The following is a 50,611-nucleotide window of genomic DNA, read 5'->3' as shown; positions in this document are numbered from 1 at the left end:
AGTGGTTTAAGGAGCTGGTCTTGAAAACCAGTGACTTCGAAAGGGGCCGTGGGTTCGAATCCCACCCTCTCCGCCAAATGCCCAGATAGCTCAGTCGGTAGAGCAGGGGACTGAAAATCCCCGTGTCGGTGGTTCGATTCCGCCTCTGGGCACCAAAATATGGCGGTATAGCTTAGTTGGCTAGAGCGTTCGGTTCATACCCGAAAGGTCATAGGTTCGACTCCTATTACCGCTACCAAAATTTAATGTGGGCCATTAGCTCAGTTGGTTAGAGCGCCCGGCTCATAACCGGTAGGTCTGGGGTTCGAGTCCCTGATGGCCCACCACATTAAATTATGAATACATGGTGGGTATAGCTCAGTTGGTTAGAGCGCCAGATTGTGGCTCTGGAGGTCGTGAGTTCGACTCTCATTATCCACCCCAACTAATACGGTCTATTAGCTCAGTCGGTAGAGCACCTGACTTTTAATCAGGGTGTCCCGCGTTCGAGTCGCGGATAGATCACCAAAAAGGCGGCGACATAGCCAAGTGGTAAGGCAGTGGACTGCAACTCCTTGATCCCCAGTTCGAATCTGGGTGTCGCCTCCAATAAAAATGCGCTCATAGCTCAACTGGATAGAGTGTCTGACTACGAATCAGAAGGTTAGGGGTTCGAGTCCCTTTGGGCGCACCATATAAACATCGAGGGATTATAGCTCAGCTGGGAGAGCACCTGCCTTACAAGCAGGGGGTCACAGGTTCGAGACCTGTTAATCCCACCAGTGCAAACCTCTAGTAATTTTACTAGAGGTTTTATTTTTGATTAAAAAAGTTTTTATATTTTGGAGGTAAGGAACTTGTATATAATAATAGGAAATGAAATAGTTGATAGCGAAGAACTAAAAGTAACTATAGATAAAAATAGCAAATTTAAAGTTGAAAAAGATTTAAGTAAAAGTACAAAGAGAGAAGATGTAATTGCGTATCAGTTAAGTATAGATTTGAGTTACTTAGATACTATAATAAGTGAACAATATGATTCTGTTAACTTATCTGATGAAGAAAAATTTGATGAATATATGACTTTATCTGATGAACTTGCACTAGATTTAGAAGAATTTATGCCAAAATACACAATAATAAATGCTAGAGCATATAAATTAGATGAGGTAGATGGAGTCGTAAAAATAATATTGGCTATAGCTTATGCAGATTTAGGTCATTTAAAACTTTCAGATGTAGTGAAGAGGGTATCTAGACAAATAGATTAGGGTATGAACGATATTAAAAAAATATATAAAATCTTACGTAAAGATGAAAATAATTATGTAAACGTAAGAAAAAACAGTATAAAATCAAGTCAATTGTAGAAATTTTCACATAAATTTGCCTGAAATTCCATAAAAAATGCCTTAATTTTAGTGAGGTAAATTGAGTTTACACAGTCTAAAAATTACTTATATTTATAAATTTATCTTATTAATTAAGGAACTTGCTTAAACATCTTCAAAAATAAAGTATTTTAGTCTATAATCTTTAATATTACACAAACAATAAAGGAGAAGAATAGAGTATGCTTAAAAAGTTTAATAAAATACTAGTAGCTAATAGAGGCGAAATAGCTATAAGAATATTTAGAGCCTGTTCAGAATTGGGGATAAAAAGTGTTGGTATATATAGTAAAGAAGATAAATATGGATTATTTAGAACAAAAGCAGATGAATCATATCTGATAGGGGAAGGCAAAGGTCCAATAGATGCATATCTAGACATGGATGGAATAATTGACTTGGCGAAGAGAAAAAAAGTTGATGCGATACATCCAGGATATGGTTTTCTAGCAGAGAATGCAGAGTTTGCTCGTAAATGTGAAGAGAATGGAATTACTTTTATAGGACCATCATCTAAAGTAATGAATATGATGGGAGATAAGATAAATTCTAAGAAAATCGCAAAAGAAGTTAATGTTCAAACTATACCAGGTGTAGAAAAAGCAATAAAAAGTACTGAAGAAGCAAAAGAAGTTGCAAATAAAATAGGTTATCCTGTTATGATAAAAGCATCTAACGGTGGTGGCGGTAGAGGTATGAGAATTGTACACCGCGAAGAAGACTTAGAGATTGAATATGAGACTGCTTGTAGTGAATCAAGAAAAGCTTTTGGAGAAGATATCATATTTATAGAAAAATATATAGCTGATCCAAAACATATAGAAGTTCAAATATTAGGAGATAACTATGGAAATATAGTTCATTTATACGAAAGAGACTGTTCTGTTCAAAGAAGACACCAAAAAATAATAGAATATGCCCCAGCTTTTTCACTAGATGATAAAGTAAGACAAGAAATATGTGAAGATGCAGTTAAATTATCAAAACATGTTGGCTATTCTAATGCTGGTACATTAGAGTTCTTAGTAGATGCTAATGGTGGACATTATTTTATAGAAATGAACACAAGAGTACAAGTTGAACATACTGTAACAGAGATGGTTACAGGAATAGATATAGTTCAAAGTCAAATACTAATAGCTCAAGGTTATAGTTTAGATAGTGAAGAAATAAATATAAAATCACAAGATGATGTAGAAATAAGAGGGTATTCTATCCAATGTAGAATAACTACAGAAGACCCTAAGAATAAATTTATGCCTGATACAGGAAAAATTCAAGTTTATAGAACTGGTTCAGGATTTGGTATAAGACTAGATGGTGGAAATGGATTTACAGGTGCAAATATAAGTCCTCACTATGATAGTTTGTTAGTTAAAACAATTTCTTGGGATAGAACATTCCAAGGAGCTATAAATAAAACTATAAGATCAGTAAAAGAGCTTAGAGTTAGAGGAGTTAAAACTAATGTAGGATTCTTAGTTAATGTTTTAAATAATCCTATATTCTCAAATGGTAAATGTAGTACTAAGTTTATAGATGAAAATCCAGATTTATTTGAAATAACAGAAAGTAAAGATAGAGGTACAAAATTACTTCAATTTATAGGGGATGTAATTGTAAATGATAATGCTTGTAAAGAAAAACCATTATTTGATGCGTTACATGACCCAAGAATGGATAAAGATGGTTCAAAGGCAGAAGGAAGCAAAATACTTTTTGATAAGTTAGGTAAATCTGCATATATAGAAAAGATAAAAAATGATAAGAAATTGTTGCTAACAGATACAACAATGAGAGATGCACATCAATCATTATTAGCAACAAGAATAAGAACATATGATTTATTAAAAGCTGCTCAGCCAACAGAAAAATATCAAAAAGATTTATTCTCACTTGAAATGTGGGGTGGAGCTACTTATGATGTTGCATATAGATTTTTAAAAGAATCACCTTGGCGTAGATTACAAAAGCTAAGAGAGGAAATACCAAGTATAATGTTCCAAATGTTGCTTAGAGCATCAAATGGAGTTGGATATAAAAACTACCCAGATAATGTAATAGAAGAATTTACAAAAGAATCTGCTAGACAAGGTATAGATGTATTTAGAATATTTGACTCATTAAACTGGGTTGAAAATATGAAACCATCTATAAATACAGCTTTAGAAACTGGAAAAATTGTTGAAGCAACTATGTGTTATACAGGTGATATACTAGATAAGACTAAAACTAAGTATAATCTAGAATATTATATTAAGATGGCACAAGAATTAGAAAGTTTAGGAGCAGATATAATAGCAATAAAAGATATGTCAGGACTTCTTAAACCATATTCAGCTTACACTCTAGTTAAAGAGCTAAAGAAAAATATAAAAGCACCAATACATTTACACACTCATGATACAAGTGGAAATGGTGTAGCAACTTGTTTGATGGCATCAGAAGCTGGTGTAGATATAATTGATGCTGCATTAGAATCTATGGCAGGGCTTACAAGTCAACCGTCACTTAATGCGATAGTAGAAGCTCTTAAAAATACAGAAAGAGATACAGGTATAGATTTATTTGGATATGATGAGTTAGGTAAATATTATAAGGATTTAAGAAAAGTCTATAGCAAATTTGAAAGTGATTTAACTAACTCTTGCGCAGAAATATATAATTTTGAAATACCAGGTGGTCAATATACAAACTTAAAACCTCAAGCTGATAGTTTAGGATTAGTTAATAGATTTGACGAAGTTAAAGAAAAATATAAAGAAGCTAATGAAGTAGTAGGAGATATAATAAAAGTTACTCCATCTTCAAAGGTTGTAGGAGACTTAGCTATCTTTATGACTAAAAATAAATTAGATAAAGACAATATAATTGAAGAAGGTAAAAACTTATCATTCCCAGATTCTGTTGTGGACTACTGTAAAGGTATGATTGGTCAACCAGAAGGTGGAATACCAAAAGATTTACAAGAAGTAGTTTTAAAAGGCGAAGAAGCTATTACAGTAAGACCTGGTTCATTATTACCAGCAGAAGATTTTGATGAAATAGCTAAATATCTGGATGAGAAATATGATATAAATGCTAATATAAGAAATGTTATAAGTTACGCTTTATATCCAAAAGTTTATGAGGATTATATCAAGCATTTACAACACTATAATGATATATCTAAACTTGAAAGTGATGTATTCTTCTATGGTTTAAATAAAAATGAAGAATGTGAAGTAGAGATAGAAGAAGGTAAAGTATTAACAATAAGATTAGTTGAAATCGGTGAAGTTAAGGAAAATGGATTTAGAACTATAGGATTTGAATTGAATGGAATGGTTAGAGAAGTAGAAATAAAAGATAGAAACTTCTCTGGTAAAATTCATAATGTTGAGAAAGCGGATATGAATGACCCTCTTCAAATTGGAGCAAGTATACCAGGAAAAGTTATAAAAATAATGGTTAAAGAAGAAGATGAAGTAAAAGCTAATCAACCACTAATAGTTATAGAAGCTATGAAAATGGAGACTATAATAGTTGCTAAGACTGATGGAGTAATTAAGTCAATCAAAGTAAAAGAAGATGATATGGTTGAAGATAAACAATTATTAATGATAATGAAATAATTGAATTAAGATAATTAAAAAAACACTCTAGAACATTTAATAAAAAATGTTTTAGAGTGTTTTTATTTATTTAAATTAAATTTTTGTTAAAAAAAAGAGGAAAATTACATCCATATGTAGAAATAAAGCTAGTAAGGAAAATGTTATCTAAAAATTCTAAAAATAATAAACATTTTCTGGACTATTTCTTAGGAAATAACAGCTAAGAGAAAATACATAAATTTAAAAGGTGGGTGCTTATATGAAGGTTTATGATAGTAAAATGTTGAGAAATGTAGCGGTATTAGGACATAGCGGATGTGGAAAAACAAATCTAATCGAAACTATAGCTTACACAGCAAACACTAATAAGATACCTAAATTAACAGACAAGGTAAATATGACTTATAGTATGGGATTAATACCTATAGAGTATAATGATTATAAGTTTAACTTATTGGATACCCCAGGATATTTTGACTTTAGCGGAGACGTTGTATCATCTCTTAGAGCAAGTGATGCAGCAATAATAGTAATAGATGCAACAGCACCTATTCAAGTTGGTACAGAGAAATCATTGGAACTAACTGAGAGTATTCCTAAGATAATGTTTATAAATAAAATAGATAATGAAAAAGCAAGATATAAAGACGCAATAGCAATGTTAAGAGAAAAATACAACAATAAGATAGTTCCTATGATAAGTCCTATATATAAAGATAAAAACTTTGTAAAGTTACATAATGTATTTGAAAACATAGATGATTTAGAAGGTGAATTCAAGGAACAAGCTATGAGTGTTAAAGAAGCATTAATGGAGCTTATAGCAGAGACAGATGACCAAATATTAGATAAATATTTTAATGGTGAAGAATTAACTACAGAAGAAATACAAAAAGGTATTGTTATAGGGATACAAAGAGGTGATATTATACCTGTAATATGTGGTTCAACTATAAATAATATAGGAACAAAAGAAATATTAGATACTATATCAAATTATCTAGAACCTATTTTTACAGAAGAAAGTAAACCATTTAGAGGATTGGTATTTAAGACTATGGTTGATCCATTTGTTGGTAAAATGTCATATATAAAAATTACTGAAGGTGTACTTTCTAAAGATAAAGATATCTTTAATATAAATAAAAATGTAAAGGAAAAGATAGCTAATATATATACATTGAAAAATAGTGAATTAGTGGAAGTAGAAAAAGCTAAAGCTGGAGATGTAGTAGTCGTAACTAAAATTAACTCTCTAAAAACAGGAGATACCATATCTATAGATAAAGATGCAGAAGCTTTGGAGAATATAGATTTCCCTAAGCCACAAATATACTATGCAGTAACTCCTAAGAATAAAGGTGATGAGGAAAAAGTAGCATCTGTATTAAATAAACTAGTAGAAGAAGACCCTACATTACATTCTTATAGAAATACAGAGACAAAACAAGCCCTTTTAGGAGGACAAGGAGAACTTCATATAAAAACAATTAAAAATAAAATGAAAGATAAATTTGGTGTTGATGTTGAATTAAATGACCTTAAAGTTCCTTATAGAGAAACTATAAAAGGGACAGCAGATGTACAAGGAAAACATAAAAAACAATCAGGTGGTCATGGTCAATATGGAGATGTAAAAATAAGATTTGAAAGATGTGAATCTGATTTTGAATTTACAGAAGAGATATTTGGAGGTTCTGTACCAAAACAATATATACCTGCAGTTGAAAAAGGTCTAAAAGACTCTATGCAAAAAGGTGTATTAGCTGGTTATCCTGTTACAAATATAAAAGCTACACTTTATGATGGTTCATATCATGATGTAGACTCTTCTGAAATGGCCTTTAAAATGGCAGCAAGTGCAGCTTTTAAAAAGGGTATGGAAGAGGCTCATCCAATACTACTAGAACCTATAATGAAATTAAAGATAACTGTGCCAGAAGAATATATGGGAGATGTTATGGGTGATATAAATAAGAGAAGAGGAAAAATATTTGGAATGGAGCCAGATAATAAAGGTAAACAAATAATATTTGCAGAAGCTCCACAGGCAGAAACATTTAAATATGCAATAGATTTAAGAGCAATGACACAAGGTAGAGGATACTTTGAAATGGAATTAGCAAAATATGGAGAAGTACCATCACAATTTGCAGAAAAAATAATTGGATTAGCTACTGCAAAATAATAAGCAAAATATAATAGTAAATAATTAATAGGATACTATTAAAAATATTTTTTGTATTTAAACTAGGTATAGGTTTTTTAGACAAACATATACCTAGTTTTTTATGTATTTTTAATGGATAAAAAATAAAAAGTACTTTCTTAAAAGGTTTAATAAAAAGAAAGTATTTTTTTATTATTATTTTTTAGAAATGTTTAATAATAAAAGTGAGAAGGTATATTTAAAATATAGAAGATATATAAAAGTATTGAGACCTAATAAAGCAAAAGTTTTAAATTTATTTATTATAAGTATAATAAATAAAACCTTACAATCAGTGAAGTCATAAACTCATATCTAGATTGTTATAAAAAATATAAAAATATATAATTTAGGGCTTTAAAAATTTAAATAATAGGTGTAAAATAATAGTCAAAGAAAGTCAAAATTAAAAAGGTGTGTGGTGATATTAATGGCAACTATGACAGATATAATTGAAAAATTTATTAAAGATTTGATGGAAGAAGATAATAGCATACAAATTCAAAGAAATGAACTAGCAAACTTGTTTAGTTGTGCACCATCACAAATAAATTATGTGTTAACAACAAGATTTACAATAGATAAAGGATATTATATTGAAAGCAAAAAAGGTGGCGGAGGATATGTTCAGATAGAAAAAATACGAAAAAGTAAAGATGGGCATATTAGAGAACTTTTAAATGAAAAGATAGGAAATCAAATATCATATAAAAAAGCAAAAGAATTATTGGAAAGTTTAAAAGAGTCAGGTCTAATTAGTGAAAGAGAATTAAAATTAATATTATATGCAATAGATGATAAATCATTATGTATGCCAATATATGAATTAAAAGAGAAGGTAAGGTCTAACATTCTAAAGAATATAATAATAGGGTTATTTAGTATAGAGGAGTGATAGTTTATGCTATGTCAAAAATGTAATAAGAATAAAGCATCCGTATATTATAATAAAATAGTCAATGGAGAAAAGACAGAAATGTACCTATGCAGTGAATGTGCAAAAGAGAATACAGAAATGAATTTTAATTTAGATATGCCTTTTTCAATGATGGATATATTCTCTAACTTAGGATTTCAACCAAAAAAAGAACTTGAAGAAAAGTTGGTTTGCCCAAACTGTAATATGACATACAGTGAATTTAAGAATAATGGAAGGTTTGGATGCAGTGAATGCTATAATGCATTTAGTAGTCAAGTAAATCCTATGCTTCAAAATATACATGGACATATAGAACATACAGGTAAGGCACCTAAAAAATCTTTTTATAAGATAAGTGTAGAAAATGAGATTAAGGAATTAAAAGAAGACTTAGATAGAGCTATAAAAAATGAGGAGTATGAATTGGCTGCTCAGTTTAGAGATAAAATTAAATATTTAAAAGGTTCTATTGACTAAGATTGGAGTGATATTATGAGAGAAAACATAGTCATGAAATCAAGAGTTAGGCTAGCTAGAAACTTAAATAATTATCCTTTTCCAAATAGATTAGATAAAGAAAGTGCTATGGAAATAATAGAAAAAGTAAAAAATGTATTTATGAATTCTAGTTTAGAACAAAAAGAAGAGTTTGATTTCTATAAAATTGAAGATTTAGATGAATCTAAAAAAATGCTTATGGTTGAAGAACATATAATAAGCCCTGATTTAGCGGAAAATGATAAAAGTGCAGTTATAGTAAAGAAAGATAAAACTGTAAGTATAATGATAAATGAAGAGGACCACATAAGAATACAAACTATGTGTGATGATTTAAATTTAGAATATGCATATAACATAGCAAATGAGATAGATGATTTGTTAGAATCAAGTTTAGAATACGCATTTAGTACAAAGTTAGGTTATCTTACATCTTGCCCAACTAATACAGGTACAGGAATGAGAGCTTCTGTAATGATGCATTTACCAGCATTAAGTCAACTAGGTTATATGGATGAACTTTATAAAATATCCTCACAAATAGGGATAGCTATAAGAGGTATATATGGAGAACGAACAGAAGCATTAGGAAACATATATCAAATATCCAATCAACTTACACTTGGAAGAACAGAATCTAACATCATAGAGAATGTAAGTGGTCTTACAAAAGATGCAATTTCAAAAGAAATAAAATCAAGAGAAATATTGCAAAAAAAATTAGGTATAAAATTAGAAGATAAAATATTTAGATCAATAGGTATTCTTGAAAATTCAAGAGTAATGAGTAGCTCAGAGGCTATGAGTCATCTATCAAATATAAAAATGGGCATAGAAATGAACTATATAGATAAATTAGATTTAAAAGCTATAGAACAACTTATGATAGGTATACAACCTGCACATCAGTCAATAATGTATAAGAGTGATGATGTTGAGAATAGAGATATAAATAGAGCAACATACATTAGAGAGACTTTGGAAAAATTAAGAGGAGGGATAAATTATGAACTTCAATAGATTTACACAAAGAGCTAAGAAGGCAATAGATTTAGCATTTGAATCAGCTAAAACCTTAGGACATAATATTGTTGGAAGTGAACATATACTTCTAGGTCTTTTAAGAGAAGAAGAAGGTATAGCTGCTAAGGTTCTAAGTAAAGTTGGATTTACAGAGGCTTATTTAGAGGGTAAAATAATTGATATGGAAGGCAAAGGAGACGGGATTCCAGAGGATATAGTATTAAGTCCAAGAAGTAAACAAATACTAGAACTATCAGGAATGTTTGCAAATAAATTAAAAACAAATTATATTGGAACTGAACATATACTATTATCTATCATTCAAGAAGGTGAAGGAATAGCTAATAAGATTTTAAATTATGCAGGAGTAAATGATAGAACTCTTGCCCAATTAACAATTGATATGATGGGAATTAGTGATAAAAATCAATATAAAGCAGAAAATAGTTACACGAGCAACCAAAATCAAGTGGAGTCTAAGGTACTTGATAAGTATGGAAGAAACCTTACTCTATATGCAAAACAGAATAAAATAGACCCAGTAATAGGTAGAGAAAAAGAAATACAAAGGGTAATACAAATATTAAGTAGAAGAACAAAAAATAATCCAGTGTTAATAGGAGACCCAGGAGTGGGTAAAACAGCTATAGCGGAAGGTTTAGCAACAAATATAGCTCTAGGAAATGTACCAGAAACATTAAAAAATAAAACATTATACTCTTTAGAAATGGGTTCTTTATTAGCAGGTGCTAAATATAGAGGAGAATTTGAAGAGAGAATCAAAGAAGTTGTAGATGAAGTTGTTAAAAATGGAAATATAATTTTATTTATAGATGAAATGCATACTATAATAGGAGCTGGGTCTACAGGAGAAGGCTCTATAGATGCATCGAATATATTAAAGCCAGCTTTAGCAAGAGGGGAAATACAAGTTATAGGTGCAACTACAATTGATGAATATAGAAAGCATGTTGAAAAAGATTCCGCACTAGAAAGAAGATTCCAACCAGTTATGGTAGATGAACCAAGTAAAGAAGATTCAATAAAAATATTAGAAGGATTAAGGGATAAATATGAAGCTCATCATAAAGTTAAGATAACTGACGACGCTATAAAGTCAGCTGTAGAATTATCAACTAGATATATATCAGATAGATATCTACCAGATAAAGCTATAGACTTGATTGATGAAGCCGCATCAAAAGTAAGATTAAAGGAAAATACACCTCCTTCAGAAATAAAAAAATTAGAACTAGAAATAGAAAATATAGATAAAGAAAAAGAAGAAGCTGTAAGATGCCAAGATTTTGAAAAAGCAGCAAAAATAAGAGATGAACAAGGTCTACTAAAAAAACAATTAGAAGATGTAAGAGAAAGATGGAATAAATCATCTAAACACTCTGATTTAGTTGATGGAGAAGTTATTGCTGAAGTAGTTGGCTTATGGACAGGAATACCTGTTAATAAAATTCTTGAAGAAGAAGCTGATAGACTTCTAAGACTTGAAGAAATCTTACACAATAGAGTCATAGGTCAAGAGCAAGCAGTAAAAGCTATCTCAAAGGCAATTAGAAGGTCAAGGGCAGGTCTTAAAGACCCTAATAGACCAATTGGTTCATTTTTATTTTTAGGTCCTACAGGAGTAGGTAAAACGGAGTTATCTAAGGCATTAGCAGAGGTACAGTTTGGAGATGAAAATCAAACAATAAGAATAGATATGTCTGAATATATGGAAAAACATGCTGTATCAAGAATGATAGGTTCACCTCCAGGTTATGTTGGTCATGATGAAGGTGGGCAATTAACTGAAAAGGTAAGAAGAAATCCATATTCAGTTATTTTATTTGATGAGATAGAAAAAGCTCATCCAGATGTATTTAATATTCTATTACAAATCTTAGATGATGGTAGATTGACTGATTCAAAAGGGAGAACTGTAGATTTCAAAAATACTATCATAATAATGACATCAAATGTTGGGGCATCTACGATTGGAAGACAAAAAACTTTAGGTTTTAGTATAGCTAAAGGAGATGAAGAAGAAAAGTCTCAATATGAAAAAATGAAAGAAAATATAATGGGTGAATTAAAACAGAGATTCAGACCTGAGTTTTTGAACAGAATAGATGATATAATTGTTTTCCATTCATTAAATGAAAACCACATATCAAAAATAATACTTTTAATGGTGGCTAAGTTACAAGAAAGACTAAAAGAAATGGATATAAAATTAGAAATGAGTGACGAAGCCGTTAAATTAATTTCTAAATCTGGATTTGATTTAGAATATGGAGCAAGACCTCTTAAAAGAGCTTTACAAAAAGAGTTAGAAGATGAATTATCTGAAGCAATATTAAAAGGTGATGTGAAAAAGGGAAGTAAAGTAGTAGCAAAAGTAAAAGATGAAAAAATAGTTTTTGAAACTAAATAATTTAATAGAGTTGCATTTTAAAATCTTGTAGATACAAGTTTTATAACTTAAACAAAATTTTAAGGGCAATGAATCTATAATAATTCATTGCCCTTAATTATTTTATTTAATCTTTACATATTGTCTTTCACATATGCTAAAATTATAGTATATAATAATAAATTAAGGATGATAAAAGTATGGCAAAAATAAAAACAAAATATGTATGTCAATCTTGTGGATATGAAACAGCTAAATGGCTTGGAAAATGTCCTGAATGTACAAAGTGGAATACATTTGTAGAAGAAGTAGACCAAAAAAGCACAAAAAAAGAGGTCTTTATAATAGATAAATCTTCATCTAAACCAGTTAGTATAAATTCAATAGAAAGCAAAGAAGAAGAAAGATTTACAACCGATATAAATGAACTGGATAGAGTACTTGGAGGAGGTATAGTTAAAGGTTCCTTAGTACTTGTTGGTGGAGACCCTGGTATAGGTAAGTCGACACTCTTAATTCAAGTTTCTAGTAACGTTGCTAATTTGGGAAAAACTGTTTTATATATAACTGGAGAAGAATCAGAATCTCAAATAAAAATGAGAGCTAAAAGATTAGGAATTAACTCAGAAAATCTGTATATATTTGCTGAAAATAATTTAAGCATAATTGAATCTTATTTAGAAAGTGTAAATCCAGAATTAATAATTCTAGACTCAATTCAAACTGTCTTTAGTCCAGAAATATCCTCGGCACCAGGAACTGTCAGCCAAATTAAAGAAGGTACTTCAAAATTTATGAAAATTTCTAAAAAAATGGGTATTTCAACATTTATAGTTGGTCATGTGACAAAAGAAGGCTCACTAGCAGGGCCAAAATTATTAGAGCATATGGTTGATACTGTTCTATATTTTGAAGGTGAAAGATATAATACTTATAGATTAGTGAGAGCTGTCAAAAATAGATTTGGCTCAACGAACGAACTTGGAGTATTTGAAATGAGAGATTTAGGATTAGTAGAACTTGATAATCCATCTAAAATTTTAATATCTGAGAAACCTAAAGATGTGGCAGGGTCAGTAATAATATCTACTGTAGAAGGTACAAGACCGATGTTACTTGAATTACAGGCATTAGTTTCACCTACAAGTTTTGGTATACCAAAGAGAACATCTACAGGTGTAGATTATAATAGAGTAGGTATGTTATTAGCAGTATTAGAAAAACGTGTAGGATTGCAAATACAAAATCAAGATGTCTATATAAACATAGTTGGAGGGATAAAAATAAATGAACCTTCAATTGATTTAGGAATAGCTATTTCTGTAGCATCTAGTTTTAGAAATATACCTATAGATGAAGATATAGCTGTTACAGGAGAAGTGGGTCTTACAGGAGAAGTTAGAGCAGTAAGTTTTATAGAAAAGAGAATAGCTGAATGTAAAAAACTTGGATTTAAAAAGATAGTAGTTCCTAGAAGTAATTATGAGGTTGTAAAAGACACCAAAGGTATAGAAATATGGCCAGTAGATAACTTAAGACAAGCCATAAATATAGTGCTTGGGAGGAATCAATAAATATGGAGAACTTTCTAGATAATAAAAATATGTTATATGCATTAAAAATGATATCTCCTGGAACTCCACTTAGATTAGGTCTAAACAATGTACTAAGAGCTAAGACAGGTGGCTTAATTGTAATTGCAACTAACGAAGATGTAATGAAAATAGTAGATGGTGGATTTGCTATAAATGCAGAATATTCGCCATCATATTTATATGAATTAGCTAAAATGGATGGAGCAATAGTTTTAAGTGGTGATATAAAGAAAATACTATTTGCTAATGCACAACTTATACCAGATTATTTTATAGAGACATCAGAAACTGGAACAAGACATAGAACAGCTGAAAGAGTAGCAAAACAGACTGGTGCTATAGTCATAGGAATATCACAAAGAAGAAATGTTATAACAGTTTATAGAGGAAATGAGAAGTATGTGGTCGAAGATATATCTAAGATATTTACTAAGGCAAATCAGGCTATACAAACTCTAGAAAAATATAAGACCGTATTAGATCAAGCTATAACAAATTTAAACGCTTTAGAGTTTAATGATTTGGTAACTATTTATGATGTTGCATTAGTCATGCAAAAAATGGAAATGGTAATGAGAGTTACAAGTATAATTGAAAAATATGTGATAGAATTGGGTGATGAGGGAACTTTAGTAAGTATGCAATTAGAAGAATTAATGGGTACAACTAGAATAGATCAGAAATTAATATTCAAAGATTATAATAAAGAAAATACAGAAATAAAGGAACTTATGAAAAAAGTTAAAAATTTAAATTCAGAAGAACTAATAGAATTGGTTAATATGGCAAAACTATTAGGGTATAGTGGTTTTTCAGAAAGTATGGATATGCCTATAAAAACAAGAGGCTATCGAATTCTTAGTAAAATACATAGACTACCAACAGCAATAATAGAAAACTTAGTAAATTATTTTGAAAACTTCCAGCAAATATTAGATGCGTCTATTGAAGAATTAGATGAAGTTGAAGGAATAGGTGAAATAAGAGCAACATATATAAAAAATGGACTCATAAAAATGAAACAATTAGTATTATTAGATAGACACATATGATGAATTTTAAATGAATTTTACTACTTTTTTCTTGAATATAATATACACTTTGGTCTATAATAGATAAGTATAACTAGGGGGTGAAGCATTGATAAGGAAAGTAACAAGGATATTGTTTATTTTACTTGGATTTACGATAGGTATAACGACCTATTTAACATTAATGAAAGATTTTGAAATATTAACATTTGGGAAAGAAACATATGGTTATATCGCAGCTGTAGTAGCAGGTATAATAATAGCCATTTTAGGATATCTTATAGAACCATGGGTTGTAAATAGAGTAAAAGAAATTGCTAAAATAGTGGATAAAGAATTATCAAAATATCCTCAAACTGATATATTGTTAGGGTCTATGGGGCTTATAGTAGGATTTGTGATTGCATATTTATTAAGTGGATTAGTAAATAGAATACCAATAGTAGGTGGGATACTATCTTTACTATTATATTTATTCCTAGGATATCTTGGAATGAAAGTTGCGCTTAAAAGTAAAAATGATTTATTTAATATTGGAAAATTAGGAAGATTAGCAAATCCTATTAAAGATAAAGATAAGGACAAAGAAAATAAAAAAGATATAAAAGCAATTCCTCCAAAAGTATTAGACACAAGTGTAATAATTGATGGAAGGATAGCAGATATTTGTAAAACAGGATTTATAGAGGGAAAACTTATTATTCCTGCTTTTGTTTTGGAGGAACTAAGACACATTGCAGATTCTTCAGATGATTTAAAAAGAGTAAGAGGTAGAAGAGGTCTGGATATATTAAATATAATTCAGAAAGAATTAAATATAGAAGTTGAAATAAGTGAGAGAGACTTTGACGAAATAGCTGAAGTTGATAGCAAATTACTAAAGCTTGCTCAAGTTTTAAATGGAAAAGTTGTTACCAACGATTATAACTTAAATAAAGTTGCTCAATTCCAAGGTGTTGAAGTATTAAATATAAATGAGTTAGCTAATGCCATAAAACCAGTTGCGATACCAGGTGAAGATATGGTTGTTCAAGTGGTTAAAGAAGGAAAAGAGGCTCAACAAGGTGTTGCATATCTAGATGATGGAACTATGATAGTTGTTGATGGAGGAAGAAAGCATATGAATGAGACTATAAAGGTGCTTGTGACATCTGTTCTTCAAACTCCTGCAGGTAGAATGATATTTGCAAAACCTAAAAATTAATATATTCAAATAAACCAATAGTTTGGGCTGTTTATTTTAAATAGATGGTCCAAATTTATTTATTTATAACGACAATGTTTAATGTATTCTTAAAGGTGAGGATTTAAATCAGAAAGCAGGGAGAATTTATGAGAAAAAAAATTATATCTTTCTTAGCAACATTTATCATAATATTAACATCGATGAGTCAATATAGTTTTGCAGATGATATGCCAACATATGGAAAAGTAGTATTTATAGATATGAATAGAACTAGTATGAGCAATATGTTGAGAATAAAATCATTGAGAGAAGAACTAGATAATAGAGGATATATCGGTCTAATGAACATAAGAGGCGATAAGGGTAGTGATGACAGACGGTCATATGCTAGTATGGGTGCTGGTGGAAGAGCTAATGTAGCTAATGAAGAAGATATTAATTTTGAGAGCTCAAGTAAAGATAGGGACATAGTTTTTAAAGCAGCTACAGGAAAAAATGCAAAAGGTATAAATAACTTAACCATAAATAAGTCTATAAATGAAAATTTAAACTTTGGGGAGTATGGTTCTGTACTAGGGTCATTAGGTCAAAGTTTATCTGATAATGGGCTAAAAACATCTGTGTTGGGAAATGCAGATATAATTGAAAATGGTCAACTCATAAAAAATAGAAACTTATGCCTAGTTGCAATGGATGAGTATGGGAGAATTCCTAATGGAAATGTAGATAATATAAATAAGAAAGATTTATCTATGCCTTATGGAATATCAACTGATTATAATAAATTGATTACAGAGACTAGAGAAGCTTACAAAAACAATGATGTAGTTTTTGTAGAGCTTGGAGATACATATAGATTAGATTTATATAAACCAAATCTAACTGAAGAAACATATGCGAGCATAAAAAATAACATAGAAAAAAATATAGATGTATACTTAAAAAATGTATTTTCTATGGTTGGAGAGAATGACACTGTTTATATATCAAGTGCATTTCCAAGTGACTTAGATTACAAAAATAAAAGAAGGCTTTCTCCAATAATAAAATTAAATGGTAATGGAAAAGGGCTGTTATCATCTTCAACTACGAGAAGAGAAGGTATTGTGACTAATCTAGATGTTGGAGCTGAGATATTAAATAACTTTGATATAAAAAATCAAAATATGGTTGGAAAGAAGTATGAACTTATTAACAGAGATGATAATAAAGAATATCTGATGGATGAGTACCAAAAGATAGTATCTGTTTCAAGTATAAGGTCTATAATACTTAATGGATTTGTAAGTATAGTCTTCTTGTCGTGGATAGTTGCTATGATTCTAATTTTATTTAGAAAGCATATATCAAAAAATCACAAAGAAACAATATTTTTTATACTAAAAGAATTTCTAAAAATAGGAATAGTAATGCCATTATCATTTATGATAACTCCAATAATGAATTTTAAAACACCAGTAGCAATATCTTTAGGAATAATTATAATAACGCTTACTATATACTTAATAAGCAAAGTTTTAATAAAGAATGATTTAAAAAACATGTTATTCTTTACAGGTTTAACCATATTGATTATGGTTATTGATTCTGCATTTGGTTCATATTTAATGAAAAGTAATGTAATGAGTTATGATTGTATAATTGGAGCTAGATACTATGGAGTAGGTAATGAATATCAAGGAGTAGCAATAGGTAGTGCGATACTTACGTTTGCAGTTTTACTTACATATAAAAAGATACCAAAATGGTCTGTGATAGTTTTTTCTTTAGTTATATTAATTACAAGTGCATCTCCAATTATGGGAGCAAATGTTGGAAGTGCTATTTCTGAATGTGTTGCATTTTTACTATTTATACTATTGATATACAATGTAAAAATAGACTTAAAAAAAGTTGTATTATTAGGTATAGCAGTATTGCTTGTTTTAGGAGTTTTTGTAGCTATAGATATGATTTCAGGAAGTAACTCACATTTAGGTATGTTTGTAAAAGAAATTTATACTAATGGACCAGGAGAAATAATACAAACATTTAGTAGAAAGATAGAGATGAACTTGAAGCTAGCTCAAACCAGTGCATGGGTAAATATACTACTAACTGGAATCGGAGTAATTTTAGTTCTTATGATTAATCAGATTAGATATTTTAAACAATTAATTGATGAATACCCAATTGTATTTAAAGGCTTTATAGCGTCAATAGCAGGATGCTTTGTAACTCTTTTAGTAAATGACTCTGGAATTGTGTCATCAGCTACAGCTTTTATTTATGTAATTGTACCTATGATTATATTAAGTATAAACCTGGTAGCATTAAAAGAATAAGTTGCATATATGCTATGTATAAATATTGATATGTTAATTTAAATTTATTTTGTCAAAATAAATTTAAAGAAGAAATTTTATAAAAATTAGTTATTATATAAAAATCCCAAGTTTATTTTAACTTGGGATTTTTATATAATAACTAATTTTTATCTTGTTTCAATATAATTTGAAAGGATGTACTTTTCCCTAAAATGCTTGAAACCGAAATATTCCCTCCATGTGCATCAATAATCTGTTTAACAATAAACAATCCTAATCCTTTGTTTTGTGTATTATGATTTTTGCTACTATAATATTTGTCAAAAATATCATCTGCTTTTTTCGCATTTATCCCAACCCCATTGTCAGTAGTATTAATGTAAATTTGTTCAGAACTCTGTTTTAAGCAAATTTCTATTTCTGTACCATCAGGATTATGTTCAACACAATTCATTAAAAGGTTATAAAGAGCTCTATACATTAATGTCTCATCTATGGCTAAATACAAACATTCTAAATCTGTATAAAATCCAAATATCTGTTTTTTAGATTTTGGATTATTAGCTACATCAGCAATAAGGTTTTGAAGAAATGCAACCATTTCAACCTGTGTGTGTTTAAGCAGTATTTTTCCAGACGAATCTATAAAAAATGTCAGACTTAAATTGTCTATTAATTTTTCAATATATACTCCTTTTTTATATATGTTATCTAAAAATATCGTTCTCTCTTCTTCACTAAAACTGTGGTTTTTGTTAAGCATTAGAGATGAATATCCTGTGATGTATGATAATGGCGTTTTCAAATCATGTGATACACCAGCAAGCCAATCAGTTTTTGCAACTTCAAGTTTTTCTCGTTCAATTTCAGTTTCTTGAAGCTTATTGCCTAAAGATTTTATATTTACAATGACTTCTTTATACATAAAATAGTACCATTTTAATTTCCCATTATTGGTAAAGGCTTTTTTGACTATTGCATAATCTCCTTTAGATAAATTACTTATTGAACAAATTATCAAGTAAAGTGGTCGAACAAGAAATAAGCAAAAAAGTATCCCTCCTGTAATAAAGCAGAAAGAAATTATAAGTATGCTTGGGAAATATCCAATAGATGAATCAGCCACATATAAAAATTCATGTGATCTTTCAGGATATATTAATTGATTAAGTAATATGAATAATGTAACGAAGTATACTAGAAATATAAAGAGACCTGTTGTAAAGTAAGCAATAAAACGAAAGTATAATTTTTTCAATATATCAGCTCCCCTCTGGTGGTATGAACTTATACCCAACTCCACGAAGGTTTGTAATAACTTTGTATGGTTTATTATCATCCAGTATCTTTTTTCTAAGCTTGGATATATGTATTGTAACAGTCTTTTCATCTCCATATCCTGCTAATCCCCAAATTGTATCGTACAGATGTGATGTAGTAAAGACTTTGTTAGGGTTTTGGCAAAAAAATTCCATTAGCTCGAGTTCTTTGGCTGTACATTCTACGTCTTGACCATTTACAGTAAGTATTGCACAAGTCATATCAAGAATAATATAGCCATAATGATAAATTAAGGAATTTTCTGAATGAGTATGTAATACTGAATGTTCAAGTTGTTGACGCCTAAAAATAGCTTTGATTCTGGCGACAAGCTCCATTGTATTAAAAGGTTTTGTTATATAATCATCACCACCAATAGCAAATCCTGATAATTTATCGTAATCACCAGTTTTGGCAGTCAGAAATACGATAGGGGCTATAGTTTTCCTGCGTATTTTTGCACATAGTTCAAATCCGCAATAATCTGGTAGCATTACATCAAGAATGATAAGGTCATATTGCCTGTTTTCAATACACTCAAGGGCTTTGGTTCCTGTTGATACACAGGTAACATTATTATAATGTTCTTTATTTAAGGTTATTTTCACTAGGGTTAACAGCCCTTCTTCATCATCAACAATAAGTATCCTTTCAGGGTTTTCCAATTTGTCATCCATAATATTTCATCTCCCAGTATACAAAAATAGTATCATTATAATACCATACATGCAAAGTGTAAGCAATAAATTGTTCTTTTGTTTTACCCTCACTTTACTTTTATTTTATTTTCATACTATATTCTATAGATAAAAAGAGATATAAAAATAAAACAGGAGGTAAAAAATGACAAAGTCGCTAAAATCAAGAGGAACAAGTGTTCTTCTATGTGGAGCTTTGATTGTTGGTGTAATGACAGGATGTACATCTCAGGCTACATCAACAAAAAACTCAACATCTAAGTCAAATCCTAAAACAACCGAAAAAGTTACTCGTGTAAGTTCTGAAAATCAGTTAAAGAAATTAAAAGAAAAATATGATAAAGATCCAAATGATAAAGCATTAGCATTAAAATATGCTCAAAACTTATTTGAATTGGGAGATTTTACAGAATTACAAGAAGCATTGAAGCTGTTGTTAAATGGAGATAAACCTCTACCAGATGCTATTTACCTTTCAGCACAAATAAAATATATGAATGGTAATTATACACAAGCAGAAAAGCTATACAATACTCTTGTGGAGAAATATCCAGATAAATTTAAAGAAAAGGCAGAAGCTGGTCTATCAATGACCTATTATCAAACAAATCAATATCAGAAAGCAAAACAGTTATCTATTGGTCAAGAAAATACAAGTAGTTTATTAAATAACATGATGAAAGATTTTGGTGATAGGCAACCTAATCAAATTGAATGGAATGGAAAAAATGAAAGTGTTATTCCATTTCTTACAACTGACCCTCTGCCTGTTGTGCCAGTAGAGATAAATGGAAAAAGAATGAACGCTTTTATTGATACTGGTGCTCCTACATTTATTCTTGACAAAAAATTTGCAAAAGAATTTGGAATCAAACCAGTTTCAAATGCAGATGGGAATTTTGCTAGAGGTGGTACCTCTGAGATTGGATTTAGTAGAGCTGATTCATTTAAGGTAGGAGACATAAATATGAAAAATATCCCTGTAATGATAGGAGAGCTTGGTGGACTTGTAGAACTATTTAAGAATACTAGATTAGATGTTCGTGCTGTTCTTGGTACAAATGTATTAAAACAATTTGTACCAACAATGGATTATCCAAATGGTGAGTTGGTATTAAGACCACGAAGTGAAGTAGTAAGGAATGAAATAGTTATAACGGATGAAGATATCAAAGAAGGTAAAGGTGAAATAATACAACAAATTCCATTCACACTTTCTTCTACTCATTATATGTTTGGTAAAGGTTCAATTAATAATAAAAATAATCTTAATTTCTTTATTGATTCAGGATTTAATGGTGGAAAGGGTGCTGGAGTTATGTTGCCTAAACAAACAATAGATTTATTAGGTATTACTATGCCAAATCTAAGACCAGCTACTAAAGATGAAGGCGGAATGACAGGAAATGATTTTGAAGTGGCACAATTTGATATTTCATCATATGGGCTAGGTAATGTACAACAGAGAAAAGGTATTGGGTATTTTGTGACAGGACAAGAAAGAATGTATCAAGTACATGGATTTTTCCAAGATGCTTTAATAAGCCATAATTATCTGAAGAATTACAAATGGACAATTAATTTTGATTCAATGACGATGACATTTAATGAGAAGAAGAATATATAATCTAAATTGTGAACAAGAGATATCTTTTTAATTTTACTTTTGCTTTACTTTTATTTTACTTTCATATTGTATCTTATAGATAAGAACAAAAATAGGAGGTAAAAAATGATAAAATCACTGAAATCAAGAGGAATAAGTATTATATTATGTGGAGCTTTAATTGTTGGTGTAATGACAGGATGTACATCTCAGGCTACATCATCGAAAAGCTCAACGCCTAAGTCAATAACTAAAACAACAAAAAAAGTTACTCGTGCAAGTTGCGAAAAACAACTAACAGAAATAAAAGGAAAGTATGAGAAAAATCCAAATGACGAAGTTCTAAGATTAGAATATGCTCAAATACTATTTAAATTAGGTGACATTACAAAAGCACAAGAGATGCTGAGTCCCTTGATGAATTCGAAGAAGCCTTCCCCAGATGTGATTTATCTTTCTGCACGAATAGAATATCTGAATGGTAATTATGAGCAGGCTGAAAAACTATATAATACTCTTATAGAGCAATATCCTGATAAATTCAAAGCAAAAGCTGAAAAAGGATTGACACTAACATATTATCAAACAAATCAATATCAAAAAGCTTAAAAATTATCCGAAGCATCAGAAGATAAAAACAATAGTATAAATAGTGTATTGGAAATGATGAAAGCTTTTAAGGATAAACAACCAAATCAAATTGACTGGAATGGAAAAAGCGAAACAGTGATTCCTTTTATCACAACTGAACCTCTGCCAGTTGTGCCAGTAGAGATAAATGGAAAAAGGATAAATGCTGTTATTGATACTGGTGGCCCAATGTTTACTATTGATCAGAAACTTGCAAAAGAACTTGGTATAAAAACAGCTTCAAAAAACGAAAATGAATTTGCTGGAGGTAATACTGTTGAAACTGGTTTTGGTCAAGCTGATTCACTTACTATAGGAGATGTAAATATTAAAAATGTACCTGTAATGTTGGGACCATTTGATGGGTTTGAAGAGGGGCTTAAGGATTATGATGTTCATGGTATTATTGGTACAGGTGTATTGAAGGAATTTGTACCTACGATGGATTACCTTAGTGGCCAATTAATATTAAGACCTCGAAATGAAGTAGGTAGAGAGAATCTTAATAAAATGCTTGCAGATGATAAAATATTGGAAGAAATGCCATTTACGCTTGCAGCCATTCATTTTATGTATGGAAAAGGATCAGCCAATCAGAAAAGTGGACTTAACTACTTCATTGATTCAGGACTTGGTGACGAAAAAGGTGCTGGAATTATATTACCTAAAGAAACAATAGACTCTTTGAAGATTCCTATGCCAGAGCTAAATAAAGCTCCTGAAGGACAAGGTGGAATGGGAGGAAGTGATTATAAGGAAGGCCATTTTGACATTTCATCATATGGACTGGGTAATTTACAATTGAAAAATGGTATAGGATATTATTTTACAGGTGGAGTTTTGGATTATGATGAGGAAGTTGGATTTGTTAGTGATGGATTGATAAGTCATCATTATTTTAATAAGTATAAATGGTCAATTGATTTCGATTCTAGGAAGATGACATTTAGCAAATAGAAATAGCATATAACACAAATTGCATGATTAAGTTTCACTTCTTTAAAGACACAGAGGTACAAGGAAAGTATCTCTGTGTTTTTTATATCCAAAAATATTTTATAAGTAAAATGTAATAGATAACTTGTTTATAAATATGTTAAGAGTAATAGTATTATAGTTCATCTAATTACAGAGATACTATTAGTTGTTCAAGTTTCTAGCTGAGTTATAACAGAATTAGATACAGTAGTAAAAGCTAAAACTATATTTTTACAAGTGTTTATTGTAAAAGTTTTCTCATTATACAAAAAAACAGTTGACTTTTTATATGAACCCCTTCTATAATGTTACTGAAATTAAGTAAAATGATTGAACAAATGTAAAGATAATTAAAAAAGCTTGATTTTGGAGGAAAGCAAATGAAAAAAATTGGAGACCTAAGGTTAATGATGAAGTGTTGTTCACTTTATTATGAAGATAATTTAAATCAGCAAGAAATAGCAAATCAATTGGGAATATCAAGACCAACAATATCAAGAATATTAAAAGAAGCTTTTGAGCAAGGCATAGTAAAAATACAAATAGTTGATGTTTTGAAAAATGACTACCAAAAAATAGAGAGAAGTTTAGAAAGAAAATATAAATTAAAAGAAGTAATAGTAGTAGATGATAAACAGGATTCACTAACACAAAAACAAGAATTAGCAAGAGCTGTATCTGAATATTTAACCAGAGTAGTAAAGGAAAATGATATAATAGGAGTTTCAATAGGAACTACACTAAAAGAAATACCTAGATATGTGGAAAAAAATAACTGTAAGAATGTTACATTTATACCTCTATTAGGTGGGATTGGAGACAATGAAATAGATATTCACGCAAATCAAATAGCAGTAAGTTTAGCAAGGGCTTTTGGAGGAGATTTCAAACTATTACATGCTCCAGCTGTTATGTCTGATTTATCTACAAAAGAAAAACTTTGCAAAGACGAAAAAATTAAAGAAGTGCTAGATTTAATAGATAAAACGACTATAGCAATCGTAGGTATAGGAAATCCAATGAGCTTAAACTCAACAATAATGGCTTCTGGGTATATGAATGAGGCAGATATAGAAGATTTGAAAAAATATAATTCAATAGGTGCGATTTGTTTGCAAGCCTTTGATAAAGAAGGAAAAACTTCTATACTTGAATTTAATCAAAGAGTACTAGGAGTAAAGCTAGAAGATTTAAAAAAGATAAAAAGGACTATAGGTGTAGCTTCAGGAGATGAAAAAATAGAAGCAATAAAGGCATCATTAAAGGCAAAGTTTATAAATAGTTTAGCAATTAATCACAGTTTAGCAATTGAATTATTAGAAGATTGTGACTAATAGAAAGATAGATAAAAGTTAACAGGAGGGAATGTATATGTCAATATCAAAAGAAACATTACTTGAAATGTATAAGAGAATGAATCAGGCTAGAAAATTTGAAGAGAAAGTTAGTTGGTTTTTTGCAAGAGGTATGGTTCACGGAACAACTCATTTATCTGTAGGTCAAGAGGCATCAAGTGTGGCAGCTGTAATGGCTTTAGAAAAGGGAGACTTGGTATCATTGACTCATAGAGGACATAGTCAATTTATAGGAATGGGGATAGACCTAAACAAAATGATGGCTGAACTTATGGGCAAAGAAACTGGATTTTGTAAAGGAAAAGGAGGCTCAATGCATATAGCAGATATTGAGTCAGGTAATTTAGGAGCAAATGGAGTTGTAGGTGGAGGTCTTACAATAGCCCCAGGAGCTGCACTTACACAACAATATAAAAAAACAGGCAAAATAGTTTTATGTAGTTTTGGTGATGGAGCATCAAATGAAGGTACTTTTCATGAAGGTATAAATTTATCCTCAATATGGAAGTTGCCAATAATATTCTACTGTGAGAATAACTTATATGGAATGTCAACAAGCATAAAACGCCATATGAATATAGAAAGTATTGCTACTAGAGCAGCTTCTTATGGAATAGAGGGAATATCAATAGATGGATATAATCCAATAGAAGTATATGAGACAGTACAAAAAGCTGCTGAAAAATGTAGAAGAGGAGAAGGGCCTGTATTGATTGAAAGTAGAACTTATAGATGGTTAGGTCACTCAAAGTCAGATGCAAATGTATATAGAACAAAAGAAGAAATAGAATCATGGAAAGCAAAGGACCCTATTGAATTTTTAAGAAATTATCTTATCGAAAAGAATATCTCTAATGAAAATGAATTAGATAAAATTCAAGAGTTTGCCAAACAATCAATAGAAGAGGCAGTGGAATTTGCTCAAAATAGTCCAAATCCAAAAATAGAATCTTTATTAGAGGATGTATATGCAGACTAAAAATGGTAAAGGAGGAAGAAAAAAATGAGTACAAGAGAATTAACATATGCACAAGCGATAAAGGAAGCAATGTCAGAAGAAATGAGAAGAGATGAAAATGTAATATTTATGGGAGAAGATATAGGAATATATGGAGGAGCATTTGGTGTATCAGTTGGAATGATAGATGAATTTGGACCAGAAAGAGTAAGGGATACTCCTATATCAGAAGCAGCTATAGCAGGAGCAGCAGCAGGAGCAGCAGCAACTGGTCTAAGACCTATTATGGAAGTAATGTTTATGGACTTTGTGACAATCTCTATGGATGCAATTGTAAATCAAGCAGCAAAAATGAGATATATGTTTGGTGGAAAAGCACAAGTTCCAATGGTTGTTAGATGTCCTGGTGGCTCTGGGACTGGTTCAGCAGAACAACATTCACAGAGTTTAGAAGCTTGGTTTTGCCATGTTCCAGGAGTAAAAGTAGTTGCACCTTCTACACCAGCAGATGCTAAAGGTTTATTAAAAGCAGCTATAAGAGATAATAATCCAGTTATATTTGTTGAAAATAAATTGTTATATAGAAAAAAAGGTATTGTACCAGAAGGTGATTATGTAATTGAAATTGGAAAGGCAGACATAAAAAGAGAAGGAACAGATGTTACAGTAATCACTTATGGAAGGATGTTACAAAGTGTTGAGGAAGCAGCAGAGACATTATCAAAAGAAAATATAAATGTAGAAATTATAGATTTAAGAACCTTATATCCATTGGATAGGGAGACTATAGTTAAAAGTGTATGTAAAACTGGAAGAGTTCTAATTTGTCATGAAGCAGCTAAGACTGGTGGACTAGGTGGAGAAATATCAGCCTTAATAACAGAAAGTGAATCATTCGATTATTTAGATGCACCAGTAAAAAGAATATGCGGAAAAGATGTGCCAATACCATATAATCCAGAGTTAGAAAAAGCAGTTGTCCCAAGAGTTGATGAAATAGAAGAAGCAATAAAATCTTTGATTGTTAGATAAGGAGGGATAGATATGGTGGCAAATAAAGTAAAGGCCACACCAGCAGCTAGAAACCAAGCTAGAAAAGACAACATAAAACTAGATAAGCTGATTGGAAGTGGAGAAAATGGAAGAATTCATTTAGTTGATGTGTTAAATTACTTAAAAGATAGTAAGGTAAATGCTACACCTTTAGCTAAAAGAATAGCAGAAGATTTAAATATAGATTTAGAAACTATTGTAGGTACTGGATATAATGGAAAAATAAGAAAGTATGATGTGGAAAGAGTAAATACACAAGAGGCTGTTGTGTCAACTAACATATCTAAAACTAATGATACAGAGGAGATAAATACGAAAAGTGAAAATTCAAGTGTGTTTAATACAGTAGAAGGAGAGTTTGAAAAACCAAATCCAATGAGAGCTACTGTAGCAAAACGAATGTCAGAAAGTTACTTTAGTGCTCCTGTATTTACATTCAACATAGAGGTAGATGCTACAGAATTGAAGTCACTCAGAGCAAAATTAATAGATACAGTAAAAGAATCAGTTGGAGTAAAATTGACTATGACAGATTTAATAGTAATGGCAGTGTCTAGAATACTTCCAAAGCATCAAGCATTAAATTCTGCATGGACAGATGAGGGAATATTTAGATACAAAGATATAAATATAGCTATTGCAGTTGGCCTAGATGAAGGTCTATATGTCCCAGTAGTAAAGAACGTAAATAAAAAATCTTTAAAAGAAATAGCAAAAGAAAGTAAAGAGCTTGCTGAAAAAGTAAAAACAGGGAAACTTCTACCAGCAGACCAAGAAGGGAATACATTTACTATAAGTAATGTCGGAATGTATGGTATAACTACATTTACACCTATAATAAATATGCCTTCAAGTGCAATATTAGGGGTAGGTGCTACACAAGATAAGTTTGTTCCAGTAAATGGAGAGGCTAAAATAAAACCTATAATGAACTTATCATTGACATCAGACCATAGAGTGATAGATGGAACAGTAGCAGCAAAATTCTTAAAAGAGTTAAAAGAATTGTTAGAAAATCCTTTATCAATGCTTGTATAGGTTTTGATGTTTCTTTATTGATATAATAGTTTGAATAGGTTACATAGTTATAATTATTTAGGTGAATTTAAAACCTTTATATATTTAGCATTATTTTTAAAGTGAACTATATGAATATAAATTGATTAATGAAAATATATGAAAATAAATAGGAGGAGAGCCTATGTCAGTAGAAGTTATAATGCCAAAAGCAGGAGTAGCTATGGAAGAAGGTACCATAGTATCTTGGCTAAAACAAGAAGGCGAAGAAGTAAAAATTGGAGAACCTATATTAGAAATAACAACAGATAAAGTAAATATGGAAATAGAATCAGAGGGAGAAGGTACACTGGCTGTAATCATACATAAAGAAGAAGGTGAAGTATTACCAGTATTTACAGTAATAGGTGTAATAGCAGAAAAAGGTGAAAATCAAGAAGAAATAAAAGCCAAATATTTATCTGGAGATGTGCCAAAAGAAGATGCTATTGAAGAAAAGCAAAGCGTGGAGGATAAAAAAGAAAAAGTAAATAAAAAAGAGTGTAATCATGACTATGATGTAGTGGTAATAGGTGGAGGACCTGGGGGGTACTTAGCAGCATTAAAAGCAGCCCTGTTAGGAGGAAAAGTTGCATTAGTTGAAGAAAATGTATTAGGAGGAACTTGTTTAAATAGAGGTTGCATTCCTACAAAAACTTATATAAAAACAGCAGAAATATTAGAGGAGATTGACCAGTTATCAAAAAGAGGTGTAAAAGTAACTGTAGATAAAGGACAAGACATCAAGAAGGCAATAAAATATAAAAATAGAGTAGTTAAAAAACTTACTGCTGGAGTTGGTGGTCTATTAAAAAGCAGAAATGTAGAAGTATTTAATCTTAAAGCTAGTGTTAAAGAAGAGCATAAAGTAATATTATCTGATGGAAAGGTTTTAGATACAGAAAATATAATAATTGCAACAGGCTCTAAAGTAAGGGTATTGCCTATAAAAGGAATAGAATCGAATTTGATAATAACTAGTACAGAAGCCTTAGACTTAGAGACAGTACCAGAAGAATTAGTAATAATCGGTGGTGGAGTGATAGGTTGCGAATTTGCAGAGATATTCAATTCAAGAGGCTCTAAGGTAACTATTGTAGAAATGGAAGATAGAATAATCCCAAGAATGGACAAGGAATTAAGTGAATCTTTGAATTATTCTCTTAATAAAAAAGGCATAAATGTATTAACTAAAAAGAAAGTTTCTGAGTTTAAAGAAGAAGGCAATAAAATATTAGTTTGTATTGAAGGTGAGGAGACAATAAAAGCAGATTTATGTCTATATGCTATAGGAAGACAAGCTAATCTTTCTGGTATAGAAGATTTAGACATTAAAATAGATAAAGGTTCTATATCTGTAAATAGCAAAATGGAAACAAGTATACCAAGTATATATGCAGTAGGTGATGTTACTGGAGGTGTAATGTTAGCTCATGCAGCATTTAAAATGGGAGAAGTAGCAGCTTCAAATGCTTTAGGTATGAATGAAGAAGCTGATTTAAGTGCATTACCTAGTTGTGTTTATACAATTCCAGAAGTAGCATCAGTTGGGCTTACAGAGGAAGATGCTAGAAAGAAACACAATGTAAATGTGGGTAAATTTAACTTTGCTGGGAATGGAAGAGCTTTAGCTTCTGGACAAGAGCAAGGATATGTAAAAGTGATAGCAGATGCTAAATATGGAGAAATTTTAGGTGTGCATATGTTTGGTTGTGGTGTAGCAGAACTTATAAATCATGCAGCATCATTTAAGGCATTAGAAATACCTGCTGATGAAGCTAGTGAGTTGATATTTGGTCATCCATGTACTTCAGAAGCTTTGATGGAAGCTTTGGCAGATGTAAGTGGAGAATGTTTACATTTACCTAAAAAATAAATTAGAAGAATAAAATATTAAAGTAAGTCTATTATTAATATAAATTTATTTTATAAAATATTAAAATGCTTATTTAGCCATACTCTTTCTTGTATAAATGTATGTATTTGTACAAGAAGGAGTATTTTTTATGGAAAAATACAGAATCGGAGTACTTGTAGTTTTTGTTGTACAAAAAAGATAGTAATATAAAATAACAATGCCATTTTAGATTGATTTTACTTGAAATTAGAAAAAAAGACTTTTTTGTTTTTTTTAAAGTATTATTTGTAAAATACCTAAAAAAATTTTCTTAATATTTTAATAAAAGAATAGCTTAATTTAAATGTTGTGGTTTTATGCACTAATAATAAACACAAAAAAAACAATATATGGCATATAAGTTGCTATATAAATAATAAGGAGGGAACAACTATAAATGAGGCAAAGAATAAAAACACTAATTGAAAATGAGGATAAGAAAAATCCTTTAACAGATGAAGCTATTTCAAACATGTTAAATGTTCGAAGAGAAGATGTTACCTTTTTAAGAAATGAGTTAAAAATAGAGGATTCAAGGCAAAGAAGAAAAATTGTTTTGATTAAAGCTATAAAAGATATTTTAAAAGAAGAAAAAAGCATAAATAAAAATGATATAACAAGAAGATTAAATAGCATTGGATTTACAGTATCAAGATTTACAGTTATACAATATTTAAAAGAGATTCAAGATTCTGATGAGTTAAAGGATGATAAAGAAGGTGATGATAAAAAAGAAGAGATAAACAATAATGGGGAAAATACAGATATAGCATTTGATAAATTAATAGGTAGTAGTGGTAGCTTAAGTACAATTATAAAACTATCTAAAGCAGCAATACTCTATCCACCTCATGGTCTTCATACTATTATTATGGGCCCAACCGGTGTTGGAAAAAGTGAGCTGGCAGAATGTATGTATAAATTTGCAGTAGAATCATCTAGATTCCCTAAGAATGCACCATTTATAATTTTTAATGCAGCAGACTATTCAGAAAATCCACAGCTTTTATTATCTCAATTATTTGGTCATGTCAAAGGTGCTTTTACAGGAGCTGATGAGACTAAAGAAGGACTAGTATCAAAAGCAGATGGAGGAATATTGTTTATAGATGAAATACATAGATTACCTCATGAAGGTCAAGAGATACTATTCCAACTGATTGATAAAGGTATGGTAAGAAAATTAGGAGAGACTAGATTAACAAATAAAATAGATGTAATGATTATTTCAGCAACTTCTGAACCAATAGATTCTCATCTACTTAATACATTTAAAAGGCGTATACCTGTAACAATTGAAATACCAGAATTAGTTGCAAGACCATTAAATGAAAGGTTTGATATTATAAATAACTTCTTCTTGATAGAAGCTCAAAGAATGGGAACAAGCATACATATAAAATCTGACGTATTAAAAGCTCTTATGCTTTATGATTGCATAGGAAATGTTGGTCAGCTTAGAAGTGATATTCAAGTAGCTTGTGCTAGGGGATTATTAAATCAACTTACTAGCAAACAGAAAGAAGTAAATATAAATATATCAGATGTACCTGGATATGTTAAACAAGGTCTTATGAAAATCAGAAATTGTAGAGATAAAATAGAAAATTATGTAGATGGAGACTTAATTATAGACTCAAATTTTCAGGGAGAGATAGAAAAGAAAAATGAAGATATATATACTTTTCCTGATGAAATATATAAGCTTACAGAAAGAAGACATATTGATTTGTTGGAGCAAGGCTTAGACTTCGATGTTATAAATAGAATTGTTGGAGGAGAGTTAGAAAGTTGTATTCAAAAATACATAAAGCAAGTTAAAAAAGTTTCTATTAATGATAATATTCCAGATATAAGTCCAATTGTTGGAAAATATATTGTAGAACTTACTTATGAAGTAATTAAAATAGCATCACAATATCTTACTTCATTAGAACCAAATCTACATTTATGCTTAGCGGTTCACTTAAAGGCAGCTTTTGAGAGATTAAAAGAAGGTAAAGTAATATCAAATGCTCATTTAAAAGAAATAATAGGAAATTATCCATTAGAGTATTCTGTAGCAGAAAAGGTAGCTCAATATCTAAAGGAAAGATATAATATAAATTTGCCAAAAGAAGAAATAGGTATAATAGCAATATATTTTAAAATGAGTAGTAGAAGAGATATATCTGAACAAAAAAAGATAGGTGTACTTCTTATGGCTCATGGAAGAGTGGCCTCATCTATATGTGAAGTTACAAATAAATTATTAGGAATTAACCATGCAAGATATTTAGATATGCCATTTGAAAAGAAACCAGAAGAAATGATTGAAGAAGCTACTACAATAGTAAAAGATATCGATGAAGGTAGAGGAGTGATTATATTAGTTGATATGGGTTCGCTTTCATACTTTGGGGATATCATCTCTGGGAATACAGGGATTAATATAAGGACAATATGTAGATTTGATACTTTACTATCAATAGAAGTTATACGAAGAGCAGTTTTGCCAGATTTAACAATAGATGAAATAGTAGATGAAGTTAAAGGTATAGAACCACAAGTAAAGGAAAGAGCTAGTAATTATAACAACACGAAATTGGATTCTAGAAAACCTATTATTTTAACATTATGTATCACTGGATTAGGGGGAGCTTGTAAGATAAAAGAAATCTTAGAAGAAAATATTAAAGGCATAGACGAAAAGATTGATATAAGACCTATAGGTATGATTGAATATCCAAGTCTTGATTTGGAGATAAAGCAAATAAGTAATGATAAGAATGTAATTGCTATAGTTGGAACAATTGACCCACAGATAGCAAATATCCCTTTTTTTAGCCTAGTAGACATAAATGATAAAACGAAATTAAATCAAGTAAATAATTTAATTGATACTAGCCAAATTATTGAAACAAATAAAAAATATGAGTTATCAGATTTAATACATAAAGAAGATATATTTATAGATTTACAAGTTAAATCAAAAGAAGAAGCTTTAAAGTACATGAGTAAAAAACTTAGAGAGAAAGGTTATGTGACGAAAAATTTCTATAAAAAAGTAGTGGAAAGAGATAACCTGTTTCCAACTGAATTGTCAGATGGAATAGCAATACCTCATACAGATGGAATTGATGTGATTAGACCAGTTATAAGTATAGCTATTTTAAAAAATCCTATTATATGGAGTAAAAATAGAGTAAAAATAATACTTTTATTAGCTGTAGACCAAAAATGTTTTAATCCATTAAATACTCTACTTACATTTATAGAAACAGATGAATTTAAAGAGATAAAAAACATTAAAGATAGAGATTTTATTAGGGAGATGATATTAGATGGAGTCAATGCAAATAATTAGTAGCAATTTGATTTTTAAAGATATTGAGGTATCAAACAATGAAGATGCATTAAAATTTTTAGGACAACGTTTATTTGATAAACAGTATGTAAAAGAAAGTTACATAGAAGCTGTTATAGCAAGAGAAAAAAAGTATGCTACAGGATTACCAACAGAAATCTATGGAGTGGCTATACCGCATACAGACATAGTACATGTAAATGAGCCAGGTATAGCGATTGGTATACTGAATAAACCTGTAAAATTTATAATGATGGGTACAGAAGATACTGAAATTGATGTAAAAGTTGTATTTATGTTAGCAGTAAAAGAGCCAAAGGAGCAATTACAATTATTAGAAAAGCTTATGACTGTATTTCAAGATAAGAGTATGTTAAATAATATTGTCAACTTAAATGAAGAAAGCATGAGTGACTTATTAAACTCTAAACTGAAAAATTAAAGTTGTGAAAGGAATTAAAAATATAAAAATGCCATTGAAGATTTCTAACTATAGATATCTTTAAAATAAAATAATTTTAACGGGGGTGAATAATGTGGCTAAAAAAATATTAGTTGCATGTGGAACAGGAGTATGTACTTCAACAATTGCTATAAACAAATTAAAGAAAGCACTTCAAGACCTTGGTAAATTGGATATGGTCAACATTACACAATGTAAAGTAGTGGAAGTTGCATCAAAAGCACCTGATTATGATTTGATAATTTGTACTACACAAGTGTCTAGTAGCATAAAAACACCTGTAATAAATGGATTACCTTTTTTAACTGGTGTGGGAATGGGCAAATTAATTGAAGATGTATTGGAAAAATTAGAATTATAATTTGAACTTTTAAAAAATATAGTCTCTAAAATTATAAGTTTTAGAGACTGAAAATTAAATAATGGAGGGTCTTTAAATGGAGATATTAAATTTCATTGTTAGTTTAGGAGCACAAGTAATGATGCCAATAATAATATGTATTTTTGGCTTGATATTAGGTACAAAACTTGGAAAATCATTAAGAGCTGGTTTAACAGTGGGAGTTGGATTTATAGGTCTTAATACTATTATAGCTTTACTGACAGATAACTTAGGACCAGCAACGCAACAAATGGTTAAGAATTTAGGATTAAACTTATCTATAATAGATGTAGGGTGGCCAGCAGCATCGGCTATAGCCTTTGCATCAACAGTAGGAGCTTTAATTATTCCAATAGGTCTTGTAGTAAATATAGTTATGTTAATTACTAATACTACCCAAACTGTTGATGTAGATATATGGGATTACTGGCATTTTGCGTTTACAGGCGCTTTAGTAGCAGGGTCTACACAAAGTGTGGTATGGGGAGTGTTTGCGGCAGTAGCAAATATGGTAATTGTATTGGTAATGGCAGATTTAACTGCTCCAGGTATAGAAAAATATTTGGGTATGCCAGGAATATCTCTTCCTCATGGGTTTACACAGGCATTTGTTCCAATTGCTATAGTTGTAAATAAACTATTAGATTTAATACCAGGTATAAATAAGATTGAGATAAATGCTGACACATTACAGAAAAAATTTGGATTATTTGGAGAACCTTTAATAATGGGGTCTATAATAGGTATAATAATTGGTATTGCAGCTAAATATGATATAAAAGGTATATTACAGTTAGGTGTAACTATGGGAGCTGTATTGATATTAATTCCAAAGATGGCAGCATTATTGATGGAAGGGTTATTACCAGTATCAGAAGCAGCGCAGGAATTTATTGAGAAGAGATTTAAAAATAGAGGAAAGATTTATATAGGTTTAGACTCAGCAGTAGGGATAGGTCGTCCTGTCACATTATCAGTTGCATTAGTATTGGTACCTTTAACTATAGTTATAGCAGCTATATTGCCAGGAAATAAAGTTCTGCCATTTGCAGATTTAGCAGTAATTCCATTTGCACTTGTTTTAATTGTACCAATTACAAAAGGGAATGTGTTTAGGACATTAATAATAGGAATATTCATAATTACTTCTGGATTATTAATTGCAACTAATTTAGCTCCTCTATTTACTCAAATGGCTTTAAATGCTAGCTTCAAAATGCCAGAGGGAGCAACTATGATTTCAAGTATTTGTGATGGTGCAAATCCATTAAGTTGGATATTTGTAAAGATTATGAATTATAAAGTTATTGGAGGAGTGTTTTTTGGAGTTATAGCTTTAGGAATGGCTATTTACAATAGAAATAGAATAATAAAGGAAAATAAAAAATTATCTCTTGAAGAAGAAATCTAAAAATGATTTTATTGAGGAGTATATGAATTATGAAAAAATATAAATACGATTCTATAAGATACTCAATTAATGTGATAATACCAGGATTTTTTATGATTTTAATATTGCTTTACGCTCTGTTTAATAACTATGAAAATTTTAGTGTAAACATATATAGTTTGTTGATAATCATCTGTATATATGGGATATTCAATACTTTTATATCATCAAGTAATCCTAAAGAAATTATTATTGATAACAAATGTATACATTTTATCTCATTTATTACTACACATAATTATGAAATTAAAGATATCGAAAAAGTAAGAATACGAGAGTTTTATAATAAAAATCTTTATCTAAAAATTAATGACGGAAGCCTTCTTAAAGGTAGATATTGGATAAGAACAAATATGTTTAATAATGATTTAGAATTATATGATTATCTTATTGAGTTAGAGGAATCTTTATATCCAGAATCATTAAAATTTAGAAATAAAAGATTAGAAAATAAAGGCATATAAAGATAAAAAACTTAAAATAGAAGTAGAATAATTTCTATTGATAAAATGGAGATATACGCTTTACACTAAATTTTTTGAATTTTCAAATTAAGATTAAAGATAGTGTTTAGAAGATATGGTACTGCTAATATATATAAGATTATATCTATAATAGATAGGAGGATTTAACTAATGTTATTGGAAAAATTGAGAAAAGAAGTATTACAAGCATCTCTAAACCTTTTAAATTATAACTTGGTGACATTAACAGGTGGGAATGTGAGTGGGAGAGATGAAGAAACAGGATATATAGCAATTACCCCAAGTGGAATGGACTATAGAGACCTTATACCAAGTGATATTGTTATAGTAGATATAGATGGAAATGTTATAGATGGCAAATGGAAAGCATCTGTGGATTTACCAGACCATTTATATATATATAAACATAGAGAAGATATAAATAGCATAATACATACACATTCTACATACTCAAGCTGTTTTGCTATTTTGAATGAACCTATAGCATGTGCAAGTACAACTCTTGCAAATGAAGTAGGAGGTGAAGTACCTGTTGCAAAGTTTTCACCACCAACATCTAACAAAATGGGTAAATGTGTTATTGAAGCAATTGGAGATAAAAGAGCATGTCTTTTAGCAAACCATGGTGTAATAGCAGTTGGTCCTTCTGTAGGGCATGCTCTTACAGCTGCTGTAATGTTAGAGGATTCAGCAAAAGTATATTACTTGGCAAAATCAATTGGAACACCAGTATTATTACCAAACGAAGAAATTAAAAGAGCTAGAGATGTATTTTTTAATGTATATGGTCAGGATAAATAAATTAAACAAAACTTTTAAATTAATGTAGAAATATAGATATTCTATAATATTAGGGCGTTTTATAATGATATAATAAGTTTAATAGTTAAGAAATGAAAATAGAAAATCTAATAGTATATAAAATTGTCTGAGTCTAAAATAAGCAATAAGATAAAATAAAAAAGGAGTCTGTATTTCTATGTATTACTTATTAAACAAAAGCACAAATCCTTACTTTAATTTAGCATTAGAAGAATATATGTTTTTAAATGAGAAATATAATGATGATATTATAATCATATGGAGGAATGAGGAATCTATTTTTATAGGTAAAAATCAAAACCCATATCAGGAAATACATCATGATGTTATTGAAAAGGGAGAAATTCCTATTTTAAGAAGAATATCTGGAGGAGGTACTGTTTATCATGATTTAGGAAATATCAATATGTCATTCATACAAAAAGATAGACAACTTCATGAAATAGATTTTTTGGAACATACTAAGTTTATGCAAGATATGCTATTAAGCTTAGGTCTAGATATATCTATAACTGAAAGAAAAGATTTATTTTTGAAAGGGAAAAAAATTTCAGGTTCTGCCCAGTCTATAAAAAGAAAAAATTCTCTTTATCATGGAACTCTTCTTTATGATTCGAATTTAAATAAATTAACTAAATATCTAAATTCAAATAAGTCAACTGAGTCAAAGGCTACGAAGTCTGTCTCAAGTAAAGTAACCAATATTAAATTTTTATTTGAAAAAGATATAGATTACTTTTTGGACTATTGTGTTAAGTATTTAGAATCCAAGTTAAAGGATATAAAAGAACTTAAATTAGACAGTGATGATATCAAAAATGTATACAATCTAGTAGAAGATAAATATAAAAAGATGGAGTGGACATATAGTAAAACACCTAAATTTCAAATAGTACTTCCATTTAATGATGAAAGTGAAGTCAATATACATGTAAGTAAGTGGAAGGTATCAAAGTTTTTTATATCTTATAAAGAAGGTGTAATTAATATGGATAAGTTATTAAATGTGGACTTTTTTAAACAAGAAATAAGAGATAATATTTTAGAAAATTACCCACATTACATAGATTTAATTAATTTAATATTTTAATATAAGGCCTCTTGTTTGATAAAATCTTATTATATCAAATTAGAGGCCTTGAATATTTTTTGCAAGTTTAGAAACTGTTACAAAGTTGTAAAATTAAAAACATCGCTATTGAAAAATCAATATATATAGAATTAAATATACATGTTTTTAACTGAAAAATAGATATTAACTGTTTATACAACTTAAAATTTAATATATAATTAATCAGATGGTTAAAATAAAAGAATATTAAGAGTTTTAATAAATTATGGTTAAAAATAAAATACGAGGTGATACCATGTATAGTGTTATAATTGTTGCTGCAGGAAGCGGAAGGAGAATGAACCTAGACATAAATAAACAGTTCATAAAATTAAGAGAAAAAGAAATTATTGCTCATACAATTCAAGTTTTTTATGAAAATATAAATATAGATGAAATTGTGGTATGTATAAAAAAAGAGGAAGAAGATTTTTTTAAGGAAAACATAATAAATAAGTATAATTTTAAAAATATAAAAATAGCATATGGTGGAAAAGAAAGACAGGATTCAATATATAATGGATTAAAAAAATTAGATGAAAATTGTGACATAGTACTCATTCATGATGGGGCAAGACCATTTGTAGACCATAGAATAATTAATGAATCCATAAAGGTGGCTAAAGAAAAAAAAGCTGTAGTTGTAGGTGTGCCAGTAAGTGATACTATAAAGATAGTGTCGGATGGAACAGTACAAGAAACTCCAGAGAGAAGTCTATTGTGGGCAGCTCAAACTCCTCAAACTTTTGAGTATAATCTCATAATAAATGCTTATGAACAAGCTTATAAGAATAATTATTATGGTACTGATGATTCAATGTTGGTTGAAAATATAGGGCAAAGCGTTACTATGGTGATGGGCTCTTATGAAAATATAAAGATAACTAGTCCAGAAGATTTAAATATAGCAGAACAGATATTAAATATGGAAAAAAGAGATGAAGTTAATAGCAGAAGGAGAATTATATGAGAATAGGATTAGGATATGATGTACACAAATTAACAGAGGATAGAAAACTTATAATTGGTGGGGTAGAGATACCACATGATAAAGGTTTATTAGGTCATTCAGATGCTGATGTATTAATACATGCAATAATGGACTCCATTTTAGGAGCCTTAGCTCTAGGTGATATAGGTAAGCATTTCCCAGATACAGATGAAAAATATAAGGGAGCAAATAGTATGAAATTATTAGAATATGTACATAATCTAATAACAAGCAAAGGGTATAAGATTGGGAACATAGACAGTACTATAATTGCTCAAAGCCCTAAGATGGCTCCACATATTGAAAGCATGAGAAAAAATATATCAAAAGTCTTAAATACAGATATTGATAATATAAACATAAAGGCAACTACTGAAGAAGGTCTTGGCTTTACAGGAGCAAAACAGGGTATAGCATCACAAAGTATTTGTTTATTATTGTTGACAAGTCAGAATAATTAATATATTATTAGTAATAAGTTTATTGGATATCAAAGAATAGGCCTATATAGAATATCTATAATATGTGAATTTAAGTGAAATTAATATAAATATAAAATTAGCTATGATAAAGAAATAGTAAAACTATGAAATCTTTACAGAGAGAAAACGTTGGTGAGAGTTTTCAAGAGGAAATGTTTGAACCTGTCTTTTAGCTTAAAGGTATAAAAATCTTTACGGTAGGAACCGTTACATTCCCAAAAGAGAGCTATTCACATAGCTAACTAGAGTGGTACCGCGGAAATTAAACCTTTCGTCTCTATACTTGTATAGAGATGAGAGGTTTTTTATATTTTCAAGAAATTAATATTCAGGAGGAATTTATTAATGAAAATGTCTAAAATGTTTATGCCGACATTAAAAGAAATCCCAGCAGATGCTGAGATTACAAGCCATCAATTAATGGTTAGGTCAGGAATGATAAAAAAAATGACTTCAGGGGTTTATAATCAATTACCGATGGGATTAAGAGTGTTCAAAAAGATTGAACAAATAATTAGAGAAGAACTAAATAAAAAAGATTGTCAAGAAATACTTTGTGCGGCTTTACTTCCTTCTGAATTATGGAAAGAGTCTGGAAGATGGACTGCTATGGGTGAAGAAATGTTTAGGCTTAAAGACAGAACAGAAAGAGAATACTGTCTTGGACCAACACATGAAGAAGCATTCACTGATATAATAAGACAAGAAATTACTTCATACAAACAATTGCCATTAAACTTATATCAGATACAGGTAAAATATAGAGATGAAAGAAGACCAAGATTTGGTGTTATGAGAACTAAGACTTTTACAATGAAGGATGCATACAGTTTTGATGTAGATAATGAAGGTCTGGATAAATCATATCAAGATATGTTTGATGCATATGTAAGTATATTTGACAGATGTGGACTAGAGAATAGTCCAGTGCAAGCAGATTCAGGAGCTATAGGAGGCTCTACATCAGCTGAGTTTATGGTTAAGTCAGAAGTTGGTGAAGATGAAGTTGTATTCTGTAGTGGATGTGATTATGCAGCCAATGTAGAAAGAGCAGAATCTTGTAATGTAGCATCAGAAAAAGAAGATATGAAAGACCTGGAAGAGGTTCACACACCAGGAGCAGCTACAATAAAAGAACTAGAGGAATTTTTAAAGATTTCTCCAGATAAATTTGCTAAAACTTTAGTATATGAGGCAGATGGGAAAACAGTTGTAGTTGTTGTAAGGGGAGATAGAGAAGTTAATGAAGTTAAAGTATCTAATGCTATAGGCTCTGTTATAGAGTTTGCACTTGCTACAGATGACGTAGTTAGAAAAGTAACTAATGCAGAAGTAGGATTTGCTGGACCAATAGGTATAAATGCTGACTATGTATTTATAGATAAAGAAATTGTTGAACAAAGAAACATAGTTGTAGGGGCTAATAAAACTGAATATCATATAAAAAATGCTAACTATGGAAGAGATTTTGAAGGAATAGTTGGAGATTTTAGAAATGTTCAAGAAGGTGACAAATGTATAGTATGTGGGAAACCACTTGAAATAGCTAGAGGTGTTGAAGTAGGTCACATATTCAAACTAGGAACTAAGTATTCAGAATCTATGAATGCGAATTTTATAGATAAAGATGGGAAATCAAAACCTATAGTAATGGGATGTTATGGAATAGGTGTTGAAAGAACAGCAGCAGCTATAATTGAACAGCATAATGACGAAAAAGGCATAATATGGCCTTTATCAGTAGCTCCATACCATGTTGTGATAGTTCCTGCAAACATGAAAAATGAGGAACAAGTATCAATAGCTGAAAAGATATATAATGATTTACAAGCTATGGGTGTAGAAGTTTTATTAGATGATAGAGATGAAAGAATAGGTGTTAAATTCAATGATTCAGAATTAATAGGAATACCTATGAGAATTACAGTAGGTAAAAATATTAGTGAAGGTAAAGTAGAGTTTAAATTTAGACACAAAGAAGATAAAGAAATAATTGACATAGAAGAAATAAATGAAAAAGTAAAGGCAGAGTTTATCAAAAATAATGTTAGATTAGGATAGTAACTTAAAAAACTATTGTATAGATAATCAGAGTTGTACTTTATAAACACCATTTTATCTATATATAAGGAGATAAAGTGGTGTTTTTTTATAAAAACATAATAAATTAAGGAGGTAGTTGAAATGGCAAAAAATGAAAAACAATTTGTTGAAGAAATAACAAAGATGGAAGATGATTTCCCACAATGGTATACAGATGTAATAACTAAGACTGACTTAGTGGATTATGCACCAGTCAAAGGTTTTATGGTTGTAAAGCCATATGGATATGCATTATGGGAAAAGATGCAAGAATTTATGGATAAAAGATTTAAAGAAACTGGACATAAAAACTGTTATTTCCCATTATTGATACCAGAAAGTTTATTAAATAAAGAAGCAGAACATGTAGAAGGTTTTGCTCCAGAAGTTGCATGGGTAACACATGGTGGAAATAAAAAATTAGAAGAGAGATTATGTGTAAGACCTACTTCTGAGACTATAATATGTACAATGTATGCTAAATGGTTAAAATCATATAGAGAATTACCATATCTTTATAATCAATGGTGCTCAGTTGTTAGATGGGAAAAATCAACTAGACCTTTCTTAAGAACATCTGAGTTTTTATGGCAAGAAGGTCATACATTACATGAGACAGCAGAAGAAGCCCAAGAAGAAACAATACAACAATTAGAAATATATAAAGCTTTATGTGAAGAATTACTTGCAATGCCAGTTGTATCTGGTCAAAAAAGTGAAAGTGAGAAGTTTGCAGGTGGTGAAAGAACATATACTATAGAGGCTATGATGCATGATGGTAAAGCATTACAATCAGGTACAAGTCACTTCTTAGGTCAACACTTTACAAAAGCTTTTGATATTACTTTTGCAGATAGAGAAGGGAATTTAGCTAATCCATACCATACATCTTGGGGAGCATCTACAAGACTTATAGGTGGACTTATAATGACTCATAGTGATAACAGAGGTCTAGTATTACCACCAAGAGTAGCTCCAATACAAGCTGTTATAGTTCCTATAGCTGCTAAAAAAGGAAATGTAATGGAAACAGTTGATAAAATATATGCTGATTTAAAAGCTAAAGGAGTAACTGTTGAAGTTGATGATAGAGATAACTATACAACTGGATGGAAGTTTAATGAGTGGGAAATGAAAGGTGTTCCAGTAAGAATTGAGATTGGGCCAAAAGATATAGAAAATAATCAAGCTATGATATTTAGAAGAGATACTTTAGAAAAGAGTTCTATGCCTTTAGAAGGATTAGCTGATGCTATATGTGATTTATTTGATGTTATACACAATGATATGTTTGAAAAAGCAAAAAAACATAGAGAAGACAATACATCTATAGTTGAAAATATGGATGAGTTTAAAAAGGCTTTAGAAGAAAAGCCAGGATTCATAAAAACTATGTGGTGTGGAGATGCAGAATGTGAAGCTAAGATTAAGGAAGAAACAGGAGCAACTATAAGATGCTTACCTTTTGAACAAGAAAACTTAGGTCACAAGTGTGTATATTGTGGAAAAGAAGCAGATAATATGGTAGTAATGGCAAAAGCTTACTAAAATAAGATGTTTAAATAAAAACTGGGGTGATGAGTATTTTATACTTTTCATCCCAATTTTATTTTAAGTTTTATTTCCTTATATATATTTATTATTAGTGTACATACTTACTTTGTAGAACAATTACTATATAAATATTCCATAAAGTAACTAATAAATACAAATATAGCAATAGGGAATGCTTTTAATTTTCAGCAAATAAATGGATTAAAAGAAAGATTTATGAAATTAAAACTAGGATTTTCTGCTATAATAAACATGTGTATTTTTAAATAAATAAGGATATTATTATTAGATTTGATAAAAGTTAGGAATTACGGTTCTTACATATGTTATTTAAAAATAGATATAAAAACCTTTAAAATACTTGTTTAAAAAAATTTACCTTGTTAATATTAGGATGGGTGGAAAAATCAGAAAACCAAGTAAAGTGAGGTGATAGTAGAGGAAAAAGCATATAAGTTTAGAATATATCCAAATAAAAAACAGCAAGAGCTAATTAACAAAACTTTTGGATGTTGTAGATTTGTATATAATAAATCAATTAGAATACAAGGCTAATTGGTATGGTAGACAAATTGTAAAGGTAGGTAAATTCTTTGCAAGTTCACAAATATGCAATAAATGTGGGTACAAAAACGAGGAAGTTAAGAATTTAAGTATAAGAGAATGGATTTGTCCTTGTTGTAATGTAACTCACGATAGAGACATAAATGCGAGTATAAATATACTAAAAGAAGGATTAAGACTAATAACAGTTTAAAATAGATAACGTATGTAAGAACCGTAGGAACTACAGGGATAGCCTGTGGAGAGTTTATAAGACATATTTTAGTATGCAAAATTCTATGAAACAGGAACCCTGTGACTTTAGTCATGAGAGGTTCAGTAAAAATAAACTTGCAAAACAATGTACTAGTTTAATATTATAGTTATATTGAATAAAATATCAGGAGGAAGTAAAAATGAATGTAAGAGTAAGATTTGCACCAAGTCCAACAGGATTTGTACATATAGGTAGTTTAAGAACTGCTTTATATAACTATTTATTTGCAAAAAAAATGGGCGGAGAATATATATTAAGAGTAGAGGACACGGACCAAAGTAGATTAGTAGAAGGTGCTATAGAGAATATGCTTAATGCTATGAAATGGGCTGGTGTCAATCATGATGAAGGTGTTATATTAGATGATACTGGAAAAGTAGTACAAAAAGGAGAATATGGTCCATATATTCAATCTCAGAGATTAGATATATACCAAGAATATATAAAACAACTTTTAGATAGTGGAAAGGCTTATTATTGTTTCTGTACAAAGGAAAGACTAGATGAAGTAAGAGATGCTCAAAGGGCAGCAGGAGAAACAGCTAAATATGATGGTCATTGTAAGAATCTTTCTAAAGAAGAAGTAGAAGCAAATATAAAAGCAGGAATACCATACGTTATAAGATTAAGATTACCAGAGAATCATACAATTAAGTTTACAGATTTAGTTAGAGGAGATATGGAATTTAATACCAATGATTTAGATGACCAGGTACTAATGAAAACAGATGGATTCCCAACTTATCACTTTGCTGTAGTTGTAGATGATTATTTAATGAAAATCACACATGTAATAAGAGGTGAAGAGTGGGTATCATCTACTCCAAAACATGTCTATTTATATGAAGCTTTTGGATGGGAAGCACCTGTATTTGTACATTTACCAAATATACTTAATAAAGAAAAGAAAAAATTAAGTAAGAGACAAGGTGATGTGGCAGTTGAAGACTTTAAGAAAAAAGGATATTTACCAGAAGGTTTAGTAAACTATGTAGCATTAGTTGGATGGTCTCCAGAAGATAATCAAGAGTTGTTTACAATGGAAGAATTGGAAAAAGCATTTTCTGTAGAAAGAGTATCTAAAAGTGGTGGAGTATTTGATACTGAAAAGCTAAATTGGGTTAATCAACACTATATAAAAGATGGTGATGATACTTACTTAACAGATTTAGCAATACCATTCTTGATAGAAGATGGATTTATAACAGAAGAAGAAGCTACTAGTAAGTATGAGTTTTTAAAGAGTATGATATCAGTACTTAAAGAGAAATTACAATATGTAAAAGAAGTTACTGATCATGCAAGTATATTCTTTGGAGATAAAATAGAAGTAGAGACTGAAGAAGGAAGTGAATTCTTAAAGCTAGAACACATACCTACTTTGATAGATGCTCTACAAGAAAAAATAGAAAAAGCAGACTTATTAAATGCTGAATTTGTTCAAGCTATGCTTAAAGAAATTCAAAAAGAGTATAAAATAAAAGGAAAAAATTTATTTATGGGCTCAAGAATAATTTTGACAGGGCAAATGCATGGACCAGATTTACCAAAAGTAATGGAGGTTTTAGGAAAAGAAACTTGCTTAAATAGAATAGCTTATGTAAAAAATAATATATTATAGTCATAAAAGTCCGCTAATTTAGAAGCGGACTTTTTTTGTGTTAGTATTTGGTGAAAATATCTAGTTAAGAAAATGAAGGTATTTAGGGCAATAAATTTAATATATAAAAAGCAAAGCAAAAATATAAATAAAATATTAATAATAAACTAATAAAAATATTAAGCATAGAAGAAGGAAATCTATTATTTTAGTTTGATTTAATTATTAAGGGGGTAATTACTATGTATAGTAATATGGATGATGTTAAAAAGGAATTAAAGGAGCTATGCTTAGAATATGTTACAATTTTAGAAAAATTAAAAGATGAAAAAATGATTACAGAAGAAACTTTTGAAAAATGTTCTTCTCAAAAAAAGATATTTTTAGAAGAGCAATAGATAATAACAGGGGTATTGTTATTATGTAGTTTATAAGGATAGTACTAAAAATGATAGTAGTACTATTATTTATTGCAATTTTCAACTATAATATAATATATAATGTTAAGAAAATAATTTATAAAAATATGGTGAGGTGATGAGTGTGAAAGTTTATAATACATTGACTAGAACAAAAGAAGAATTTGTTCCATTAGAAGAAGGAAAGGTAAAAATGTATGTGTGTGGTCCAACAGTCTATAACTATATACATATAGGTAATGCAAGACCATTTATAATATTTGATACTCTAAGAAGGTATCTAGAGTATAGAGGATATGATGTAACTTATGTACAAAACTTTACAGATGTTGATGACAAAATTATAAATAGAAGCCATGAAGAAGGAATATCTCCAGAAGAAGTTGCTACTAAGTATATAAAAGAATATTTTGTAGATTGTGATGGACTAGGAATTAAAAGAGCTACTGTTCATCCTCAAGTTACAGATAATATACAACAAATTATAGATTTTATAAAAGAATTAGAAGATAAGGGATATGCTTATGCAGTAAATGGTGATGTGTATTTTGATACAAACAAGTTTGAAGGATATGGGAAACTTTCAGGTCAAAAGCAAGAAGACTTAGAAGCTGGAGCTAGAATTGAAGTTAATGACCAAAAAAGACATCCTATGGATTTTGTTCTTTGGAAAGCTAAAAAAGAAGGTGAACCAGGATGGGATAGTCCTTGGGGAGAAGGTAGACCTGGATGGCATATAGAATGTTCTGTTATGTCTAAGAGATATTTGGGTGAGACAATTGATATACATGCAGGTGGTCAAGATTTAACATTCCCACACCATGAAAACGAGATAGCTCAAAGTGAAGCTAGAAGTGGAAAAACATTCTCAAAATATTGGATGCATAATGGATATATAAATATAAATGATGAAAAAATGAGTAAATCTAAAGGTAATTTCTTTACAGTAAGAGATATATCAAAATTATATGATTTAGAAATAGTAAGATTTTTCATGTTATCAGCACATTACAGAAATCCAGTGAACTTTAGTGATGAGATGCTAAATCAAGCTAAAGCTGGTCTTGAAAGACTATATAATACTAAAGAAAAATTAGAATTTACATTAAGTAATCTAAAAGAGTCTACTTTAACAGAAAAAGAAGTAGAACTTGTTAAAGAATTGGATAACTTCAGACAAAAATTTATCGATGCTATGGACGATGATGTCAATACAGCAGATGCAGTGAGTGTAATATTTGAGTTAGCTAAGTTAATAAATTCTAATGTAGATGAAAACTCTTCTCTAGAATTTGCTAAAAAGTGCTTAGATGAATTTAATGAGCTTACAAAGGTATTAAATATTGTAAATAAGAAGAAAGATACTGTACTAGATAAAGACATTGAAGAACTAATACAAAAAAGAACGGATGCAAAGAAAAATAAAGAGTTCCAATTAGCAGATGATATAAGACAACAATTATTAGATATGGGAATTGTATTAGAAGACACAAGACAAGGTGTTAAGTGGAAAAGGGTATAAAAAATGGAAAAAACTGAATTAGTTACTATGTCACCACTAGTTTTAGCATACTTAGGTGATACAGTGTATGAGACATATATAAGAGAACATTTAATTAGACAGAATACACAAAGAAAAGTTAATGATTTGCATAAATTAGCTATAAAGTATGTAAAAGCTAAAGCTCAGGCAACTATAATTCATGAAATTGAAACTGAATTAACTGAGGAAGAGAGCAAAATATACAAGAGGGGAAGAAATCAAAAATCAAATACTTCTCCTAAAAATGCAGATATTATAGACTATAAACATGCAACTGGATTTGAGGCCTTAGTTGGATATTTGTATTTAAATAATGAAATAGAGAGACTTCAATATATTATCAATAAAGGAATCAAAATTATTGAAAGAGATATGTAAATATTAGAGAGTGTTGTCTTAATAATAATCAATAAGGCAACACTTTTTTTATAACTAATGTATAATAAATATATAGAAATTAGTCAAGAGAAAGGATAAAAATTTATGAAAGTAAAATTAATATCACATACACCTGAACCAGAAAAAGTAATAGCTATGGCAGCTAAGCTATGTTATTCACCAGTTGGGACAGACGAAATAGAAAAAGACTTAACAGATGAAAGTATAGAGAAGTTTTTAAATATGTTATTAAGTATAGGTCATGGGTCAATATTAGAACATGCTTCATTTACATTTTCAATAGAAGGGATATCAAGAGCTTGCTCACACCAAATTGTTAGACATCGTATAGCTAGTTTTTCACAACAGAGTCAAAGATATGTTAAATTAGAGCAATTTGAGTACATAATTCCTCCAGAAATAGAAAAAATAGAAAAAGCAAAAGAGTTATTTATAAATTCAATGAAAAAAGACCAAGAGGCTTATGATAACTTAGTAGAGATATTATTTGAAAATCATTATAATGAATTAATAAAAGATGGTAAAAATGAGAAAGCAGCAAAAAGACAAGCTGAAAAGAAAGCAATAGAAGATGCTAGATATGTATTTCCAAATGCATGCGAAACAAAAATGGTATTTACTATAAATGCTAGAAGTTTATTTAATTTCTTTGAACATAGATGTTGTGAAAGAGCACAGTGGGAAATAAGAAATCTAGCTGTAGAAATGTTAAGAGAAGTTAAAAAGGTTGCTCCAATACTATTTAAAAAGACTGGACCAAGTTGTGTAAATGGTAGTTGTCCAGAAGGAACTATGACTTGTGGAGATATAGTTCAAGTTAGAGAAAAATTTAAGGCCTTGTAGGAGGTGAATCATTTGGCAAGTATAGAAGGAAGAAATCCAGTAATAGAAGCTATAAAAAGTGATAGAGAAATAGATAAAATATTAATTTCAAATTCAGCTAAAGAAGGTTCAATTAAAAAAATAATAGGAATGGCTAAAGAGAAGAACATAATTATACAATATGTTGATAAACATAAATTAGATGAGGTAAGTACAAGCCATTCACATCAAGGCGTAATAGCTTATGCAAGTGAATATAAGTATTACGAATTGGATGAGCTAATAGATTTAACAAAAAACAAAGATGAAGACCCATTTTTCATTATATTAGATGAGATAACAGATCCACATAATCTAGGTTCAATAATAAGGACAGCAGATGCAGTAGGAGCACATGGAGTTATTATTCCTAAAAGAAGGTCTGTACACATAACACCTGTAGTTGCTAAAGCGTCTGCAGGAGCAGTAGAGTATATGCCAGTTTGTAAGGTAACCAATATAGTTAATACAATAAAAAGATTAAAAGATGAAGGGCTGTGGATTGCAGCTGCTGATATGGATGGAGAAACTTTTTATAAACAAAATCTTACAGGTCCTCTTGGTGTGGTAATTGGAAGCGAAGGTTTTGGGATATCTAGATTGGTTAAACAAAACTGTGACTTTATAGTAAAAATGCCAATGATAGGTAATGTTACATCTTTAAATGCATCCGTGGCGGGTGGAATACTTTTATATGAGATATTCAGACAAAGACTGGATAAAAGTAAATAACCATGAAAAAAAATATAAATCATTACTTAATAATAGATGGCTACAATATTATAAATGCGTGGGATAATTTGAAAGAACTGGCTAAAGATGATTTAGAAGATTCTAGAGAAAAGCTTATTGATGATATTATAGAATTTTCTGAGTTTATGGGTTATAAGACTATAATAGTTTTTGATGCTTATAATGTTAAGAATTCACGAGAAAAAGTTGAGAAAAGAAAACACATAACGATAGTTTATACGAGAGAGCATCAAACAGCAGATAGTTATATAGAGAAATTTATAACTTCTTTATCAAAGTATGATGATGTAAAAGTAGCTACTAATGACTATGCAGAGCAACAAATGATTTTAGGAAAAGGTGCTACAAGAATGTCTGCAAGAGAATTAAAGTTAGAGTTAGATCGTTCCAAGAATAAAATGAAGGAAAAAAATATCGGTTTGAGGAAAAAAATTCAGCGAAATTGGTTGGAGGAAAGGTTAGATAAAGAAACATTGTCGAAACTTGAGAACATTCGTAGAAAGCGTTGAAATTACTAGCTTCTTTAGACTATAATATACCTATAAATTTGTTTTATATATGGGGGAGATTTACATGTTGGTAGCAAAAGAAAAAAGTTATGAGTTAATAGACAATTGTCAGCAGGATGAGTATAACATTGTATTAAGAGCAAGTGAAGGGGATAAAATAGCACTAGAGTACATTATTACCAAATACAGAAATTTTGTAAAGGCAAAGGCAAAATCCTATTTTTTAATTGGAGCAGATAAAGAAGACATAATACAAGAAGGAATGATAGGCCTTTATAAGGCAGTTAGAGATTTTGATGGAAGTAAGACAAATTCGTTTAAATGTTTTGCAGAGATATGTATAACAAGACAAATAATAACTGCTATAAAAACTGCAACAAGACAAAAACATATACCTTTAAATTCATATGTTTCTTTGAACAAACCAATATATGATGAAGAGTCAGACAGAACACTTTTAGATATTATAGCTACAAGTATAGTAACAGATCCAGAAGAACTTATAATTAGTAAAGAAGAGTTAAAAAATATAGAATCAAAGATGAACGAATTATTAAGTGACTTGGAATTAGAAGTCCTAGAATTATATTTAAATGGAAAGTCATACCAGTTTATAGCGGACAAGCTTAAAAGAGATGTAAAGTCAATAGATAACGCTTTACAAAGGGTTAAGAGAAAATTAGAAAAACATCTTGAAAACAGAAATGATTAATAGTAAAATACTTACCATAAGCTTATTGTGAGCAAAATTAATTTATATCGAAAGATAAGGGAGGAAATTCAAAATGGCTAAAGCTAAATACGAAAGAACAAAACCTCATGTTAATATAGGTACAATAGGACAC

Annotated in this window: 40 protein-coding genes, 8 tRNA genes, 2 pseudogenes and 1 other annotated feature; of the genes and pseudogenes, 48 read left to right on the top strand and 2 right to left on the bottom strand. The window is 29.8% G+C overall.

The features are described 5' to 3' along the window. Positions 1-79: 79 nt before the first annotated feature. The 19 genes from KGF38_RS16930 (at position 80) to KGF38_RS16840 (ending at position 18,161) form a co-directional block, all read left to right on the top strand. A tRNA-Phe gene (locus tag KGF38_RS16930) sits at positions 80-155 on the top strand. Positions 156-161: 6 nt separating this feature from the next. After that, positions 162-238, top strand: a tRNA-Met gene (locus KGF38_RS16925). Between the two features lie 11 nt (positions 239-249). Beyond that, positions 250-326: transfer RNA gene (locus KGF38_RS16920), tRNA-Ile, on the top strand. Between the two features lie 20 nt (positions 327-346). Then, positions 347-423: transfer RNA gene (locus KGF38_RS16915), tRNA-His, on the top strand. An 8-nt stretch (positions 424-431) separates the two neighbouring features. Continuing rightward, positions 432-507: transfer RNA gene (locus KGF38_RS16910), tRNA-Lys, on the top strand. A gap of 7 nt (positions 508-514) precedes the next feature. Further along, positions 515-588: transfer RNA gene (locus KGF38_RS16905), tRNA-Cys, on the top strand. A gap of 8 nt (positions 589-596) precedes the next feature. Next, positions 597-673: transfer RNA gene (locus KGF38_RS16900), tRNA-Arg, on the top strand. 12 nt (positions 674-685) lie between these two features. Further along, positions 686-761 (top strand) — tRNA-Val (locus tag KGF38_RS16895). 75 nt (positions 762-836) lie between these two features. Further along, positions 837-1,250, top strand: a complete 414-nt coding sequence (locus tag KGF38_RS16890) for a hypothetical protein (protein WP_054275548.1) — start codon at positions 837-839, stop codon at positions 1,248-1,250. Positions 1,251-1,552: 302 nt separating this feature from the next. After that, positions 1,553-4,984: a pyruvate carboxylase gene (locus tag KGF38_RS16885; RefSeq protein ID WP_054268640.1), complete on the top strand. Its 3,432-nt coding sequence runs from the start codon at positions 1,553-1,555 to the stop codon at positions 4,982-4,984. A gap of 241 nt (positions 4,985-5,225) precedes the next feature. Continuing rightward, the gene (locus KGF38_RS16880; protein ID WP_054268641.1) at positions 5,226-7,154 is read left to right on the top strand and encodes an elongation factor G; all 1,929 of its coding nucleotides are present in this window, start codon (positions 5,226-5,228) and stop codon (positions 7,152-7,154) included. Between the two features lie 451 nt (positions 7,155-7,605). Next, on the top strand, positions 7,606-8,070 hold the full coding sequence (locus tag KGF38_RS16875; protein ID WP_054268642.1) for a CtsR family transcriptional regulator: 465 nt from the start codon (positions 7,606-7,608) through the stop codon (positions 8,068-8,070). A 6-nt stretch (positions 8,071-8,076) separates the two neighbouring features. After that, positions 8,077-8,571 carry a UvrB/UvrC motif-containing protein gene (locus KGF38_RS16870; RefSeq protein ID WP_044211945.1) on the top strand — a complete coding sequence of 165 codons (495 nt, stop codon included), beginning with the start codon at positions 8,077-8,079 and terminating at the stop codon, positions 8,569-8,571. A gap of 15 nt (positions 8,572-8,586) precedes the next feature. Further along, a complete protein-coding gene (locus KGF38_RS16865; protein ID WP_054268643.1) occupies positions 8,587-9,612 on the top strand; it encodes a protein arginine kinase in 1,026 nt (341 codons plus the stop codon). Continuing rightward, the gene (locus KGF38_RS16860) at positions 9,599-12,046 is read left to right on the top strand and encodes an ATP-dependent Clp protease ATP-binding subunit (RefSeq protein ID WP_054268644.1); all 2,448 of its coding nucleotides are present in this window, start codon (positions 9,599-9,601) and stop codon (positions 12,044-12,046) included. Before KGF38_RS16865 ends, KGF38_RS16860 begins: the two co-directional genes overlap by 14 nt. Before the next feature lie 179 nt (positions 12,047-12,225). After that, positions 12,226-13,599 carry a DNA repair protein RadA gene (gene radA, locus KGF38_RS16855; protein WP_054268645.1) on the top strand — a complete coding sequence of 458 codons (1,374 nt, stop codon included), beginning with the start codon at positions 12,226-12,228 and terminating at the stop codon, positions 13,597-13,599. 2 nt (positions 13,600-13,601) lie between these two features. Beyond that, positions 13,602-14,672: a DNA integrity scanning diadenylate cyclase DisA gene (disA, locus tag KGF38_RS16850; protein ID WP_054268646.1), complete on the top strand. Its 1,071-nt coding sequence runs from the start codon at positions 13,602-13,604 to the stop codon at positions 14,670-14,672. Positions 14,673-14,760: 88 nt separating this feature from the next. Then, entirely contained in the window at positions 14,761-15,855 is a 1,095-nt protein-coding gene (locus KGF38_RS16845) for a PIN/TRAM domain-containing protein (protein WP_021382466.1), read from the top strand. A 128-nt stretch (positions 15,856-15,983) separates the two neighbouring features. Then, positions 15,984-18,161 (top strand): hypothetical protein, encoded by a 2,178-nt coding sequence (locus KGF38_RS16840; RefSeq protein ID WP_054268647.1) that lies wholly within the window; start codon positions 15,984-15,986, stop codon positions 18,159-18,161. 142 nt (positions 18,162-18,303) lie between these two features. On the opposite strand, the gene KGF38_RS16835 is transcribed toward KGF38_RS16840, so the two are convergent. Both KGF38_RS16835 and KGF38_RS16830 read right to left on the bottom strand, forming a co-directional pair. Beyond that, the gene (locus KGF38_RS16835) at positions 18,304-19,401 is read right to left on the bottom strand and encodes a sensor histidine kinase (RefSeq protein WP_223195512.1); all 1,098 of its coding nucleotides are present in this window, start codon (positions 19,399-19,401) and stop codon (positions 18,304-18,306) included. Between the two features lie 4 nt (positions 19,402-19,405). Continuing rightward, on the bottom strand, positions 19,406-20,140 hold the full coding sequence (locus tag KGF38_RS16830; RefSeq protein ID WP_054268649.1) for a response regulator transcription factor: 735 nt from the start codon (positions 20,138-20,140) through the stop codon (positions 19,406-19,408). A gap of 166 nt (positions 20,141-20,306) precedes the next feature. Between KGF38_RS16830 and KGF38_RS16825 the strand changes: the two genes are divergently transcribed. From KGF38_RS16825 to sigH, 29 genes and pseudogenes are all read left to right on the top strand, one after another. After that, positions 20,307-21,788: an aspartyl protease family protein gene (locus KGF38_RS16825; RefSeq protein ID WP_227832543.1), complete on the top strand. Its 1,482-nt coding sequence runs from the start codon at positions 20,307-20,309 to the stop codon at positions 21,786-21,788. Between the two features lie 105 nt (positions 21,789-21,893). Then, positions 21,894-22,376, top strand: a complete 483-nt coding sequence (locus tag KGF38_RS16820) for a tetratricopeptide repeat protein (RefSeq protein ID WP_227832542.1) — start codon at positions 21,894-21,896, stop codon at positions 22,374-22,376. A gap of 57 nt (positions 22,377-22,433) precedes the next feature. Then, a complete protein-coding gene (locus KGF38_RS16815) occupies positions 22,434-23,354 on the top strand; it encodes a retropepsin-like aspartic protease (protein WP_227832541.1) in 921 nt (306 codons plus the stop codon). Between the two features lie 401 nt (positions 23,355-23,755). After that, the gene (locus KGF38_RS16810; protein ID WP_054268652.1) at positions 23,756-24,709 is read left to right on the top strand and encodes a sugar-binding transcriptional regulator; all 954 of its coding nucleotides are present in this window, start codon (positions 23,756-23,758) and stop codon (positions 24,707-24,709) included. Positions 24,710-24,746: 37 nt separating this feature from the next. Then, positions 24,747-25,709: a thiamine pyrophosphate-dependent dehydrogenase E1 component subunit alpha gene (locus KGF38_RS16805; protein ID WP_054268653.1), complete on the top strand. Its 963-nt coding sequence runs from the start codon at positions 24,747-24,749 to the stop codon at positions 25,707-25,709. Between the two features lie 24 nt (positions 25,710-25,733). Beyond that, on the top strand, positions 25,734-26,720 hold the full coding sequence (locus KGF38_RS16800; RefSeq protein ID WP_054268654.1) for an alpha-ketoacid dehydrogenase subunit beta: 987 nt from the start codon (positions 25,734-25,736) through the stop codon (positions 26,718-26,720). Positions 26,721-26,732: 12 nt separating this feature from the next. After that, positions 26,733-27,779: a 2-oxo acid dehydrogenase subunit E2 gene (locus KGF38_RS16795; protein ID WP_054268655.1), complete on the top strand. Its 1,047-nt coding sequence runs from the start codon at positions 26,733-26,735 to the stop codon at positions 27,777-27,779. Between the two features lie 163 nt (positions 27,780-27,942). Further along, a complete protein-coding gene (gene lpdA, locus KGF38_RS16790) occupies positions 27,943-29,673 on the top strand; it encodes a dihydrolipoyl dehydrogenase (RefSeq protein ID WP_054268656.1) in 1,731 nt (576 codons plus the stop codon). 418 nt (positions 29,674-30,091) lie between these two features. Beyond that, the gene (locus tag KGF38_RS16785) at positions 30,092-33,040 is read left to right on the top strand and encodes a sigma 54-interacting transcriptional regulator (RefSeq protein WP_054268657.1); all 2,949 of its coding nucleotides are present in this window, start codon (positions 30,092-30,094) and stop codon (positions 33,038-33,040) included. Beyond that, positions 33,018-33,482, top strand: coding sequence for a PTS sugar transporter subunit IIA (locus tag KGF38_RS16780; protein WP_054268658.1), 465 nt, complete (start codon positions 33,018-33,020; stop codon positions 33,480-33,482). The genes KGF38_RS16785 and KGF38_RS16780 overlap by 23 nt, the downstream gene beginning before the upstream one ends. A 94-nt stretch (positions 33,483-33,576) precedes the next feature. Next, entirely contained in the window at positions 33,577-33,864 is a 288-nt protein-coding gene (locus KGF38_RS16775) for a PTS sugar transporter subunit IIB (RefSeq protein WP_176702504.1), read from the top strand. Positions 33,865-33,940: 76 nt separating this feature from the next. Beyond that, the gene (locus tag KGF38_RS16770; protein WP_227832540.1) at positions 33,941-35,296 is read left to right on the top strand and encodes a PTS transporter subunit IIC; all 1,356 of its coding nucleotides are present in this window, start codon (positions 33,941-33,943) and stop codon (positions 35,294-35,296) included. 29 nt (positions 35,297-35,325) lie between these two features. Next, entirely contained in the window at positions 35,326-35,799 is a 474-nt protein-coding gene (locus tag KGF38_RS16765; RefSeq protein WP_054268661.1) for a hypothetical protein, read from the top strand. Positions 35,800-35,970: 171 nt separating this feature from the next. After that, positions 35,971-36,621, top strand: coding sequence for a class II aldolase/adducin family protein (locus tag KGF38_RS16760; RefSeq protein ID WP_054268662.1), 651 nt, complete (start codon positions 35,971-35,973; stop codon positions 36,619-36,621). Between the two features lie 178 nt (positions 36,622-36,799). Next, a complete protein-coding gene (locus KGF38_RS16755; protein ID WP_054268663.1) occupies positions 36,800-37,732 on the top strand; it encodes a biotin/lipoate A/B protein ligase family protein in 933 nt (310 codons plus the stop codon). Between the two features lie 277 nt (positions 37,733-38,009). Further along, positions 38,010-38,723 (top strand): 2-C-methyl-D-erythritol 4-phosphate cytidylyltransferase, encoded by a 714-nt coding sequence (gene ispD / locus KGF38_RS16750; protein ID WP_054268664.1) that lies wholly within the window; start codon positions 38,010-38,012, stop codon positions 38,721-38,723. Beyond that, positions 38,720-39,205 carry a 2-C-methyl-D-erythritol 2,4-cyclodiphosphate synthase gene (gene ispF / locus KGF38_RS16745; protein ID WP_054268665.1) on the top strand — a complete coding sequence of 162 codons (486 nt, stop codon included), beginning with the start codon at positions 38,720-38,722 and terminating at the stop codon, positions 39,203-39,205. The genes ispD and ispF overlap by 4 nt, the downstream gene beginning before the upstream one ends. A gap of 94 nt (positions 39,206-39,299) precedes the next feature. Next, positions 39,300-39,508: a binding site (T-box leader), on the top strand. Positions 39,509-39,571: 63 nt separating this feature from the next. Further along, on the top strand, positions 39,572-41,287 hold the full coding sequence (locus KGF38_RS16740) for a proline--tRNA ligase (protein WP_227832539.1): 1,716 nt from the start codon (positions 39,572-39,574) through the stop codon (positions 41,285-41,287). 123 nt (positions 41,288-41,410) lie between these two features. Further along, positions 41,411-42,856, top strand: coding sequence for a proline--tRNA ligase (proS, locus tag KGF38_RS16735; protein ID WP_054268667.1), 1,446 nt, complete (start codon positions 41,411-41,413; stop codon positions 42,854-42,856). Positions 42,857-43,291: 435 nt separating this feature from the next. Further along, positions 43,292-43,363, top strand: a pseudogene (locus KGF38_RS20625) (helix-turn-helix domain-containing protein); the annotation flags it as partial. Next, positions 43,356-43,619, top strand: a pseudogene (locus KGF38_RS16725) (zinc ribbon domain-containing protein); the annotation flags it as partial. The pseudogenes KGF38_RS20625 and KGF38_RS16725, both read left to right, overlap by 8 nt. A gap of 202 nt (positions 43,620-43,821) precedes the next feature. After that, positions 43,822-45,303 (top strand): glutamate--tRNA ligase, encoded by a 1,482-nt coding sequence (gltX, locus tag KGF38_RS16720; protein WP_054268668.1) that lies wholly within the window; start codon positions 43,822-43,824, stop codon positions 45,301-45,303. Positions 45,304-45,524: 221 nt separating this feature from the next. After that, on the top strand, positions 45,525-45,680 hold the full coding sequence (locus KGF38_RS16715; RefSeq protein ID WP_021382499.1) for a hypothetical protein: 156 nt from the start codon (positions 45,525-45,527) through the stop codon (positions 45,678-45,680). Between the two features lie 145 nt (positions 45,681-45,825). Beyond that, the gene (cysS, locus tag KGF38_RS16710; RefSeq protein WP_021382482.1) at positions 45,826-47,223 is read left to right on the top strand and encodes a cysteine--tRNA ligase; all 1,398 of its coding nucleotides are present in this window, start codon (positions 45,826-45,828) and stop codon (positions 47,221-47,223) included. 3 nt (positions 47,224-47,226) lie between these two features. Then, positions 47,227-47,622, top strand: a complete 396-nt coding sequence (locus KGF38_RS16705) for a Mini-ribonuclease 3 (protein WP_054268669.1) — start codon at positions 47,227-47,229, stop codon at positions 47,620-47,622. Positions 47,623-47,727: 105 nt separating this feature from the next. Continuing rightward, the gene (gene thyX, locus KGF38_RS16700) at positions 47,728-48,486 is read left to right on the top strand and encodes an FAD-dependent thymidylate synthase (RefSeq protein WP_054268670.1); all 759 of its coding nucleotides are present in this window, start codon (positions 47,728-47,730) and stop codon (positions 48,484-48,486) included. A gap of 12 nt (positions 48,487-48,498) precedes the next feature. Next, positions 48,499-49,236 carry a 23S rRNA (guanosine(2251)-2'-O)-methyltransferase RlmB gene (rlmB, locus tag KGF38_RS16695; RefSeq protein WP_054268671.1) on the top strand — a complete coding sequence of 246 codons (738 nt, stop codon included), beginning with the start codon at positions 48,499-48,501 and terminating at the stop codon, positions 49,234-49,236. Between the two features lie 2 nt (positions 49,237-49,238). Further along, positions 49,239-49,766: an NYN domain-containing protein gene (locus tag KGF38_RS16690; RefSeq protein WP_054268672.1), complete on the top strand. Its 528-nt coding sequence runs from the start codon at positions 49,239-49,241 to the stop codon at positions 49,764-49,766. A 64-nt stretch (positions 49,767-49,830) separates the two neighbouring features. Next, positions 49,831-50,478 (top strand): RNA polymerase sporulation sigma factor SigH, encoded by a 648-nt coding sequence (gene sigH, locus KGF38_RS16685; protein ID WP_021382468.1) that lies wholly within the window; start codon positions 49,831-49,833, stop codon positions 50,476-50,478. Positions 50,479-50,611 lie beyond the last annotated feature (133 nt).

Origin of the sequence: Clostridioides sp. ZZV14-6387 (genome assembly GCF_020657835.1) — a bacterium.
Classification (GTDB): domain Bacteria; phylum Bacillota; class Clostridia; order Peptostreptococcales; family Peptostreptococcaceae; genus Clostridioides; species Clostridioides difficile_A.
This window is presented reverse-complemented; position numbering and strand designations above follow the sequence as displayed.

Excerpts from the sequence above, each read along its gene's own strand:
- KGF38_RS16885 (WP_054268640.1), top strand. The coding sequence starts at position 1,553 with ATGCTTAAAAAGTTTAATAAAATACTAGTAGCTAATAGAGGCGAAATA.
- KGF38_RS16880 (WP_054268641.1), top strand. The coding sequence starts at position 5,226 with ATGAAGGTTTATGATAGTAAAATGTTGAGAAATGTAGCGGTATTAGGA.
- KGF38_RS16875 (WP_054268642.1), top strand. The coding sequence starts at position 7,606 with ATGGCAACTATGACAGATATAATTGAAAAATTTATTAAAGATTTGATG.
- KGF38_RS16870 (WP_044211945.1), top strand. The coding sequence starts at position 8,077 with ATGCTATGTCAAAAATGTAATAAGAATAAAGCATCCGTATATTATAAT.
- KGF38_RS16865 (WP_054268643.1), top strand. The coding sequence starts at position 8,587 with ATGAGAGAAAACATAGTCATGAAATCAAGAGTTAGGCTAGCTAGAAAC.
- KGF38_RS16860 (WP_054268644.1), top strand. The coding sequence starts at position 9,599 with ATGAACTTCAATAGATTTACACAAAGAGCTAAGAAGGCAATAGATTTA.
- radA (WP_054268645.1), top strand. The coding sequence starts at position 12,226 with ATGGCAAAAATAAAAACAAAATATGTATGTCAATCTTGTGGATATGAA.
- disA (WP_054268646.1), top strand. The coding sequence starts at position 13,602 with ATGGAGAACTTTCTAGATAATAAAAATATGTTATATGCATTAAAAATG.
- KGF38_RS16840 (WP_054268647.1), top strand. The coding sequence starts at position 15,984 with ATGAGAAAAAAAATTATATCTTTCTTAGCAACATTTATCATAATATTA.
- KGF38_RS16830 (WP_054268649.1), bottom strand. The coding sequence starts at position 20,140 with ATGGATGACAAATTGGAAAACCCTGAAAGGATACTTATTGTTGATGAT.
- KGF38_RS16825 (WP_227832543.1), top strand. The coding sequence starts at position 20,307 with ATGACAAAGTCGCTAAAATCAAGAGGAACAAGTGTTCTTCTATGTGGA.
- KGF38_RS16820 (WP_227832542.1), top strand. The coding sequence starts at position 21,894 with ATGATAAAATCACTGAAATCAAGAGGAATAAGTATTATATTATGTGGA.
- KGF38_RS16815 (WP_227832541.1), top strand. The coding sequence starts at position 22,434 with ATGAAAGCTTTTAAGGATAAACAACCAAATCAAATTGACTGGAATGGA.
- KGF38_RS16810 (WP_054268652.1), top strand. The coding sequence starts at position 23,756 with ATGAAAAAAATTGGAGACCTAAGGTTAATGATGAAGTGTTGTTCACTT.
- KGF38_RS16805 (WP_054268653.1), top strand. The coding sequence starts at position 24,747 with ATGTCAATATCAAAAGAAACATTACTTGAAATGTATAAGAGAATGAAT.
- KGF38_RS16800 (WP_054268654.1), top strand. The coding sequence starts at position 25,734 with ATGAGTACAAGAGAATTAACATATGCACAAGCGATAAAGGAAGCAATG.
- KGF38_RS16795 (WP_054268655.1), top strand. The coding sequence starts at position 26,733 with ATGGTGGCAAATAAAGTAAAGGCCACACCAGCAGCTAGAAACCAAGCT.
- lpdA (WP_054268656.1), top strand. The coding sequence starts at position 27,943 with ATGTCAGTAGAAGTTATAATGCCAAAAGCAGGAGTAGCTATGGAAGAA.
- KGF38_RS16785 (WP_054268657.1), top strand. The coding sequence starts at position 30,092 with ATGAGGCAAAGAATAAAAACACTAATTGAAAATGAGGATAAGAAAAAT.
- KGF38_RS16780 (WP_054268658.1), top strand. The coding sequence starts at position 33,018 with ATGGAGTCAATGCAAATAATTAGTAGCAATTTGATTTTTAAAGATATT.
- KGF38_RS16770 (WP_227832540.1), top strand. The coding sequence starts at position 33,941 with ATGGAGATATTAAATTTCATTGTTAGTTTAGGAGCACAAGTAATGATG.
- KGF38_RS16765 (WP_054268661.1), top strand. The coding sequence starts at position 35,326 with ATGAAAAAATATAAATACGATTCTATAAGATACTCAATTAATGTGATA.
- KGF38_RS16760 (WP_054268662.1), top strand. The coding sequence starts at position 35,971 with ATGTTATTGGAAAAATTGAGAAAAGAAGTATTACAAGCATCTCTAAAC.
- KGF38_RS16755 (WP_054268663.1), top strand. The coding sequence starts at position 36,800 with ATGTATTACTTATTAAACAAAAGCACAAATCCTTACTTTAATTTAGCA.
- ispD (WP_054268664.1), top strand. The coding sequence starts at position 38,010 with ATGTATAGTGTTATAATTGTTGCTGCAGGAAGCGGAAGGAGAATGAAC.
- ispF (WP_054268665.1), top strand. The coding sequence starts at position 38,720 with ATGAGAATAGGATTAGGATATGATGTACACAAATTAACAGAGGATAGA.
- KGF38_RS16740 (WP_227832539.1), top strand. The coding sequence starts at position 39,572 with ATGAAAATGTCTAAAATGTTTATGCCGACATTAAAAGAAATCCCAGCA.
- proS (WP_054268667.1), top strand. The coding sequence starts at position 41,411 with ATGGCAAAAAATGAAAAACAATTTGTTGAAGAAATAACAAAGATGGAA.
- gltX (WP_054268668.1), top strand. The coding sequence starts at position 43,822 with ATGAATGTAAGAGTAAGATTTGCACCAAGTCCAACAGGATTTGTACAT.
- KGF38_RS16715 (WP_021382499.1), top strand. The coding sequence starts at position 45,525 with ATGTATAGTAATATGGATGATGTTAAAAAGGAATTAAAGGAGCTATGC.
- KGF38_RS16705 (WP_054268669.1), top strand. The coding sequence starts at position 47,227 with ATGGAAAAAACTGAATTAGTTACTATGTCACCACTAGTTTTAGCATAC.
- thyX (WP_054268670.1), top strand. The coding sequence starts at position 47,728 with ATGAAAGTAAAATTAATATCACATACACCTGAACCAGAAAAAGTAATA.
- KGF38_RS16690 (WP_054268672.1), top strand. The coding sequence starts at position 49,239 with ATGAAAAAAAATATAAATCATTACTTAATAATAGATGGCTACAATATT.
- sigH (WP_021382468.1), top strand. The coding sequence starts at position 49,831 with ATGTTGGTAGCAAAAGAAAAAAGTTATGAGTTAATAGACAATTGTCAG.